Below are 46394 nucleotides of genomic sequence, written 5' to 3'. Positions count from 1 at the left end.
CTACCAGAAGAAATCCCCTTCTTTTACTGTCCATAATCCAGGTTTTTATCCCTTTTTCTTATGTCCATTTTTAAGGAACCCTTCTTCTTATTGCGTCCACTTTATTGGGTATATTTTACCTTTTCTTTACCTATTTCGCCTTCTGCTCTGCCAATCTTTTCGCCCTCGATTCTACCATGCTTCAATCCATCCTCATATTTCTGATCCATTTTCATCTCAATCGTCATATAATTTTCCCTCCATTCATTATCATCTCTTATTATCTCGACCTGATCTTGAATGTTTTTTGTATAAATATCTGTCGGTTTACCAGTTTTAAAATAATCCAAAAGATCTACGGTTTTCCTGCTAATTCCAGCCCGGCTTCCATGAATATTTACAAAATAGGTTAATCGCTTATCTTCTAAAACAATTCCTTTATTTTCCTTACAGATCGTTGCAAATGTATAAATACTTCTGTTATCCTCAAATGGATCAAAGGTACAAATAAATATCACAACTGATTTCTTCAGATTCTTATATTTCTGCCCTGCGCGGATTTGGTAGCTGTCCATCTCGCTGTGATAATAACGTGTCCTCAGGTGTAAATCTGTTTCTTCTGTTGACTGCATTTCGATATCATAAACATTCCCTTGACTGTCTTTCGCATAAATATCAATCCGAATTCCTTTTCCAATCAATGTCGTTTTTATTGTTTTCTGCGGTTCAACAATTCCAATTTCAACAATATCGATCTGCAGTATACGCTGCAAAAGTTCCTTGCAGTACTCCGGATTCTTGTATACTGTGCCAAACATCAAATCATTTGTAATACCAATTTCATCGAAATTAACTCCTCTCGATTGTGTGGCTTCATATAGAGTGTTCTTCAGTGTTTCTGTCATTTTGACCTCCTCTTCGTTGGGAGGTTTACTATACCTGATCACATCAGAATCTACTTTTGTTCCAGCCTAAGACCTCCCTGCTATTCGTTTGTTTGTGGAATTTAAGCAGTGAAGTTTCTTAGAATATTTCAGATAAATAGATCATGGAATGACAGAACATTCCATATAAAATATGATTTTGACTTTCTGCTTGCAGTCAGTTTAACATAAATAGCAGACAGAGACAACTTAATATTTCATGTGCTCTTGCACACGAAAAAAGGATATCCTTATGGGATATCCTTTTCGTGTAAAAAATAAGAGCGCGAGACGGCGCACGAGGTCCGGCGGACCTCGGTTTTGCGCGGACCGAAGCCCACTTCACGTGGGCTGAGACCTCGAACCTGGTATGAATTTTAATTCATGCCATTGTGAAGAGCCCTTTCGGGCTCTTCTTACACGAAAAAAAGGGGCATCCTCTTGGATGCTCCTTTTTCGTGTAAAAAATAAGAGCGCGAGACGGCGCACGAGGTCCGGCGGACCTCGGTTTTGCGCGGACCGAAGCCCACTTCACGTGGGCTGAGACCTCGAACCTGGTATGAATTTTAATTCATGCCATTGTGAAGAGCCCTTTCGGGCTCTTCTTACACGAAAAAAAGGGGCATCCTCTTGGATGCTCCTTTTTCGTGTAAAAAATAAGAGCGCGAGACGGGACTCGAACCCGCGGCCTCGACCTTGGCAAGGTCGCGCTCCACCAACTGAGCCACTCGCGCATGTTGCCCTGCTTTTCAGCGGGCAAGATATATAATACATAATTCCTTATTTTTTGTCAACCGTTTTTCTAAACTTTTTGCAAACTTTTTTCTTAGCACTGTATCCATCCAAAGCAGCAGCTTTCGCAGGCTTAATATCCCGCTACCTTGGAAGCAAATTTCACTTTGTAGATCCTTGTCAGAGACTGGTCGATCCGCTCCTCTGTCAACTGCCCCTTCTTAACTGCATCCAAAATACCATTATAGGACTTTGCAAAATTCTTTGTGGAAAGGATCATGTCCGCACCCGCTTCGATCGCACCTACTGCCGCTTCCGCATAAGTGTATTTCTGATAGATGCAGGACTTATCCATGTAATCCGTGATGACAATACCGTCATAGCCCCATTCTTCCCTGACGATATCCGTAATGATCTCCGGTGAAAGAGATGCTGGTCTCTTATCGCCTCTGATCTTAGGAAGGCTGACATGGGATATCATCAAAAATTCAGCCCCTGCATCGATTGCTTCCTGATATGGTGCATATTCCGCTTTCAGATCATCCCTTGTACGCTGTGAAATAATCTGTCCACCGTTTCCTTCCTGCGTTGCATCTCCATATCCCGGGAAATATTTTACGCCGGCGAATATACTCTGGTCTGTCAGACCCTTCACAACATTTCTGGCAAGCTCTGCATTGGTTGCGGCATCTTTTCCAAAACCTCTTTCCTCTGCAATACTGCCCTCTTTCAAAGAAACATCTGCAAGTGGTGCAAAATCCACATTAAATCCAAACTGCTTTAACTCGCTGCCCAGAGAAATACCTGCACTGTATGCACCTGTATTTCCCAAAGATTCTGCGATCTCCTCCTGTGAAGCGATCACATTTTCCGAAATACCGGACGTTATGAACGGGCTGTCCTCTCCGCCCTCATCACTGATTCCGATAAACAGAGAGTTTTGCGTAAATACCTGCAGATTGGAAACCATTTCCGAAAGTCCTTCTGCACTCGCAATATTATCCGCTTTCAGAACAATACCACCGACCGGATACTGGTTCAGTTTCTCACTGATGCTGCTGCCCACCTCTGTAACCGGTGTTTCAATTCCAAGCAGCTGCTCCGGTGTCACGAAGAAAAGGGCTGCCACCTTCTGCTCTATGGACATTCCTTCGATCTGCGATGCAACCATTTCCTCCAGAACTGCTTCCGCATCTTCCTGATTTGCCGCATCTGTCTGATCAGATGCCGTCTCATCCGTGGTGTCAGTATCTGTCACTTCATCTGATGAAGCATCTGTTTCTTCCGGTGCATTCGTAGGCTCGGCTTCTGCCGTTTCTGCTTCTTCCGCCTCCTGTGCTTCCAGCTCTTCCTGTCTCTTGGCTTCAGCCAGAGCTGCGGCCGTCTCTTTCTCCGCTGCCTGCTGTTCCAGCATGGCCTGCTTTGCCGCCTCCTGCTTCTGTGCATGGTTAGAAGAAATTGTATGTACAAGTACTGCGATCCCGATGCCTAGCACCAGACAGACTGCCGCTGCAATGCTGCCCAATACCAGCAATGCACGTTTTCTTTCTTTTTGTCTTCTTTTCTTTCTGATCTCTTCCCGACTCAATCCGCCAGATTCAAATTCCACTGTACAAACCTCCCATCCGGAACTGATAAGATATATGTAATATTTATCTTATCACAAAAGCTTAGCGGGTATCAATCCTTTTCGACTGATACCCGCTAAATAACTGCTTGATCCATTGGACCTACCTCCGTATTCTGTTGTAACTCTTTCCATTTTTCCTTTGTACTGATTGTACTGCAGCAGGTTGATCTCTCTTTGTCATTTGTCCGTTGCTGCTTCTCTTACTGTACTCGATTACGACTTCTTTTTTTCCTGTACAAATCAGATAAATTATTTTATCTTTTGTACTTTACTTATGTTTCTGGTGGAGTGTACCTCTCTTTCTATAGATTTTGTAGCATCTATGTGAATTTCTTTTGTATGATCTTATTATATAGTCTGCCCTTTTATTTGTCAACACAATTTTACATTTTTCTTATTATTTTTTTACTTTTTTCTACTTTTTATATTTTTTACCGTCTTTTCTATGCTGGATATGTAGTTTTTGTTAAACTCATTCCTGTTTCTTCGTTTTTCTGTCTTTTTATATCTGCATTCTGCTTTATTTTCATATATTCCTACAGATAGTACTGGTACTCGATCACAGAAATTGATAAAATAATATCATCAATATTGTCCCGAAAAGAAAGGAGTAGTGTTATGTCATTTGTAACAGACGCCTTCGCACTGAAGGCAAAGAGTATAATAAAAAATCTTGAAAAAAGGAATATGGAAGGATTTTACTGCGAAAACAGTCAGGCACTTCTTGATACGATCCTGCCGATGTTTGAGAACGGATCTTCTATCGCCTGGGGTGGATCCCAGACGCTGAATGAATGCGGGCTTATGGATGCACTGCAGCAGGCGGGCAGCTACACTATGATCGACCGCACAACTGCCAGATCCCCCGAAGAGTCACGACAGATCTTTGCAAAATCTGTTCTGGCCGATTATTATCTGATGAGCACAAACGCAATTACTTTAGATGGTGAACTGATCAATATCGATGGCAATGGCAATCGTGTTGCCTGCCTGATCCAGGGACCGAAGCAGGTATTTATTATTGCAGGCATGAATAAAGTTGTTACAGATATCGGTACAGGTCTTTCCCGTGTACAAAATATCGCCACACCACCAAATACGCTGCGCCTTAACAAAAAAACACCCTGCACCGTTACGGGCAGCTGCGAAAACTGTCTTTCACCGGACTGTATCTGCAATCAGATCGTGATCACTAGAAGAAGCGGTCATGTCGGTCGGATCAAAGTCTTTTTAGTTGGAGAAAATTTGGGATTCTAAACAGGACTTACATACAATCAGGACAAATCTGTTGTCCACTTGAAAAGTGTCATACGAAATGATTATCTCCCCCCTAATGTTTTCAGATGTGCCAACAGACCTCTAGATATGTATAGAAAAACCTTGATCACCCTTTAGAAATGCATGAGATATGATGGGATTTTTTATTCAGCACCTTTTTCTGTCATGATTTATGTGTTTGAAAAATTACCGAACCGGCGAGAATTCAGACTCCGAAGACTGGAGACCACATGATTCATCCTGAAAGATGTATTTCTTTGGAAAACAAGTGAAAAGAACCGCTTGTTCTAGGTCAGTATAACGGAGAACATACAGGAATGCAAGAATTTCTTTGTGTTTTGGCACATTTTGCACACTTCTTTACTAAAAAGCAAAAGAAAGCTTCCCGCCCGGAAACATTTCCGGCAGGAAGCTTTTATTCTTTTATAAAATGCCTGTCATATGCAATTTATAATAACGGATACTTCTCTGTTAATTTCTTTACGATCGCAGCAGCTTCCGGTACTTTTTCCTCACCGCCCTTGATCACAAGTGCGATCGCTTCTGCGATCTGATCCATATCTTCTGTGTTCATGCCACGGGAGGTTACAGCCGGTGTTCCCAAACGGATACCGCTTGTGACAAACGGAGACTGTGGATCATTCGGGATCGTATTCTTATTGGCAGTGATATGTGCCTGATCCAGCAGCTTTTCGATCGCTTTACCGGTCAGACCGTAATTTGTCAGGTCGATCAGCATCAGATGATTGTCTGTACCACCGGATACGATCTTGATATCTCTGTCCATCAGACCTTTGCAAAGTGCCTGCGCATTATCAACGACAGCTTTTCCGTATGCTTTGAAATCATCGGAAAGTGCTTCCTTGAAGCAGACTGCTTTTGCTGCGATCACATGCATCAGTGGACCGCCCTGAATACCAGGGAAAATTGCCTTGTTGAAATTATATTTATCTGCTGCTTCCTGATTGCAGAGGATCATGCCACCACGTGGTCCGCGCAGTGTCTTGTGTGTTGTGGTTGTTACAACGTCTGCGTATGGGATCGGGCTTTCATGCATACCTGTTGCGACCAGACCTGCAATATGCGCCATATCCACCATAAGTACAGCACCGACTTCATCGGCGATCTCACGGAATTTCTTAAAGTCGATCTTACGAGCATAAGCGGAAGCACCTGCAACGATCATCTTTGGTTTACATTCCAGTGCGATCTCTCTTACCTTATCATAATCGATAAAGCCTTCATCATTAACACCATAAGGTACACAGTGGAAATATTTACCGGACATATTTACCGGTGATCCATGTGACAAATGTCCGCCGTGATCTAAGTTCATACCCATAAAGGTATCACCCGGCTGCATAACGGCAAAGAATACTGCCATATTTGCCTGTGCACCGGAATGTGGCTGTACATTGGCATAATCGCATCCAAACAGCTCTTTTGCTCTTTCTCTTGCAAGATTTTCCACTACATCAACACATTCACAACCGCCATAATAACGCTTGCCCGGATATCCTTCTGCGTATTTATTTGTCAGTGGCGAACCCATTGCTGCCATAACTGCCTTACTTACCCAGTTTTCTGAGGCGATCAATTCGATATGATCGTTCTGTCTGTTCTGTTCTGCTACGATTGCCTCTGCAATTTCAGGGTCTACTTTTCTTACTTCGTCTAGTGAATACATGTCCTCTCCTCCTGTTTATCTTTCTGATGTGAACTCGCTTTTTGCGTTGTCGCAGTCAGTATAGCATATTTTCCCATGTATGAAAATATGAAATATCACAAGAAAATCTGACAGCTGCCCAGAAGCATCTGTCATAGGATCCTGTATTTTCCCGCGGAAATCATTAAATTTCCCTTATTTTTTCTCAATAAGGCTAGAACGTATTTTTACTTTATGATAGACTGATACGATATAAGCAGATACATAACGGTATTCTGCCATGTACACAGGAGGAGGCATACAGAATGTACCATATCATTGTGAATCCGAGTGCCAAAACAGGGCTTGGCAGGACAAAATGGCGCGAGCTGAAGAAAATACTGGAAGCGGAAAAGCTCACTTACATTGTGCATTTTACAAAATCAGCGCAGGATACCTGCCGCTACACGCGCTCCATCACGGATCCGTGTCTTTATGCGCATAATGCCGTTCCCAATCAAATACTTGTCCTTGGCGGCGACGGTACTTTAAACTGTGTGATCAACAGCATTCTGGATCCGGAACATACCTATGTTACTTATCTGCCCGCCGGAACAAGCAATGACTTTGCAAGAGCACTCCATATCAGTGATATCCCAGAAGATGCCATGCGCACGATCAGAAAGAAATCAGAAGCCCAAACAGATCTCGGCATTGTCCACTGCGGACATAAAAAGAGAAAATTTGCCGTCAGCTCCGGCATTGGGTATGATGCTTCGATCTGTGAAGAGGCATTACGATCTCCCGCCAAAAAAGTACTGAACCGGCTTGGCCTCGGCAAACTGACCTATGTCAGCATTGCCTTAAAGCAGCTGCTGCTTTTAAAACCGGTTTCCTGTGATCTGTATTTAGACGATAAACCGCCTGTGCACTTTCACCACTTTATGTTCGCTGCCATAATGCAGCAGCCTTATGAGGGCGGCGGCTTTAAATTCTGTCCGAAGGCAGATGCAACGGATGGCATGCTTGACATCTGTGTTGCCGGTAATGTTTCCAAGTTCCGTGTTCTTCTGCTGATCCCGCTTGCAGTCTTTGGTGGTCATGTCGGGCATCGCGGAATCCATTCTTACCGTGCAAAATCTATCCGCATCGTCACCTCCAGACCACTTTGCATCCATACGGATGGTGAGATCATGGGACATTATAAAGAACTGACCGCTACAACAGACGGCAGGTTACGCTATTATCAATAAGCAGCTTTCTCAGGCTGTTTTGAAAGGAAGATTTCATGAACCGCATTATTTCATTTTGTAAACAATATAAACACGCACTGCTTCCGATCTTGTATGCACCGGTGTATCTGCTCGTCTTTTTCTATCTGGAAAAAAAACCTGTCTCGCAGATCCATATCATCGAAATGAGCATTGACCGCAAGATCCCGTTCTGCGAATACTTTGTGATCCCGTACTACCTCTGGTTTCTTTATGTGGCAGCTACGGTCGTTACCTTCGTTTTTCTGGAGCGGAAGGATTACTATAAGCTGTGTCTGACACTTGGCGTCGGTATGACTTTGTTTTTGATCGTATCCTATGTCTATCCAAACGGCCTCCAGCTCCGTCCGACAACCTTTGCACATGACAATTTCTGTGTATCACTGGTCAAAGCAATGTATGCGACCGATACACCGACCAATGTATTCCCGAGCATCCACTGTTTCAATTCCATGGCATGTAATGCAGCGATCTGTCATAACAAAAAAATCGGAGCCATCCGACCGATCCGATATGGCTCCATACTGCTTTCTACTGCTATTATATTGTCGACGCTTTTCATCAAACAGCATTCCATGTTTGATGTACTGACTGCTTTTGCTCTGTTTGTTATTCTGTATATTCCTGTATATCTGCTTCCTGCAAGAGCACAGGCTCCTAAATATCATACAGATTCAGAGCTTAGTTAAATTTCATTACCTTTTGCGCAAGCCTGTATAAAAACTCCGAAATTCTTCTTCCGCTTCTGCCGGGCAGATTCATGGTATTTCCCAAAAGTCCGTACCGCAGACGAAGAAAGACTTTCGGATTTTTTTGATGGATATATGCCCAAAGCTCCTCTTTTTTCTCAATGGCTTCTTCTGTCCGTGCCCGGATCAGCATAATGGAAGATACCGTCGTGATGATATCCAGATACTTTACCATGTAATTATAGGTTTTTCTGTTGGTGATCTTGGTTGTCGTCAGGTAATCCACCATCAGCTTATTGACCTTGATCTGCTGATCGACTCTGCTGATCATAACCTTTTCATTGACGGACTGGTCTGCCCGTCCGATGTAATATCTGTAAAAATTGGTATCAATATAATAAATCTTCTTCACATACGGAAGCGGATTAAATGCAAAAATATTATCTACATAAAAAGTATGCTCCGGAAGCTCCAGTCCGCAGTCATGCAGCAGCTTCGTCCGGTAGATGATGGAATGCATCAGAATGTACTGTGTCTTATTAAAATGTCTGACCTGATCCCATGTAAAAATTTCATTTTTCGGCAGTGCATGACGGAAGGAAACAACTTTTTTCCGCTTTTCTCCCTGCTTCTCATATACATAATTAGCCAGAAGCATATCGATCTGCTGCCCGCTTACGACCAGCTCTCTGAGTGCCTGCAGGATCTCATAATACGATTCTTCTTTTACCCAGTCATCACTGTCCACAACCTTAAAAAACAGACCTGTTGCATTGGCGATCCCCGTGTTGACGGCAGAGCCATGTCCACCGTTCGGCTTATGGATCGCTCTGACGATCGCCGGATATTTCTGCGCATAGGCATCTGCCATTTCGGCTGTCCGGTCGGTAGAACCATCATCCACGATCAGGATCTCCACATCTTCTCCGCCGACGAGCAGGGACTCCATACATCTGTCCAGATAATCCTGTGAGTTGTAACAGGGTACCGTTATTGTTAAAAGTTTCATACCGTTTTCCCTTCGTATTTTTGTCTATTTTATCGCAAAAAATGTGCATTGCCAAGTGCAATATGAAGCCCGTTCGTATAGGCTCTGAACGCACTCGGGATCGGATAGGCGGCTTCTATCTCCTGCGGCAGGATCAGATGATAGTCTGCCTGCTGCACCTCCTGCGGCCATGCTGCTGCCACGCGGATAAGCCAGCCCTGCATATGCCATTCCTTATGAGTAAAAATGTGTACACTGTCCTGCAGCCGTTCCAGATACAGCGGCTCATATCCCAGCTTTTGTACCTGCTGCTTGACCTGCTCATCTGCCAGCCAGCCTTCCACATTCGGAAATTCATACAAACCTGCCAGAAGCCCCGTCTTTCCTCTCTTGTGGATCAGGATCCGGTCGCCGTCACAGATCAGAAATACTGTCTTTTTTTCTTTTTTTCGCGACTTCTTCGGTGCCTTATACGGAATTTCTCTCAGTCTGTCCTCTTTTCGGGCGATACATCGCTCATACCACGGGCAGCTTTCACATTTTGGCATTCCGTTTGGCAGGCAGACCGTCGCCCCAAGCTCCATCATCGCCTGATTCACATCTCCCGGTCTGTCCTTTGGCATAATACATGCAAGCGATTCTTCCATTTTCTTTTTAAACCGTGGATCCAGAATATCCGAATCATCGCCGTATAATCTGGTGAGGATCCGCAGCACATTTCCGTCTACTGCGGGAAGCGGAATCTGAAATGCGATCGAGGCGATCGCCCCCATCGTATAACTGCCGATCCCGGGCAGTGCAAGGATTTCCTTTGCATCAGCCGGCATTTCCCCATCAAACTTCTCCACCAGGATCTGCGCAGCCTTCTGCATATTCCGTACACGATTGTAATAGCCAAGCCCTTCCCAGAGCTTCAGCAGATAGGATTCTTCTGCTCCAGCCAAATCGCACACGGTCGGAAGAGCCTGCATAAATCTGTCATAATACGGCTTTACCGCTTCTACTCTTGTCTGCTGCAGCATGATCTCGGATACCCAGATCCTGTAAGGATCTTTTGTCCCGCGCCACGGCAGTATCCGCTTTGCTCCGTCATACCACGCAAGAAGCGGTGGAATGATCTCATTTCCAATCTGATATTCCTTCATCAGTGCAGCCTTACCCGTTCAAACTTTTCTTTCATTAACAGACAGTTCTTCAGTTCCATATAACGCTGTTCCAGATCGCCAGGCTCGATTTCCACATCAATGGCCACTGCCATGGTATTGATCATATCATCCGTAATACGATCATGCAGAGATGCCAGTATATTCAGCCTGTCTTCATAGGAATGTGACTCAAGAAAGGCCAGCACGGAAGGATCCAGCGCTTTATAGGCTGCATTTTCTTCGTTCATTTCTTCCTTTGCAAGTTCCGTCAGCACCTTGTCTGAAACAACGGAAGTACTGGCACTTTCTTCTGTTTCGGTCACGCCGTCCTCTTCTTTTTTCTCTACTTTTTCAAAGCGGTACTTTTGCGCTGCATCCGGATATTTTGTATGATCCGTCTCACTCATAAACATGGCAAGCGGTCTGACATATACTGTATAGTCTCCATATAATGCCTGATATACCACAGCACGCTCCTTTGTCTCGGAATCTGTTGCCAGCATAAGCACCTGATACTTATCTCCTTTAAAGTGTTTATAAATTTCAAATGGTTTCGGATCTTCTCTCAAAGTTCTCACTCCTTGTTCACTTTTCTGTATCAAGTATAACGCACATCCCTCTTTTTGTCATGCATTTTAGCTCCTGCCCGGTCAAACTATTCCGTGGTAATTCCTGTCAGTTCAATCTGAAGTCCGATCTGGGGGATCTGTGCACCAAAAAATTCCGCTGTAAGTGCCTCTTTCAGATCATTTCTCTCTTTTTCCGTCATAACCGCAAAATGCGCATTGTGGATCATAAGCTGGTAAGTACGTCCGTCTGCTTCCACCACTCTTGTCATTGTAATACCACTGTCATAGCATCCGTATGCATCCAGGATCTTGCGGCAGTCTTTCCGGTATTGTTTTTCCTGTTCCTGATAATACGCTGTGTTTGTCAGGGCTGTATCTGCTTCCCTGCTCTGCACATGAATGGAAAACAAGAGCGAAAGCACTACCACAAAAAGCACTGCGATCATCATCGTTTCTATTCCGTTTTTCATTTTACTTTCTTTTGTATGTCTCATTTTATAACCCTCCGTTTGCCTGTGATGGTTCTATTGTACTTATATAAAGTCCTATTTATGTCTCTATATTGAAATTTCCATACATATTTTTATCAGCGTTGATTTTGCTGCACTTTCAATCCTTTCCATCCTGGTTTTATAAGTCCGGCTGATTTTGTACTATTTGTACATTTACATTTATAATGGGAAGTGCTATTTTTAATGCGTTTGCTGCATCTCGGCAAACGCATTTTTGAACTTATGAGGAGAATGAAAAAATGAATAAGGAAAAACTCAAACCCAAGCTTTTCAGTGTGATGAAAACTTACACGAAAGAGCAGTTTCTGAAAGACGTTGTGGCAGGTATCATCGTTGCAATCATCGCACTGCCCCTGTCTATCGCACTTGCCCTCGCTTCCGGTGTCGGACCGGAGGAAGGTATCTACACAGCCATTATCGCAGGCTTTCTGATCTCGTTTTTAGGCGGAAGCCGTGTCCAGATCGCCGGACCTACCGCAGCCTTTGCAACGATCGTTGCGGGGATCGTCGCAAAAAACGGAATGGACGGTCTTGTGGTCGCTACCCTGATCGCAGGTGTTCTGCTGATCTTAATGGGTGTCTTCCGACTTGGCAGTCTGATCCGTTTTATCCCGTTTACCATTACAACCGGCTTTACAGCCGGTATTGCCGTTACGATCGTGATCGGACAGTTAAAGGACTTTTTCGGTCTGACCTATGAGGCAGGTGTAAAGCCGATCGAGACAGTCGATAAGGTAAAAGCCGTCTGCCATTATTTTAATACGATCAATATGCAGGCACTGCTCGTCGGGCTGATCTGCCTTGCGATCCTGATCCTCTGGCCGCTCGTATCCGAAAAGATCCCCGGCTCTCTGATCGCCGTTATCGTCGGTATCGTACTGGTAAAATGTCTGCATATGAAGGTAAATACGATCGGTGATCTGTATACGATCAGTTCCAGCCTTCCGCATTTCCGTTTCCCGCATTTAAGCCTCGCCATCATCCAGAGTGAGATGTCGGACGGCTTTACGATCGCGATCCTTGCAGCCATTGAATCACTTCTGTCCTGCGTAGTCGCTGACAGTATGATCAATTCCAAGCACCGCTCCAATATGGAGCTGATCGCACAGGGTGTCGGCAATATCGGTTCCGTTTTATTCGGTGGTATCCCTGCTACAGGTGCCATTGCCAGAACGGCTGCCAACATCAAAAACGGCGGACGTACCCCGATTGCCGGTATGGTACATTCCGTTGTCCTTCTGCTTGTACTTGTTGTGCTGATGCCTTATGCAGCACTCATCCCAATGCCTGCCATTGCAGCGATCCTGTTTATGGTCGCTTACAATATGTGTGGCTGGCGTACCTTTGTCCATCTGTGTAAAACAGCACCGAAAAGCGATATCATCGTCCTGACCGCTACTTTCGTGCTGACAGTCGTATTTGATCTGGTCGTTGCCATCGAGATCGGTATGATCGCAGCCTGCCTGCTTTTCATCAAGCGTATGAGCGAAGAAGCCGAAGTAAAGGGCTGGGTTTACTATGACGAAAAAGAAGAAGATCCGGATTCCATCGATCACAAAACAGTACCGCATCAGGTACGTGTCTATGAAATTTCCGGCCCTATGTTCTTCGGTGTTGCGGAGCGTATCGCCGAGATCACATTAAAAGACTTCACCAAATGTCTGGTCATTCGTATGCGTGGGGTTCCGGCACTGGATGCCACTGCTATGCGTTCTCTGGAGCAGCTTTATGAGCGCTGTCAGAAAAGCGGCGTACAGCTCGTTTTCTCCCATGTGAATGAGCAGCCGATGCGGACAATGGAAAAAGACGGTTTTATCGAAGAAGTCGGAAAAGAAAATTTCTGTGCCCATATCGATGATGCCCTGAATAGAGCCGCACAGATCGTATCATCAAACTAACTTTTTGATTGTGTTTTATGTACATTGTGCTAAAATGTAGATAGTAAAGTCATTTTGTCAAAAAGGAGAATTACATATGGTGAAAGGCAAGGGGAAACAGATCTGCATGATCCTGGCACTTGTCGGACTGCTCGTTGGCTGTGGCAGTCAGAACAACGTACCGGATGATTATGCTACCAATGAAGGCTATCAGACCGAAAAGGCAGAAGCCAAAGCTGACACAGAGACAGCCGCTTCAGAATCAGATAACACAGCCACCACAGGTATTGCCAGGGAGGATATCAAAGTCGGTGTTCTGTACATATCCGATCCCGGTGAAGGCAGCGGCTATTCCTACACACATGACCTTGGTATCCAGGGCATGCAGGAAAATCTCGGGCTGTCTTCCGATCAGATCGTACGCAAGATCGTAGACGACAGTGATACACAGGCAACCGAGGCTTCTATCAGGGAATGTATCGATGAGGGCTGCAATATCATCTTTACCACAAGCTGGGGTTACATGGAGACAACCGCAGCCATGGCTGAGGAATATCCCGATATCTATTTTTCACATGGCACTGGATACATGTCCAACGGTAAAAACTTCAATAACTATTTCGGGCGCATTTATCAGGCACGCTATTTAAGCGGTATTGTCGCAGGTATGAATACAAAAAGCAACCAGATCGGTTATGTTGCCGCACAGGACTCTTCCAATTCCGAAGTGACAGGCGGTATCGATGCATTCGCGATCGGTGTTGCCAGCGTCAATCCCGATGCAAAGATCAATGTCATTGTAACAAACAGCTGGTACGATCCGGCAAAGGAAGAAGCTGCCTCCAGACAACTTCTGGATATGGGCTGCGATGTCATGGCACAGCACTGCGATACGGCTTATCCGCAGACGCTGGCACAGGAACGCGGCGTTTACGGGATCGGCTATAATTCAGATATGAGTAAGGAAACACCGGATTCCTGTCTGACAAGTGTGATCTGGAACTGGAGTGCTTACTACACCTCCGCTGTCAAAAGTATCATCGATGGCAGTTGGGATGGCAGCAACTACTATGGTGGTATGGCAGAAGGACTTGTCGGTATTACCAATCTGGCATCCTTTGCCGCAGAGGGAACGCAGGAAAAGGTCGATGAAGCAACTGCTGCGATCTTAAGCGGACAGAACAATGTGTTTGACGACGTCATGACAACAAATACCGGAGAAACAGTCGGTCAGGAAGGCTCTACTTTAGACGATGCCACGATCACCGGCGGGATCGACTGGTACTATCAAAATGTTGTGATCATTGAATAAGGAGGGGAATTTATGAAACTGACAATCCGTAAAAAAATCTTACTTTGTTCCTTACTTCCGCTCCTGCTTCTGGGACTGATCATCATGGCACTGGCTTCTACCATTGTAAAGCAGTCGATCATCGATCAGGTTGAAAATTCCCTGAAAGGAACGGCTATTGCCACACAGGCGGCTTACGATCAGAATGCAGGCTCTTATCTGCAGGCTGAAAACGGCGATATCTGGAAGGGCAGCTACAATATTTCCCAGTCTGAAACGCTGGTAGACACGATCAAAAAAGAATCCGGTATGGATGTTACGTTTTTCTACGGAACAGAACGTATCATGACATCCGCCTTTGACAAAAACGGGGACAGGATCCTTGGAAGCCCTGCGGGTGATGTTGTGGCAGAAAAGGTTCTGAAAAAGGGCGAAGGTTATTTCAGTGACAATATTTCCATGGACGGCACGATCTATTACGGCTATTACACACCGGTCTATCAGAAGGACGATACTTCCGCTCCGATCGGTATGGTATTTGCCGGCATTGAAAAACAGCCGACTTACCACAGCATCATTAATATTTTAAATACGATCGTGTTTACTGTGCTGATCGCCATTGTACTTTGTGCGATCATCGTACAGATCTGTGCAACTTCCATGACTAAGGCACTCAACCGCAGTATCAGCTGCGTAAAAGAAGTGTCCGCAGGTAACCTTACCGTTGCCTTCGATCAGAAAGCCCTCTCCCGCTCCGATGAGATCGGCGATCTGACAAAAGCAGTACAGATGCTGCAGTCAGAGCTTTTAAAGATCATTCAGGGCATCAAAGAAACAACAGATACCTTAGTTGCTTCCTCCGATACCTTGGAACAGACCTCACATCAGACTTATGCATCAATCCATACAGTACAGCAGACGGTTTCTGATATGACGGATGGTGCCAACACACAGGCAAGCGGTGCAAAAGATGCTTCCGCGAGCGCACAGCACATGGGTAATCTCATCATTGAAACCGGAAAAGAAGCCGATGAACTGAATGACAGCACAGACTCCATGAAGCTGTCCAGTGATAAGGCTGCACAGACGATCGAGGCACTGAAAGAGATCAGCGAAAAGGTAAAAGAAGCGATTTCCGTTATTTCCGAGCAGACAACCCAGACAAATGAATCTGCACAAAATATCCGAAAGGCTTCCCAATTTATTTCCGAGATTGCATCCGAGACGAATCTGCTCTCCTTAAATGCAAGCATTGAAGCGGCAAGAGCCGGAGAAGCCGGCAGAGGCTTTGCGGTTGTTGCATCCCAGATCCAGAATCTGGCAGAGCAGTCCAATACAGCAAGCGGCAATATTGAAAAGATCGTCAGCACACTGATCGACAATTCCGAGAAGGTTGTCGATACCATGACGCAGACACAGGATATCATCAGTCAGCAGAATGAACATATCGACAGCACGGAACATACGGTAAATGGTGTCATCAATGAGCTGGATGCATCCATCACAAGGATCCGCAGCATTGAGCAGAAAGCCAAAGAACTGGAGCAGGCAAGAGGCGAGATCATTGAAGCTATCGATTCCCTCTCTGTGATCGCCCAGCAGAATGTCGACGGAACAGCTCAGACAAACGCTGCAATCACCGAAATGGCAGACAGCTTCCAGGTCATCGAAGATTCTACGGAAAACCTGCGAAGTACAGCAGATATGCTGGCACAGAACATCAGCAATTTTGTTCTGCCGGATACAGAAAACTAATATATTTCCAGAAATAAAGTGTGCGCCAGCCGCACACTTTCGCGCCCGAGCGGATGCGTAGCATAATTTTCCACTCCGCGAGGTGCGCATCTCCGCGGAGCGTTTTGTGTAATAGGAACGAAGTTTCCTATTACACAAAAAAACTCCTGCAGCACTTGCAGGAGTTTTTTATATCGCCATTATCTCAGCTTCTGTTCGATCTCATTTTCAATCTTCTCTACAAACTCATCTACAGGCATTGTTGTCGTTTCAGCCTGTCCGTGCAGTCTGTAGGAAACTGTCTGATTTTCCATTTCGTTGAAGCCGATCACCAAAAGGTACGGAACCTTTTCGATCTGTCCTTCACGCATACGATAGCCCAGCTTTTCGGATCTGTCATCCAGCTCTACTCTCACGTACTTGTCATCCAGCTTCTCCTGAACGGATTTTGCATAAGCCATCAGTTCTTCATTGTCTGTCTTAACAGGCATGATCCTTACCTGTACAGGTGCCAGCCATGTTGGCAGGTTACCCTTTGTTTCCTCTAAGATATATGCCATGAATCTGTCAAGAGATCCAAGAATCGCTCTGTGCAGTACAACCGGAGTCTTCTTCTCGCCGTCCTTATCAATGTAAGTCAGGTTAAATTTAGCAGGCAGACAGAAGTCAAGCTGACAGGTAGAAAGTGTATATTCATTGCCGACAGCAGGCTTTACGTTAACATCCAGCTTTGGTCCATAGAAAGCAGCTTCACCGATTTCTTCCGTATATTCAATACCAATGCTGTTCATAACATCACGCAGGGCATTTTCTGCTGTATTCCACATCTCATCATCATCGTGATATTTCTCTTTATTTTCAGGATCACGCAGAGAAAGTACACAGCGGTAATCTGTGATACCGAAATCCTTGTATGTGCTGAAGATCAGATCTACTACTCTTGTAAATTCATCTTTGATCTGCTCCGGTGTTACAAACAGATGGGCATCATTCTGGCAGAAATGTCTGCCTCTTTCAATACCCTTTAACGTACCGCTTGCTTCAAAACGGAAGTCATGTGCGATCTCACCGATACGGATCGGCAGATCCTTATAAGAATGCATTCTGTTTGCATAGATCATCATATGATGCGGGCAGTTCATCGGGCGGAGTACGAAAGATTCGCCTTCTACTTCCATCGCCGGGAACATATTCTCTTTGTAGTGATCCCAGTGACCGGATGTCTTATACAGATTGACGGTTCCGACGCATGGTGTCATAACATGCAGATAACCAAGCTTTCTTTCTTTTTCTTTGATATAATTTTCAAGCTCCTGCCAGATCGTGTAGCCCTTTGGTAAGAACATCGGTAAGCCACGACCAACCAGATCGTCTACCATGAACAGGTTCATGTCTTTACCGATCTTTCTGTGATCTCTTTCTTTCGCTTCTTCTAACAGTCTTAAATGATCTTCCAGTTCTTCCGGTGTCGGGAAACATACACCGTAAATTCTCTGCAGCACTTTGTTCTTGCTGTCACCCTTCCAGTAAGCACCGGAATGTCTGATCAGCTTAAAGTTACGGCAAAGCTTTACATTTTCTACGTGCGGTCCACGGCAGAGATCTGTGAAATCACCCTGCTCATAGCATGTGATATTGCCATCTTCCAAACCGTCAATCAGATCCAGCTTATATTCGTCATCCTTGAACATTTCCTTTGCTTCTTCCTTGGAAATTTCCTTGCGGACGATTCTCTTACCGGATTTGCAGACCTTTTTCATTTCCTTTTCGATCTTCTCGATATCTTCATCGCGGATGACATCATCTCCAAGATCCACATCATAGTAGAAGCCTTCTGCTACAACAGGACCTACCCAGAATTTAGCCTGCGGATACAGATGCTTGATCGCCTGTGCCATGACATGGGCGCAGGAATGGTTGAGTGTCTTCAGCTCTTCGTTTTCTTTAAAGTTTACCATTTTCGTTTCCTTTCCTGATCCTGAACCATAAAAAAAACATCCTTTGATACGCATACACGCATCTAAGGGTGCTCTCACACGGTTCCACCTTATTTTTTACTCTTTGCTTATAACGCAGCTACACGGTGACGCTTCGGCGACTGCCTTCTGCGCACAGCTCGGGAGTGGTCTTCATACAGGCTCTGCATAAGCAGCTTCCAGCATCTGCTGCTCTCTCTGAATGCGTCCTTTGCACTACTCTCTCCGTCATTGCTTTTCCATTTCAAATGCATTTTACCACGCAGGAAATGTTTTCACAATAGGATTTTTTATCTTTTTCTGTTATAATATAGAAAAATATGACAGAAGGAGATAAATCATGAAAAAATTTTTTAATGAATTCAAAGCATTCATCAGTCGTGGCAATGTCATGGACATGGCAGTCGGTATCATCATCGGCGGCGCATTTACCAGCATCGTATCTTCTCTGGTAGAAGATATCATCACCCCGATCTTAGGACTCTTCGGCGGCATGAATTTTGACAAGCTGTCCTGGAATATCTTAGGAGAAGTTACCTTAAACTACGGTAAATTTCTGACCGCGATCATCAACTTCCTGATCATGGCATTTGTTGTATTTGTAATCGTCAAAGCGATCAACACCGCTTCCGCAAAACTTGCCGCTCTGGAAAAAAAGCCGGAAGAAGCCAAGACAACAAAAATCTGTCCGATGTGCAGATCCGAAATTTCCATTGAAGCATGTCGTTGTCCGCAGTGTACTTCTATTTTAGATGAAGCTGAAATGCAGAAACGCAATCTGAAATAAATAAAGCCTTGCCGGTTGCAGCAGAATGCCCCGGCTTATTCACAAAAATGATATGTCCGGGGCTTTTTATTATGTCCTTTCAACTATAAAAACATAGAGCAAAGATATCCCCATAAAATAATAGTAAACATAGATAATAAGGTACTGCCACACACACATCCGACTGCTTCCTCTTCATCCTTATGATATTGCGTTGCCAAGATTGCTGTTGTGCTTCCAGCAGGCATACCTGCTAATATGACACACACCTGTGCTGCAAGTCTATCTATACTCAACAGTCTACACAAAATAAATACTGCACCTGGTATTAATACGAGTCTGATAAAAGAATAATACAACTGTCTTTTTTTTATCACTTTTTTTATATTCATCCCATACAATACCATTCCCAAGTACATCATTGTCAGAGCATTACAACAATTACTGACGCTTGTAATCATTTTTACACATACTTGTGGCAAATGAATCTGAAAAAGAAGAAGAATCATTCCCAATCCCGTTGCCATCATGCATGGATGTGTCAAAATCTTTAAAAGTGCATTTTTTCTATTCTGTTTTTCAAAAAAAGAGATTCCTACTGTCCACATCATAATTCTTTGTGGGATCAAAAAAATAGATGCATATATCAGCCCCAGCTGTCCATATACTGCCTCAGCGACTGCATTTCCAATGAAGCCAGCATTGGAACACATCGTCGCATACTGATAAATACATCTATTCTCCTTTTCTACATTCTTGTAACCCCAAATACAAATGATTCCCGCAGCAACCTGATATAAAATAGTCACTAAAATAATCTGATAAAAACTAATCCAGAAATCTGATTCAAGATCTACAAGATATGCATGTATAATATTAAATGGTAATATCACATACAGCACCAGATTTGAAATTGTCTTTTTTCCGATGTCAGTTACGATTCTTCGATAACGACAGTATATACCAACTAATATCAAAAAAAACATCACAAACACCTGCTGTAATAATACATTTATCATCTTTTCTTATAACCCAATTTTATTCCTTCCTGTTTCTTGATGCTGTCGGATTCAGTCATTTTTACAGATTATCTAATTATATTGACTAAGCTGGCTCAAAAACTGACGAATTCTGGGGTTTGATACCGTTTCAAGATTCAATTCCTCTGGTTTCATATCCGCAATAATGTCACCAGCATCCATAAAGATCACTCGATCTCCTACCCTGCGAGCAAATTCCATCTCATGCGTTACAATAAAAACAGTCATTCCTTTTTTTACCAGCTCGACGATAATATCCAAAACCTCCACTGTCATCTCTGGATCAAGTGCAGATGTAGGTTCATCGAAAAACATCAGCCTTGGTTCCATTGCCAGAGCTCTTGCAATGGCAATACGCTGCTGTTGTCCGCCAGACAGTTCGTCCGGATAATAATCCGCACGTTCTGACAAATGCACAAGTTCTAACAATTCCATTGCCTTTTTTTCTGCATCACTTTTAGATACATGTTTTACCTTCATAGGTGCAAGCATTATATTTTCCTTTGCCGTCAAATGTTTAAACAGATCAAAAGACTGGAATATCACACCAATGTCTGTCTGCTCGTAAAGTTTTTTGTCCATGATTGGTGTATTGCAATAAGATACGGAACCTGAATCCACAGCTTCTAACCCTGCCATACAGCGCAAAAGTGTAGACTTTCCTGATCCGGAAGGACCTATCAAAACAATCTTTTCACCCAGACTTATATCCATAGATACATCTTTTAAAATCGTTGCATGTCCGTATACTTTTTTTACATTCTTTGCTTGTATTATTACTGGTTTCATCTTGCTTCCTCTTTTTTTCTTCTCTTCGTTCTTGCAATTTGGATATCAAAATGATTTTCCATAATTCGAAGAATCCATGCTAATATTGCTGAAAATAACAGATAATAAATACCGGCTGCTATCAAGGTTTCTGCATATCTGAAATTAGAAGCTGCAATCTGATTAGCTCTCCTCATCAGATCTCCGCAGCTGATAACAGATGCCATAGAAGAAGTCTTGAGCATACCAATCAAATTATTTCCAATTGGCGGAATTAAAACTCGTACTGCCTGCGGCAGTGTAATATACCATAAAACCTGTATATTATTTAATCCCAATACCTTAGCAGCACGTTTTTGTCCTGCATCCACTGACATGAGACCACTTCTCATAATTTCTACCATATAAGCAGTTTCATTTAAAACAAGTGAAAAGACCGCTGCCTGAAAGACACTTAATTTTATTCCCCACTGCGGAAAAACATTATAAACAAATATCAAAACAAGAATCAAAGGCAAACCACGAAAGATCCAAATATAAACATCAATTATTTTTGATAGCGGCTTACATTTACTGATCTTAATCAGTGCCAGAAAAAAACCAATTATAATGGATAATGCTTCTGACAGTGCAGTCAACTTTAAAGTCATGACCGCACCCTCTATCAGCATTTTTGTTGAAAATATTTCCCATATACCCTGAATTGTCATAGTAACATTCCTTTTATTTCACTTTTCGATAATGATTCTATTTCCAGTAACTCATAGTATCTGAAATACCATACTTACTCATTAATTCCGTATAGGTCCCATTGTCATACAAAATCTTGGCGCACTCGGTAAGTGCATCTGCCATTTCCGTATCACCTTTCTGTACACAAATACCTAATACATCATCCAATGCAAAAGATGCAACTGTCTTATAAGTCCCCGGCTGTTCCATCTCCATGTAGGCAGCTGTTGCAGATGATGTTAATGTTGCATCAAGCTGACCGGATGCCAGTGAAACCAAAGAATCATTTAAACTCGGTAAAGAATGGATATCGATTGGATCCATACCTTTTTCTGCAAATTCTTCGTTAAAAGTATTACAGTAGGTCTCTTCAATAGACCCTGTAATTACACCAACCTTCAAACCAGATAATCCATCCGTATCCGTAAAGTCATAATCAGAATTTCCATTTACCAGAATAATCTCACCTATATACATGTATGGAACAAAATCAACTACTTTTTCTCTTTCCGGATTAATATATACAGCAGAATTTACAATATCCACACGACCAGCCTGTAAAGAAGTAATCAGGTTATCCCATTGCATATCTACAATCTCAACATCAAGTCCCATCAGATCTGCCATAGCCTGTACATATTCCACATCAAAACCGGTTATGTTCTGTTCGTCGTCAAGATATTCATATGGTGGGAAATTGGCATTGATGGCATACGTTAAAGTTCCTTCCTTCAACAGCTTAGATGGTGGTGTTACCTGCACTCCATCTGTTGCAGACTCTTCACTATCTGTATCCATGCTTTCCGTATCCGTTTCTTCCTGTGTATTACTTTCTTCAACAATTACATCCTCTGCTGCTGTTTCTGTATCAGCTGCATTGTTTCCACATCCTGCCAAAATCATGCAAGTACTCACTGCCATACATACTGCTAACATTAGTTTTCTTTTCATAAAATTTCCTCCTTAAAATAAAAAATAAAGAGTGCAACTGCTTCCTTGCAATTACACCCTTGTAACGATTTTATTATATGATATCTTTCTTCGTTTGCATTGTAAAAAATTAACTTATTTTCCCTTACACAAAATGATATGCTGTATTATATGCCTCATTCGGCGTCATCATGGAATACTTTTTAAATTCTTTTATAAAATGCGGCTGATCATAATATCCCAACACATCGCAGATTTCCGCTGTCGGTTCCTTTTTGATCTGTGAAAACGCATATTGTGTTCGTACAATACGAGCATACTGTTTCATGGGCATACCTACCATTTTTTTAAACACCCGACTCAGATATTGCTGACAATAGCCAAGTTCATCTGCCATTACCTTAATATCTGCATTTCCATTTTTTTCATTAATATACTGAATTACCATCTGTGTGATCTGATCTGCCATAACTGTACCAAAACGGTCACTGTAATCTGTAAAAACCTGCATTCTATCCTCAGGGCTTTCACTTTTTTCCATTAAATGCTCCAGTTCTTCCACATTGATATACTGATTTAGCGCATAATTCTCATTCATAATACATTTGTCTTCATCCATCAATTTTATAGGAAGAACCCCTGCATTAAACTTAACACCAAAACATTTTTCCGTATCGCTTACCATCGAACGGACACCCTCAATCCCACTCCCCACAATTCTGGCATGACACTTATTATGTTTAAATAAAAACCAGATATTTACACATCCATCCGGTACATTGATTACAATTTCCTTACGATCCGGGTTGTTTACTTCAAAAAATTTATTGACCAAAGAATCATTGACTATGTATTCTACATATTCCGCATTAGGCGGTAACCAAAATGTTTTATAATTCATAGAGATTCACCTCCGAGTTATTAATTTCTTTGACTATCTGTCGCCTTTTGATTTTCTATGAATAATACATGTTGTATATTTCTTTTCCCAACTGATTCATCAGTTTTCTTGAATCAGAAATATTACAGGAGCAAAAATTAAATAGCAAAAATGGATTACCATCTTTATATAAAATGCCACATTCATGGTCCAGTTGATACTGTTTTATGCAGCCACATTTATGTGCATAGACAATTTCCTGCGGCAGATATTTATTCAGTCCATCATTTTCCCGCTGCTTCATCAATACATCTAAAGCAAGTTCTTTACACTTCCCTGACAAATATGTTCCCTCCAAAAGAAGTTTTAATAAAACATTAGTATCTTTTGCCGAAGTAAAATTATCTCTTCCCTTCTGCACTCCATCATATTCCATCATATACCTTCCCACCATAGTCTCGTGTAAACCATAGCGGATAAAATTTTCATTCATATACGAAAAGGACATACGCTTCATAATCAAGTTTGTTGCTGTATCATCACTGATATCAATCATCAGTCGCATACAATCTTCCAAAGTAAGCCCAATACCTTCATGTAGATCTCGTAGAATACCCGTATCATATACGCTTTCTCCTACCTTGTCATTCTCCCTGAGTACATGTATGTCTTCCAAGTTCTCTTTTCCTTCTGATACAAGTTCCAAAAAACAATACATAATAGGAAGTTTAATCAAACTGGCAGAAGGGAACCTGTCTCCAGCATGCCAATTAAGTCTTTCCCCAGAATCCAGTTTTTCTATTACCACCCCCAACCCTTCTGGATATGGTTCAAGGTATTTTCTCAGCTCTTCAAGCATATTTCCGGCCTCCCTCCATCATGTATTTATCAAGCCACCATAAAATTAGACGATATCTATCTCTGCGGCTTGCAGGTGATCCAATTGCTTTATAATCATGAAATTCTTTCGGAAAAATAGCTAAATAAGCCTCTTTCCCTTCCATACGCAAAGCTGAAAACCACTCTTCACTCTGTTCAATAGAACAATTCATATCTGCGTCTCCATGTAACAATAGCACTGGCGTGTTAACATTTTTCACATAACTGATTGGTGAATGTTCCATATAATGTAATGGATGCTCCCATGCTGTCCCATTAAACTCAAACATACCATAACGAAATGCACAATCACTTGTTCCAGCCTGACTATATCGGTTACAAGTACTTCGTTCAGAGATTGCGCAGCAAAAAAAATCCGTATGACCAATAATCCAGTTCGTCATAAATCCACCATAGCTTCCTCCCATGACAGAAACTGGATATTTTCCCATTGCAAATTTTTCCCGTGCCGTCTTAATACAGTTCATGATCTCTATGTAGTCCTTACCTCCCCAATCGTGATAAGTTCCTTTCGCGTGTAATTCTCCATAACCAATACTTCCTGTTGGATTACACAGCACCACATTATAGTTATTTTCTGTTAGAAATTGAATATCAAAAGAAAAATCATATCCAAAACAATAATGCGGTCCCCCATGGATCAATAACACCAAACCTTTTGGTGGATTCTCTGTATGAAAATAATGCCCCACTCTTTTTTTATTCTGTGCATCCAAATACTCAAATGACTCACTTGTAGAAAACTTATACCGTCTGCTATTCAGATTACTCTCCCATATACAAATCTTTTGGTTTTCCATTAATAAATTCAATCTTGCCAGACAATCTTCTGCAGAAGATAGCATTAATATTCCTTCCTTGCACATTCCTGTCAAAAAAACCACATCTTGTTCTTCATATATCGTTTCCAACTTTTTTTCTTTTAATAAAAACTTTGCAAGCTTAACTTTATAATTTGTAACAATAGGAAAAATGATTTCCTCTTTTTCCGCATCCCATAAAAGAGAATACTCCTGATTATCATATCCGGTATCATTATCTACACAATTGCCCAGATATAAATCCTCTCTTTTTAATAATGCTTCCCATAACTCATCCTTCATATTAAACTGAAACAGGCTGAAATTAGTTGCCTCCCACAAGTGATTATCATGGGCTAATACAAAAATCATATTTTTTTCAGGAACAGCTAGCAGATGATGAATCGGGCCTCCTGGTCCACGATATTTTTTTTCCTCCTTTTTTACCATGTTGTAAATAAATAAAAAAGCCTCATCAGAATTATCCGATTTATTAGGTACAGCTACATATGCAATTTTTTCCTTTCCCACAAAACACGGGCAGGTATAATCTATCCTTCCTGCTGTAATAATCTCCAGCTCTTTTTTGACAAGATCGTATAACCCTATTTGCCGAAATGTACCATCACTATATCCAAGTCTATCGGTTTTAAATTTCAAACGATCCATCCATCTTGCAGTTTCCAGTACAGGAACATCTTCTGGCTGCCTTTTCTGAAAGCAAGCACATGTAAATAAAAGTTTTTTTTCATCTGCCGACCACTGCATATCATCTGGTCTTACGCAGGATGTTATTCTTTTTATTCCCCCCGTCCTTGTATTTAGCAGAAATATAGCATTCTCCGCTTCCTGCCTTCTTGAAAATGCCAGCCAGCGACCAGACGGGGAAAGTACTGCATTCTCACCATCAGTCACATACACAAAAATACCTTCCTGTTGATTCCATTTCTTTATGACATTTTTGTACACCGCATTTTCTGTTACGCGAAACTGAAGATATATGTCCTCCGTTTCTTTGCTGCATAATATTTTCTGAGGTATCTCTGACTCTATTATTGTTTTGATATCTATTGTCTTCATGAATTCCACTCCTTCTATGAAAGGATTTGCAGCCTTTGCAAAATTCCATCTACAACACCCATTCCAACTCGATATAATGCTTCCTCACTATTTCCTGCAATATGTGGTGTAGATATAAAATTAGGAAATCTATGCAGCGGATTCTCCACCCTTACCGGTTCCTCCTTAAATACATCAAAACCAGCGCCTGAAATCTGACCTTCTTTTAATGCTCTGCACAGATCCTCTTCATTTACAATTCCGCCTCTTGCTGTATTGATTAAGTATGCCGTTTTCTTCATTTTTAGCAGTTCCTTGTAACTAATCATATCTCTAGTCTGCGTCGTGTATGGAATGGCCAGGAATATGAAATCTGCACACTCCAGTAATTCATCCATGGATTTTGCACATTGAATATGAAGTTCTTCCGCTTTTTCATCAGTGAAAGATCTTGCATATCCGTATACCCGCATCTGAAAAGCATCTCGCAGTATTTGCGCTGTTCTTTTTCCGACTGCTCCCATTCCAATAATACCGGCAACTTTCCCACTTAATTCATGTCCTCGGAATCGATGAAGCCCATCCTGCATGCTAATTCCCTGTTTTATATCACAGGCAGACCATGTAACCATATGTGCAATATCCAATGCAAGAGCAACATTTAGTTCTGCCACGGACTGTGCATTAAGCCCCGGAACTGCAAATACATCCACTCCCTTTTGCCTTGCAAGATCTAGATTTATACCATTCATTCCACTTCCATGAAATCCAATCACCTTCAGTTTTTTTGAGTTTAAAATGACTTCATCTGGGACTTTTATTTTACGAACAAGAATTGCATCCACATCTTCTATCTTGTCCCAATCATTTATGATCTGTACATTTTTCTCTAATTGCTTCAAAGCTTCGTAATGAATCTCATCCCTCAAAAACACCTTTTTCATTTTATATCACCTCTTTTAAGAATTTATCCAAACGATTCATCCCATTTGCAATGTCCTCTTGTGAAACCGCATAACAGATTCGCACATAATTAGATGCATGAAAAGCCTCCCCCGCGATTACAGCTATATGTGCATGTATCAGTAATAACTGCGCAAGCTGCATAGAAGAAATAATTGTCTCTCCTCTGTATGTTCTTCCCAATAATTTTTCAATATTCAAAAACACATAAAAAGTTCCACTTGCTTTTGATGCCTGTACAAAATTCATCTCTGAAATTCTATGTAATATATAATTTCTTCTATCTCTGTAGGAATCTACCATATACTTCACTTTATCCGGATCCTCCTCATAGGCTGCAAGCGCAGCATACTGTGTAATTGAATTGCTCGCAGATGTTGTATGACTTTGTATTTTTTTCATCGCATTTATCACTTTTTCTGCGGCTGCTGCATAGCCAATTCTCCAGCCTGTCATTGCATAAGATTTTGAGAGTCCATTGATCAAAATACAATGCTCCTTTATTTGCGGTGACAACGATGCAACTGAACAAAATTTTCCCTCAAATACAAGTTTTTCATAAACTTCATCGCTAATAATATAAAAATCATGTTTTATGGCCAATTCTCCTAATTTCCGAAGTTCCTTTTCTCCATACACTGCTCCAGTTGGATTGTTCGGTGAATTAATAATAATCGCGCGAGTTCTTTCTGTAATCACTTTTTCAATTTCAGAAATATCCAACCCAAATCCATTTTTATCATTGCATGGCACAAAAACAGGAATGCCACCTGCCAGCTTCACCATTTCTTCATAGCTAACCCAACTCGGTGTTGGTATAATTACTTCACTACCCTCATCGCAAACTGTAAATACAGCATTAAAAAGCGGCTGCTTTGCACCTGTTCCCACGCAGATCTGTTCTTCTGTATAAGAAACATTGTTTTCTATTTCAAGTTTTCTTGCAATTGCTTTTCTTAACTCTACAATTCCATTTACTGCTGTATATTTCGTATGATTTTCATCAATAGCTTTTTTTCCTGCTTTCTTAATAAAATCCGGAGTCTGAAAATCCGGCTCACCTACACTAAAGTCTATAACATCCACGCCATTCCTTATCATATTCTTTACTCTTGCAGTAAATTCCATTGTTTTAGATGCAGCAATCTGATCTACTCTTTTAAAAACCATTTTTTTCCTCCTTCTATAAAAAAAGAGTCTTTGCACACCTGCAAATGACTCCTTTATCTTGACAAATTTTTTAATTTTTCCGTATATTATCACATATTTTTTTTCACTTCAAATTTTTTTCAATTATAACCTTATAAATAAAATTTATAGCCATTCCTAGTTCATTTTTTACAATTATTTTTTCATTCCGGCTCCTATAATACGTAAAAAGGAGGTTGATATCATGATTTCTGAAACACAATATATCGAAAAAGATCCGGCAGAAAAACAGCAATTTTATTGGGTAGGATTATTTTATTTTCTTACCAAAACTTGTATTGACCTATGTGGTGAAAAAGGTGAAGCTGCTGCCCGGCACGGGGTACGTGACTATGGACAGGCAAGAGGCGTTCGTATGCGCGGTATTACAGACTCTTTGGGACTTCCAGCCAATCTCATTTCCATGTCTGAACACTATGATTTAATGAATGATCCCAGATTTGATCCTTCAAAAATTAAAACAGAGTTGTCTGAGGAATCTGATAAAATGATCTATACATGTTGTCCAGATGCTGATATGTGGGGCTGTTTACCAGATGGTCATAAGATTGGCTTTATTTTTTGTGAGGAAGTACACCATCGTATTTATGGTGGATATGATCCGGCCATGCAGGTCAATCTCTGTGAAACACTGACAAATGGTGGAGATTGTTGTCGTTTCTATATCTATTGTAGAAAATGTAACCAGAAACCTTACCCTCTTGCTCCTTATCAGTTACAGTCATGGGATGATTTTGAAGGTAATCTGATTGCTTCTATACATACAATCTTCGGTCTCATGTTAATTCATATGGGGAAAGCAATATTAGAAGATCTTGATGAAAAAACGCTAAAAGAAGCAATCTATCGTTTTGGATTTCATCGTGGAGAACGTATGCGTGAATTGCATCGGCGCGAAAGTATTCCTTTTACACTTACAAACTTTTTAGAACAAGGTGATATTTTTCTTGATCCTAGATATAAAATGGAAAAAACAAAAACTATGGATACAATATGTCTCCATATAATCCGCGATCCGCTCGCTGAAATGTTTGATACATATGATGCCTGGAATGTAGGAAATATATATTATGAAACCATCTATAATGCTTTATTAAATGGTTACGGTATCCCATTTAAGGTCAATACTACATCAACAGATCATTTCAACAAAATTATGTTCCTCAAAACACAGGAGAAATAAAGGAGATTTTATGAAAATAAAAGATATGGATTGGAATTATACCGATCAGGTAAGTATTATGGAAAACTTATACATCCTAATGTTTTACTTTATAACCAAACAAGCCGTTATCTGCTTTGGTACAGAAGGAAAACAAAGTATTGCAGATGCATGTAAGGAATACGGTCACTATAGAGGTGGTCTGCTGGCAATAGAGCAGGAAAGCCATGGGCTTGAACGAAATGTTGAAAATTTTTATGGTCATTACGATCTACCACGTGATCCAAGAACGAAACAAAAATATATTCATTTAGATAAACACACTGCAGAAGAAGAATTTTATGCCTGTCATTTCAGTAATATATGGAAATGGTTGGATGATATTCCCCTTCAAGAATGTTCACCAATTGGAAAAATCTACTGTGATAATTTTCATCCCGCCATGTGGCAGGGCTATAACACTCACATGGAAATGACACTTCCTAAGATTATAGTACAAGGAGATGAAAAATGCTCCTTTATCACCAAATGGATTGAAAATCCAACCCATGCTATCTCCTGTCCATTTCAAAATGTAAAAACACTAGAGTGGCATTATGATGATGGGCTATATGTCATGAACACAATCTATTCTCTGCTGTACTTTTTCCTGTCTCGACAACTGATTGAATCATTTGGTGACAAGGGGATAAACTGCACTGCTGATGCTTTGCGCACATATGGACAATATCGTGGAAAACTTCTTGCCTATATCCATGAGCAAACAGGACATCCTATCTCTGAAGAATCCTTTTTGAAATATTTTGACTACCCAGCCTATATTATCAAAAGAGATCTGACCAAAAGCTACCCGGCAATGTATTCCCAACATTCCAGAAACATCTGGATGCTTTTAGAAAACAATTACCATTGCCATTATACACAAAATCCGGCGGCTCTATATGATACCTATATGGGGCAATATATGTGGAATGGCTACCTGCATTATCATTCCGATGATATCAGATAAAAAAGCAGCTTAGGTCTATCCTGCATTGCCGGTATTTCTGACGGGTATCCTGATCTCAGTGACAAACTTTTCAGGATCATCCGTCAGTCCATTATCGATCAGCGTGATCTCCCGGGAAAAACCGGTTGCTTCCAGCTTATTCTCTTTCATATAAGCAAGCAGCTTCTCATAGTGAGCCGGTGCTTCCTTATGGCTCCCTCGAAACCGCATCATCACACAATCCATTTCGGGGAATGTTTCCGTTTCCCCTTCATAGACATCTTCCTCATCCAGCAGCAGAAATACCAGCTCATAATCTGAAAATCTGCCTTTTGCGAGGCTTTCTTTTGTGATCCCTACACCGACTTTTCCCAAAAAGACGAGCGTTTCCTTCTGATTTTCTTCCAGTCTGCGGATCGAATATTCCAGATCCAGATAAGAACTTAGCTGCAGCTTATCCCGGATCCAGACAAGTCTGCCCGCCGGTATCCGATCTGTCGTGATCTCTTCCAGCGTTGCCTGCACCGCTTCGTTTAAACGCTCCAGCCGGTGATCGATCTTGCGCTCTGCAAGCTCCAGCTCCCGTTTCTTTTCCCGGATCATCTCCTTTTGCCAGAGCAGTTTTTCCCGCATGACCTCCACGTCCCTGTTTTGCAGAAAATCTGCAATCTGAGGCAATGGCATATCCAGCACACGCAGATACCGGATCGTGTTTAAAACCTCAAGCTGTCTTGCCCCGTAATACCGGTAGCCTGTTTTCTTGTCCACATATTCCGGTGTCAGTAAGCCCGCCTGCTCGTAGTGGCGCAGGGTGCCCATACTGACATGCAGCATTTTTGCCACTTCTCCGATTTTAAACAGCTTCGTTTCTTCCATAAATGATCTTCCTTTTCTTCAGCCGGATAAAGAACACAATACAGATGAGTGTAGATAAAAGCGACCCCGCCGGTGCTGCCAGTCCCATAGGGAACAGCGTATCAGGGAACCACTTTGAGGTAAAATATGCCCCGGGAATACGCACCAGTACAATCGCAAGCACATTGTGGATAAACCCAATATAGGACAGTCCGTAAGCACAGAAATAACCGGTAAAGCAGAACTGGAACCCTGCCAGAAAAGCATCCCAGATATAAGCACGCAGATATTGACTGCCCAGTACGATCACGACTGCATCCTTTGTGAAAAATCCCAGAATATACTCTGCTGCCGCTTCTGTCACAAGCCCAATCAAAATGCCGTATACGCTTGTTATCAGCATTGCCGTATACAACGTCTTTGCTGCCCTGTCATGCTTGTCCGCACCAATATTCTGCGCTGCAAGTGCCGATACCGTTGCCAGCATCGAAGACGGTACGATAAATGCCGCGCTGATAAATTTCTCAACAATACCGACCGCTGCCGCCGGATTTAAGCCACGCTGGTTTGCAATGATCGTGATAACGATAAATGCCACCTGGATAAAACCGTCCTGCAGCGCGACCGGAACGCCGATAGCAAGCAGCATTTTCATGACAGACATCTGCGGCTTGAAATCCTTCTTTGTCAGATGAACACCGATCTGCTTTCTGCGAATCGCTGCAAGCGAGATCACGACACTCAATGTCTGTGCCAATGTCGTACCAAGTGCCGCTCCGACAGGTCCCATGGACATGGCACCGATAAACAGATAATCCAGTCCGATATTTGCCACGCACGCGACCGCAACGAAATACATCGGGCTTTTGGAATCTCCGAGCCCGCGGAAGATTGAGCTGATGATGTTATAGGCTGTAATAAACGGAATCCCGATAAAGCAGACAAACAAATACTGTATCGTTCCCTGCACCGCTTCCTGCGGCGTACTGATCAGCACAACGATAGGTTTTAACAGAAGCAGTAAACCAAGGGTAAATACAACAGAAACGATCATAAACAGTGTCACCGTATTGCCGATCGCCAGCGCTGCTTCATCCGTTTTTTTCGCTCCAATGGCACGACCCACCGCTACCGTTGTTCCCATGGCAAGTCCGACGATGATGACCGTCAGCATATGCATCACCTGACTGCCGATCGATACAGCCGTCGTTGCTGCCACACCGTTAAACCGTCCGATAATATACAGATCTGCCATTCCGTATAATGTCTGCAGAAAATACGACAGCAGGTATGGCAGTGCAAAATATAAAATTGTCTGAAATACATTTCCTGTGGTTAGATCTTTTTTCATCTTTATTCCTCCCACACGAATATTAAACCTTACAATTATTGTAAGGTCAAGGAATATTTTTGCATAGCTGCAAAGCCGATCAGATCCGCGAGTGCCCATCCGATCGGAACGGAAACCCAGATGCCTGTTACGCCGATCTGCGGGATCGCAGAAAGAATATACGCCAGAAGAACACGGGTTCCGAGAGAAGCGATCGTCAGGATCACGGATAAAAGTGGTTTATTGATCGCCCGATAGTAACCGTACAGCAGGAACAAGATACCGATCCCGATATAGCAGCTTCCTTCTATCCGCAAATACCGGACACCTTCCCGGATGATCTCTGTCTGTGATGCATCGATAAAGATCTGCATCAGTTCCTTCGCAAACAGAAAGACGAGTCCGCTGACAAAAAGACAGAACAGAGAAGATGTCAGTACCGCGCTTTTTACGCCCTTGTGGATCCGGTCATCTTTTCCCGCTCCGTAATTTTGTGCTACAAAGGTTGAAAATGCATTCCCGAAGTCCTGCACCGGCATGTAGGCAAAAGAATCGATCTTCACTGCTGCGGCAAATGCTGCCATAATAGCAGTTCCGAAACTGTTTACCAGTCCCTGCACCATCAGAATACCAAAATTCATGATCGACTGTTGCAGGCAGGTCAGAAAAGACAGGTTGCAGATAGACAACAAGCCTTCTTTTTCCCAGTGGCAGTCCTCCCGCTTCGGCAGGAGCCAGCGAAACCGCAGGCACGTATATGCCAGAATGCCAAGCCCTGAAACATACTGCGCTATGACCGTTGCCAGAGCCGCTCCCTGCACGCCCATCTGCAGACAGATCACAAAAAACAGATCCAGTCCCACATTCAAAACAGAGGAGATGCCCAGGAAAACAAGTGGTACAACGGAATTGCCGACTGCCCGCAGTACATTCGCACAATAATTATACAGAAAAGTTGCAAGAATTCCTGCAAAAATGAGCAGCAGATAATCCTTCATCAGTCCTGTTACTTCTGCGGGGATCCGCAGGATCCACAAAATGCCGTCCATTCCCACATATACAAGGACATTCAATACCACAGATATGCTCAGGATCAGCAGAAAGGACATAAAAACGCTCCGCCGCATGCTATCCTGCGCACGTTTTCCGTATTGCATGGAGATCGCGACACCGCTTCCCATACACAGTCCCAGCAGGATAGAAGTCAGAAAGACCATCAGTGTATAAGAAGATCCGACTGCTGCCAGCGCATCCGCTCCCAGAACGCGACCTACCACCCATGTGTCGGCGATATTGTACATCTGCTGCAGCAGATTGCCTAACATGAGTGGCAGGGAAAATTTTATGATTTTTGTTGTAATCGATCCATTTGTAAGATCCATCGTAAGTATCCTTATTTCGTTAATTCCGTGATAACCTCGTTGATCACTTTACCATCAGCTTTGCCTTTCAGATGCGGCATAACAGTCTTCATGATCTGACCTTTATTTTTTGTTGCAAGTACTTCTGCAAACTGCTCTGTCACGATCTTCTGTACTTCTTCTTTGGAAAGAAGCTTCGGTGCATACTCCTGCATGATATCATGACGCTTCTGGTACTCTGCGATCAGTTCTGTTCTGTCCTTCGGGCAGGTATCGATCTGCTCCTGTACGGTTTTCAGCTCTTTTAAGATCGTGCTGTTTACCATATCTTCCGGGATTGCATCTCTGCAGCCTGCATCGATCGCATTTTTCTTGACTGCGGAAACCAGAGAAGAGATTGCATCCTTTCTTTCCTTGTCATGTGCCTTCATGGCAGCCATCATATCTTTTTGTAATTGTTCGATCGTCATTTTGTTTACCTCCTGTTTTCAGCCATTATGCATGGCTTCTTCTTATTTCACTTGTGAAACAAATCTGCATCCATATCAAGTATACGCCTGATCGGCTGCATTGAACAGAGGCTTTTTACTCCTATTTGCCTATCTTTTTCTTAAATGTATAATAGTGGATCCCATAAACAAGAAAGATGACACAATATAAAACAAATAATGCAATATACATAATACCCATCACAGGATGTGTATCCAGTGTGTAAAAGTGCATCCAGAATTGCGGAAGTATAATAGCGGTAAATATGACAAACAGCGGAAGCAGTCTGCCAAGGGCGATCCGCTTCATCATATCCAGTCTTGATGCATCATCACAGAAAATACTTTTCTCCTCAGCCCCCTGAAACGCTGCTGCAGGCTTGCAGAAATAGCTGTAATCTACAAAATCGAATAAATAGTTCCAGCCACAGTCTGCAAACATCTGTACATATTCCTCTTTATTGGCTGCACTGTCTCTGTTGTAATCCAGTTGATAAACGACATCCTCCGGCTCACATGCTTCAAAGGTGTAAAAGCCCGGGAATCTGATCGCTGTGATCTTCCAGCCGCTCTGACGCATTCTGCGCAGATAAGCTGCTTCCTTTTCATACTGTGATATTGTAAAAATCTTGAATTCTGTCTTCTTCTCTTTCATGATAATGCCTCCCTCGCATTCTGATACAACCGCTCGATCCGTTTCAGTTCCAGTTCCAGGACCTCTGTTCCGAGGTCTGTGATCTGATAGATCTTTCGCTTTTCTTCCTCGGCGATACACCGGATCAGTCCGTCCTTTTCCATCTTGGAAAGACTGCCATACATCGTCCCGGGAGCCAGCACCAGTTCCTCGTTTGTCATCTTCCGCACCTGCTGCACGATTCCATAGCCATGGCCTGGCTGGCGCAGACACAGTAAAATATAAAATCCTGTTTCCGTCATCGGAACATATACTTTTTTTATATGTGCGTCCATAGTAATCCTTTCCTTCGATACTTTGCATTGCGATGTATCGCACTTCGATATAACCACTATATCGCACTACGATATAAATGTCAACTATTTTTTAGAAGGATTTCTTTTCCATGACCTTTACACTAAAGCTATAGGAAACAGCCAGCCCCAGCAACGACAGTACAATAATGCAGACTGTCATTATCACACCGTGCTGTGCCATTTTACCAAACAGCTGTTTCAACGCTTCCAGTCTGCCGGCTTCTGACAGGGCTTTCAGAGCTGCTATTATCACAAAAATCAGACCACCGACCGCTGCCCATACCAGCTTTCCTTTTTCCTGCCCGAAACGAAGGACAAGCGGTATCATAAAATCTACAAAAATAAGAGAACATGGGAGAATGGAACATATGCCTATCATCGTCTCTGTCGTGAAAAACTGCATGCCCTGTACTGTATACAAAACTGCTTCCAGTACAGCACTTGCAAGCCAGAAAGTCAGGAGCAATAACAGATTTCCCACATATTTACTTCTGACATACGTTTTCCCTGTAACAGGCAGTGTCAGCAGGAAAAGAACGCCGTTTCCATACTCGTCATAAGACAAGGTTGTATTTGCCACAAGTGCGGCAAAAAACGTGAGATAACCGATAATAAATAATGCATTTTCCCGCATGGCAAAATTCATACAGACTGCAACGAGCACCATTAGCAGAAAAGTCCTTTTCTGCAGCATTAACAATTTATAATCCTTTATCAATAATCCTTTCATTCTCTGCCTCCGTTCATCATCAGGATCAGTTCATCGATACTTCCGTTTTCCATGACCAGATCCGGTTCGTTTTCACGGTAATACTGTTTTTTGTCCGTCAGACACGCATAACCGTAGCTTTCCTTTTTACTGCGTAAAATGTACTGCTTATCCAGTGTCTGATACCTATCCTCCGGTACTTTCAGAAGGGCATATGCGGAAAGAAGCACATCCGTATCTTCATGCAGAACGATCTTTCCGTCACAGATCAGATACAGATCATCACAAAGACTTTCCAGATCCGTAGCAATATGGGAACTGATCAGGATTCCCGCCTGCTCATGCGCTGCCATATATTCCCTGATCATGGCAAGCACTTCTTCTCTGGCTACCACATCCAGTCCGACTGTCGGCTCATCTAGGATCAGCAGATCCGCCTCATGGTTAAGGGCAATCAGCACTTTTAACTTTGCACGCATACCTGTCGAAAATTCCTTGATCTTTTTCTGAAGCGGCAGTTCCATCCGGCTGCACTGCTCCAAAAACGCTTTTTCCGTCACTGACGGATACATCGCTGCAAGAACCGGTGCAATATCCGTAATCGTTAAATATTCGCTGAATCCTGCGTCCGCAAATGCGACGCCGATCCGCTGTTTGTCCTGCGCTGTCAGCATTTCCACAGGCTTACCAAACACTTCTGCATCTCCGCCATCCGGTCTGACAAGTCCCAGTGCCACTTTAAAAGTTGTTGATTTGCCTGCTCCGTTTCTGCCGATCAGTCCGGTGATCCTGCCCGGCAGCAGGTCCATACTGCAGTCCAGGGTAAAATCCTTATACTTTTTATGTACATTTGTAAGTTTTAGCATGTTACTCCTCCATTATCATTTCAAACAGATCTCTAAGTTCCTGCTTTGTCAGACCACCGCGCAGTGCCTTTTCCACTGCTTTCTGCAGTTCCTGCTCTGCCGTCATACGCTGCTGTTCTTTCACAAGCTCCTGATTCGTTTCTGTAACAAAGGTCCCCTTGCCATGCACGGTGACGGTAAGTCCCTCTTCTTCCAGCCTGTCATAAGCCTTTTTGACTGTCAGTGCGCTGATCCTAAGCTCTGCTGCAAGCCCTCTGACGGAAGGCAGCATACTTCCTTCCGATAGTTCACCCGAAGCGATCGCTTTCTTGATCTGCTCCATGATCTGTTCGTAAATTGGTACCATTGACTGGTTATTGATAATCATATGCATATAATACTTCCTCCGGTATAAACAGTATATAACAGTATATAACTGTTGTCAACTGTTATATACTGTTTATATTATATTTTCTCAGTCACCATAACAAAGACCCACCTGTCGTTTTTCAACATACAGGTGGGTCTGACCGACAATACATATACTGTCGGCAATCTCTATTTTTACTTTTACCTGGCTACTTCCGCATAAATGCCATCATAAGGGCATCCGGCCCGATGTGTGTTCCGATCGCCATCCCGATCTCATGCAGACTGCAGCCTGTCAGTCCAAACTGCTGCTCCGTCTCCTCCATAAACTGCTGTCCCATTTCAGCATTGTCACTGTGTGCAAACATCACAGGCATTGCCGGATCTACCTCGTAATCCTTTAAGAAGCTCTGCATGCCTGACTTCGCCATACGCATGCCCCTTGCCTTGCTGCGGCTTTCGATCACACCGCCCTTCAGCCAGAGCACCGGTTTGATCCCGATCACACCACCGACTGCCGCCACAACAGGTGAAATACGTCCTCCCATTTTGAGATACAAAAGTGTAGACGGAACACCTGTCAGCATCACACGCTCTCTATCCCGCTCCAGTGTCCGGACAAGCTCCTTTGCCCCCATGCCGGCATCACGGAGTTTTACCGCATATTCCACAAGCAGCCTTTCCGACAAAGATGCCTGCAGGCTGTCTACCACATAAATATTGTCATATTCCGCCATGTCCTTTGCAAGCACTGCTCCATTATACGTACCGGACAGCTTCGAGGAAATCGTGATCACCACAACCTCCTCCTGCTTTTCTCTGGCATCTTCAAAAAGCTCCAGAAAGTTAGCCGGCGATGGCTGGCTGGAAACCGGCAGCATATCCGACTGACGCAGCTTTTCATAAAACCGTTGAAACTCTGTTTCCGTGTTTTCGCTGAAAGAAGCATCCGTAAAGCTGGAATGGATCGCTACCAGTTCGATCCCCAGTTTCTTTGCTTCTGCCTCCAGTATATCTGTTCCCGTATCTGTTATAATTCTCATTTTACTCCATTTCCTGTCATGCTCTCGCTTTTCAATACCTTACAGTCCTACATGACATCTCTTTTCTTGACTTTGTCCGTTTCCTGTGTCATAGTATAGGCAGATATATGTGAGATATTTTGTATCACATATATTGCATAAATATGATTTTAGCATGGAAAAATGGGAATTCAAGATGTGAATATGAGACAATTTATCTCATTTTATATCATGTCATAATGGGAAATGTATTACCTGTGCCGCTGCCAGCGGCGGAATGGAGATATAGATGAAAGAATCTGATAAACGACTGGAAGCAAACCGCCTTGTGAAGCTGCGGATTGCAAGAGCTTTGACAAAACTTATGGAAACGAAAAATTTTTCAGATATTACAGTCACAGAGATCGTGCAGACTGCCGGCGTGGCAAGAGCCTCCTATTACCGGAATTTTGCTTCCAAGGAAGAAGTTCTGATCAAAGTAACAGATGAGATCTGGCAGAATTATAGAAAAAAAGCCGCCAAACTATCTGACGACTTTTTCGGGTATGATTCCATCTTATTGATCTTCCGTTACTTCAAGACTTACAAGCATTTTATCTTATGCGTGTATAAAGCAGGGCTTGCCTATATCTATCTGGATATTTTCGACAGGCAGTTAGAAGAACAGATCGGCGATATGCCGTTTAATGATGTGGGGCGCTATAAGATCTATTTTTATTCCGGTGCCCTTTATAATGTGTTTTTAAAATGGCTCGAAGGCGGTATGCAGGAAACACCTGCCGCCATGGCGCAGATGGTCAGAAGCCTAATCTTATAGATGCAGCATCTTCCTTGCCTCAGCCTCCGTGATCGACCTCCAATCCTCATTCAGTCTTGCATTTTTTACTTTTTTATCCAATAATTTTGTAAAGTCACCGTCCACAGTTTCATTCTCAATATAACTTAGGAATTCTCTGATTCCTTCCGGTGCTTCCGACAGATCTGCTGTTGTATTATAAAAAATCCAATTCATTTTGTCCTGAAGCTGTATCTCCTCTTTCATACTAAAACTCCAAACTATCCGCATTAAGCAGAAAATACTTCATTCCCATGATCACAAAACCTTCCTCATTTCTCCAAGGCTTTTTCGTTCCGTTTACTATCACAATCTTTTTAAACGAATCCGGAATATTTCTAAATGAATTAAGTTCCTGCGTCTGTTTTTCCTCAGAAGTCATATTATAGGCCACCTGAATATAATATCTCTGACTACCCTGATTGACTACAAAATCAACTTCAAACTGCTTTCGAGTTGTTTTTCCTTCATCATTTTTTGCATATACCTCTACAATACCAACATCCACATTATAGCCTCTGATAAGCAGCTCATTATAAACAATATTTTCCATGATATGAGTAGGTTCCTGCTGTCTAAAATTCAATCTGGCATTTCTAAGTCCCACATCTGAAAAATAGTATTTCAGATTTGCTCCCACATATTTTCTGCCTTTAATATCATATCTGTCAGCTTTAGAAATCAAAAATGCCTCCACAAGATAATCTATATGTTTGGATATGGTCTTATTGCTGTAATTGATACCACGTTCACTTTTAAAAGTATTTGATATTTTAGTTGGATTAGTAGGCGCTCCTATCGCAGAAGCAAGAATATCTACTAAAGTATAAATCTCATCAACATTTTGAAGCTTGTTTCGTTCTACAACATCCTTAATATAAACATTTGTGAAAATGTTTTTTAGATACTCAGCCTTTTGGCGTTCCACAGAAAACTGTACCACCTGTGGTAAACCACCATATATCATATATTCCTCCCAAGCATCGTCATAATCTCCATCAAAAGCCGCATAAAACTCTGCGAAGGACAGCGGATATATTCTTATTTCATCTCCTCTGCCTCTAAATTCAGTTACAATATCGCTGGATAAAAACTTAGAGTTACTTCCAGTCACATATACATCAATATTGCTAATACGAAGCAGGCTGTTCAGCACTTCCTCAAATCGTGGCATAAACTGTACTTCGTCCAAAAGCAGATAATACTTCTGGTCATCTTTCATTGCATCTTTAATATGCTGGTAACACTTCTTTGGATCTCTCAGCTCCTCATTTTCAATGCCATCTAAAGCAATCTCAATGATATGGGCATTATCTACACCACTCTCCAATAAATATTTTTTATACAATACAAATAACAGGAATGATTTTCCGCATCTCCTGATTCCCGTGATAATCTTTATCATCCCATTATCTTTTCTTATCCTTAACTGTTCAAGGTATGCATCTCTTTTAATCTCCATGAGTTTTACTCCTTATTTTTGTGTCTTGACACATTTTTTAGTAATGATATTGTATCATCCAACGTTTATTTAATCAATAGACATTACTATTTTATGTGTATTTGCACATTTTTATGCAGTGGGTAACCAATTTATCGATTTGCGCTGTCTATACGAGAAATAAATACTACCAATTATATATTATTTTTTGCTGAATAACTTTTACTATCAAGATTAGATAATCTGTCTTTTATACTTTTCATCTATTAGCAGATCTGCTCTTCTCTTCAAGAATAATCATCTCCTTCTATAGACTCTTCAGCTTCATACCATAAGCTTATCAGCCAGTTCATCCTGCGACATTCCTCTTCCGGTTCTGAGTTCTAAAATAATGTTTTTTGTTGCCATACATCATAAAAAAAGCAGCGTTCCTAACTTCCTGCCTGGGAAGTCAGAAACGCCGCCTGTGTAGTTTCGATTGAAATCTTACTTTGTAATTTTCAAATTATAAGTATTTTTTTTGCTTGTACATGAGAAATCTATATATATTGTTTCTCCCTTTTTAAGCTTAATCTTACCATATCTGCTTGCCAGAGATAAATAGGTTTCTACTTTTTTCCCCTTTCCAAAATTGTTATAACAATAATTGGTAGTCATATACAATGTATAACTCTTACCCCCCTGTGTTTTTACCTTTTCAGGAAACAGATACCGCCCAGTAGATGATGGTTTATTAATATGGGCGGTGCCATACATAATATCTACTCCGTCTTTTGCCTTGGGAACAGAAGCTGCATTGCTGATCGTAACCTTATATGTGCCTGCTTTCGGAGCTGTAAATTTTACTGCACTACGTTTTTTCTGTGAAGAAACCTTATAAGTCACTCCAAGTTTAACAGCTGGCGACTTCTTGTAGTTTTTTTCATAATTCGTGTATGCCTTTATTGTTTTTGTTTTTGCCTCTGCCTGTACGCTTGCAGTTGCCGGAACAAATGCAGCAACACATAATACCAGTGCAAGAGCCATTAAAAGTTTCTTGATTCCTTTTTTACTTTTCATAAGTCCCTCCATATCAAATAATTATTGTGATATACACATTTTTAGTATACGATTCCACTTATGAAAGCGCAATCCCCTACTTTCTTTTTGTGCCATTTTGCCAAATTATTTTGGCATTTTATAGTCATTTCATATAAACAGAAACATCATATAGCCGCAATCACGCTTGGCTACCTTGCGATTTATCTTGCTCGTATTTTACCTGGCTCTGGTCGAAAAAGAGCGTTTCGATCTCGCCGCCGGGTAAACGAGCGATAAATCTCAGTCGCCTACGCTATCGATTGCTTGCTATATGATGTTTCTTCTTTTATCTGTATTTACTTAATCAGAATTTATAACTGAATCTCAACAAAGATATTGTAGATTGCACGGATCGCTGCATCAAAGTCTTCGTTCTTCACACCAATGATGATATTCAGCTCGGAAGATCCCTGATCAATCATCTTGACATTGACATTGGCATGTGCCAGTGCGGAGAAGATCCGTCCGGCTGTACCACGCATCTGTCTCATACCACGTCCTACGACTGCGATCAGTGCCAGATCAGACTCCAGATCAATGGAATCCGGATGTGCCAGCTTGTGGATCGCTGCCAATACACGCTGTTCTTTTTCCATGAATTCTGACTGGTGTACAAATACCGTCATTGTATCGATACCGGATGGTACATGTTCAAAAGAAATCTCATTTTCTTCAAATGCCTGCAGAACCTTTCTGCCAAAACCGATCTCGGAATTCATGAGATCCTTTTCAATATTGATGGAACAGAAGCCCTTCTTACCCGCAATACCTGTGATCACGTATTTCGGCTTCTGACAAGTGCTTTCTACGATCCATGTACCGTTGTCCTTCGGTGCATTTGTATTACGGATATTGATCGGAATGCCTTCCTTACGAACCGGGAAGATCGCATCTTCATGCAGTACTGTAGCACCCATGTAAGAAAGCTCTCGCAGTTCGCGATAGGTAATTGTATCAATTCCTTTGGGATTATCGATGATACGTGGATCAGCGATCAAAAAGCCTGAAACATCTGTCCAGTTTTCATATACATCCACGTGTGCAGCCTTTGCCACGATAGAACCTGTGATATCAGAGCCGCCTCTGGAGAAAGTCTTTACACTGCCATCCAGCTTCGCACCGTAGAAGCCCGGTACAACAGCCTTTGGTGTATCGGCAAGACGTGCGGAAAGCACCTCATTTGTATGATCCGGCATAAAATTGCCATCTTCATCAAAGAAGATTACTTCTGCTGCATCGATGAATTCATAACCCAGATAATTTGCCATAATGATACCGTTTAAGAACTCACCGCGGCTTGCTGCATAATCACTGCCCGCTTTCTTTTTAAAGTTCTCGCGGATCACTTCGAATTCCTTATCCAGGGAAAGTTTTAATTTCAATCCGTCGATGATCTCCTGATATCTTGCTTTGATCGCATCCAGTTCTTTATCAAATGCGTCGTCACTTTCTGCCAGTGCATAGGTATTGTACAGCATATCCGTTACTTTTGTATCCTTGCTGTTTCTCTTACCCGGTGCAGACGGTACTACATAACATCTTGCCTTGTCTGCGCGGATAATCTTTCCCACCTTTTCAAACTGCTCTGCGCTTGCTAATGAACTACCACCAAATTTTACTACTTTTTTCATTTTCCTACTCCTCGGTATTTATTTTCACTTAGGATCACACGCGCTGTCATGTGCGATTCCATATGTAATCCGTGCTTACTCCTCAACACGGATCCGGCTGATGATCTCACCGACCTGTGCACTCTTTTCTTTAAATGCTTTCTCGCTCATCGCATTTGTAAAGAAGCCCTTTTCGCCTGCGATCTGTGCATCAATCTCTTCCACATCACCAAATACTTCTTTTGCCTTTGCAAAATCAGCATCTTTCACACGGACAAAGAAACGTTTTACAGAATCATCCATGCTGGACAATGTCAGTTCTTCTTTATCCCAGAAGCAGAATACTGTCTTTCCAAGATGTTTCACGCAGTCAATGATATCGGATACAACCGCACTTGCTGTCGGAAGTTTACCTGCACCTGCTCCATAATACATTGTATTCCCCAGTGTATTGCCGTGTACCAGAATACCGTTAAATACATCATTTACAAAATAAAGTGGGTTCTGGGCATTAATCATGCAAGGTGTTACCATGGCAAAATATTTGCCGTCTACCTCTTTGCTCATGGCAAGCAGCTTGATCGTATAACCGGCTTTCTTTGCATAAGCGAAATCATTTGTCGTGATCTTTGTAATACCCTCTGTATAAATATGCTCAAAATTTACGTTTTTACCATAGATCAAAGAAGAAAGAATCGCAATCTTACGACATGCATCATAGCCTTCCACATCTGCTTCCGGATTACGCTCCGCATAGCCTTTTTCCTGTGCTTCCTTCAGTACTGTATCAAAATCTGATCCTTCCTTTTCCATCTTGGTCAGGATGTAGTTTGTTGTACCGTTTAAAATACCTGTGATACCGTCCACACGCTCCGGTGTCAGAGAAGCATTTAATGGACGGATGATCGGAATACCGCCGCCGACACTTGCTTCAAACATATAGTTACATTTATTAGCACGTGCTAACTCAAGCAGTTCCGCACCATGCTTTGCAACAAGCTCTTTATTAGAAGTACATACGCTCTTACCTGCGCTGAGTGCTCTCTTTGTGAAGGTATAGGCCGGTTCCACGCCGCCCATTGCTTCCGCGATCACAAGCACCTCCGGATCGTTTAAGATGACTTCGACATCATGTACAACCAGATTCTCATAAGGATCTCCCAGGAAATCACGCAGATCCAAGATATATTTTACATCAATCTCATCTCCGGCTTTCTTATCGACCATATCCTGGTTTGTTTTGATTACCTCAACGATACCGCTTCCTACTGTACCATATCCTAATACTGCTACTTTTACCATTTTCTTTACTCCTTAGCTATGATTTTCACGTAATGTACGCCTTTTTGTTTTTCCATCTCATCGACCATCAGGGATACATCCGCCGTTGTCGGCAATACCTGTACACTGATCGTCAGGGAGGCAACTCCGTTGATCGGAATACTCTGATGGATGGTTAATATATTTGCTCCGAATGTGGCTATGATCTTGAGCACATCCGATAACAAGCCCGGTTCATCATCCATTTGGAAGGTCAGCGTGATCGTCTTGCCAGCCGCTGTATCATGAAAAGGAAAAATATCGTCCTTGTACTTATAAAAAGAACTGCGGCTGATCCCCACCCGCTCCGTTGCTTCCTGCACGGAAACAGCACGTTCGGACTCTATCAGCTTCTTTGCTTCCACAACCTTTAACAATACTTCCGGTAATGCTTTCTGCTTTACCACAAAATAGCCGGTAGACTGTTCCATTTCTTTCACGCTCCATTCTCCCGAATGTTTTTGTACGGCGCACAACTGTATGCCGTCGAGGGATATCATAGCATATCCATCTGTTGTATGCAAGTCCCTATTTTTTCAAAAAAGAGTTTTTCAAAAAATAAGACTGGCAATGTAATCGATACACTGCCAGTCTTACGACTCTGTCTGATTATCACTCTGATTCATTTTACGCCTCTTCGATCAGATTCTTTCACCAAAGCTCTTATAATATTCACCAAAGAACTCATTGATCTTGCCCATAATTTTTTTCATAACACTCACCATAACCTTTCTACGTTTTAAAATTGATCAGTTACTTTAGAGGTCCGGCCTGACTTCCTTTTGATGATTATAATGTACCATATAGGTTCTATAATGTGAAATACATATTGTAAACGTATCATAATACCTTTTGGGTATAATAAGTTTAATCTGCATTTTCAGTATCTTCCCGGATATAAGAAAGGAACTCCTGTGCCACATGGGAAAGAGTATGATCCTTTTTCCAGATGAGTGCATAAGACGCATAAGCGTCCGGATGCTCTATTTTACGGATACAGACTTCCTTATTCTTTGCCAGTGCGGAGATCGATGCCGGATAAATGGAAATTCCGACATCATGCAGGCTCAGCTCATAGGCATTCATCATATGTGCGATCCTGCCACGGATAACCGGTGTCTGTCCGGTCTGCGAAAACCATTTGTCGATCTCGCTTTTTCTGGATTCTCTGGAAGGGATCAGAAGCGGATACGGCAGAAGATCATCCGGCTTTACCGGATCATTTTCCGGTGTATACAAAGGATGCCCTTTAGGAATCATTGCCACCCATGGTTCCTGATAAACCGGCAGTACCTGAAACTCTTCTGTATTATAAGGGGCTGTGATCATGGCGATCTCACAAAGTCCCTTCATGACACGGTTATTCACATCGTCCGTATTACCGTTCCAGAGATTATACTGCACGTGCGGATGCTGCTGCCCGAATGCAGCGATCCATTCCGCAAACAGCCTTGGACCGCAGCCTTCTACAGAAGCAATGTATAATGTACCCTGCAGACTTTCCTTTCTCTCCCGAACCTCTTCCTCCGAACGGGTAACGAGATCCAGTATCTGGGAGGCGTACTGCAAAAAAAGTTCTCCTTCTTCTGTCAGTGTTACTTTATGCGGCGAGCGGATAAAAAGCTGTGTGCCAAGCTCTGCCTCAAGATCCTGAATCTGTCTCGAGAGCGGCGGCTGGGCGATCGCCAGTTTTTCCGCGGCCC

General features: G+C 42.4%; 44 protein-coding genes and 1 tRNA gene (1 of these 45 only partly in view). 10 read left to right on the top strand and 35 right to left on the bottom strand.

Annotated elements, in window-relative coordinates:
* Positions 1-101: 101 nt before the first annotated feature.
* The 3 genes from KQI22_RS08755 to KQI22_RS08745 all read right to left on the bottom strand — a co-directional run bounded on the left by KQI22_RS08755 (position 102) and on the right by KQI22_RS08745 (position 3243).
* Positions 102-884, bottom strand: a complete 783-nt coding sequence (locus tag KQI22_RS08755) for an Rpn family recombination-promoting nuclease/putative transposase (protein ID WP_216551698.1) — start codon at positions 882-884, stop codon at positions 102-104.
* 679 nt (positions 885-1563) lie between these two features.
* Positions 1564-1636, bottom strand: a tRNA-Gly gene (locus KQI22_RS08750).
* 131 nt (positions 1637-1767) lie between these two features.
* Positions 1768-3243 carry a glycoside hydrolase family 3 N-terminal domain-containing protein gene (locus KQI22_RS08745; protein WP_216551697.1) on the bottom strand — a complete coding sequence of 492 codons (1476 nt, stop codon included), beginning with the start codon at positions 3241-3243 and terminating at the stop codon, positions 1768-1770.
* 639 nt (positions 3244-3882) lie between these two features.
* On the opposite strand from KQI22_RS08745, the gene KQI22_RS08740 reads away from it, so the two are divergent.
* Positions 3883-4521, top strand: a complete 639-nt coding sequence (locus tag KQI22_RS08740) for a lactate utilization protein (protein ID WP_216551696.1) — start codon at positions 3883-3885, stop codon at positions 4519-4521.
* A 469-nt stretch (positions 4522-4990) separates the two neighbouring features.
* On the opposite strand, the gene glyA is transcribed toward KQI22_RS08740, so the two are convergent.
* Positions 4991-6229, bottom strand: coding sequence for a serine hydroxymethyltransferase (gene glyA, locus KQI22_RS08735; RefSeq protein ID WP_216551695.1), 1239 nt, complete (start codon positions 6227-6229; stop codon positions 4991-4993).
* A 284-nt stretch (positions 6230-6513) separates the two neighbouring features.
* Here glyA and KQI22_RS08730 point away from each other — a divergent pair, with 284 nt between their 5' ends.
* Together KQI22_RS08730 and KQI22_RS08725 are read left to right on the top strand one after the other, a co-directional pair.
* Positions 6514-7440 (top strand): diacylglycerol/lipid kinase family protein, encoded by a 927-nt coding sequence (locus KQI22_RS08730; RefSeq protein WP_216551694.1) that lies wholly within the window; start codon positions 6514-6516, stop codon positions 7438-7440.
* 35 nt (positions 7441-7475) lie between these two features.
* On the top strand, positions 7476-8147 hold the full coding sequence (locus tag KQI22_RS08725; protein WP_253293573.1) for a phosphatase PAP2 family protein: 672 nt from the start codon (positions 7476-7478) through the stop codon (positions 8145-8147).
* Here KQI22_RS08725 and KQI22_RS08720 read toward each other — a convergent pair.
* The 4 genes from KQI22_RS08720 to KQI22_RS08705 form a co-directional block, all read right to left on the bottom strand.
* Positions 8140-9156, bottom strand: a complete 1017-nt coding sequence (locus tag KQI22_RS08720; protein WP_216551693.1) for a glycosyltransferase family 2 protein — start codon at positions 9154-9156, stop codon at positions 8140-8142. The two genes, KQI22_RS08725 and KQI22_RS08720, sit on opposite strands and share 8 nt — an antisense overlap.
* A 29-nt stretch (positions 9157-9185) precedes the next feature.
* Positions 9186-10280, bottom strand: a complete 1095-nt coding sequence (mutY, locus tag KQI22_RS08715; RefSeq protein ID WP_216551692.1) for an A/G-specific adenine glycosylase — start codon at positions 10278-10280, stop codon at positions 9186-9188.
* Positions 10280-10849: a DUF1653 domain-containing protein gene (locus KQI22_RS08710; protein ID WP_216551691.1), complete on the bottom strand. Its 570-nt coding sequence runs from the start codon at positions 10847-10849 to the stop codon at positions 10280-10282. The genes mutY and KQI22_RS08710 overlap by 1 nt, the downstream gene beginning before the upstream one ends.
* Before the next feature lie 86 nt (positions 10850-10935).
* Complete coding sequence (locus tag KQI22_RS08705) at positions 10936-11343, bottom strand: hypothetical protein (protein WP_216551690.1); 408 nt, start codon at positions 11341-11343, stop codon at positions 10936-10938.
* Between the two features lie 257 nt (positions 11344-11600).
* Between KQI22_RS08705 and KQI22_RS08700 the strand changes: the two genes are divergently transcribed.
* The 3 genes from KQI22_RS08700 to KQI22_RS08690 all read left to right on the top strand — a co-directional run bounded on the left by KQI22_RS08700 (position 11601) and on the right by KQI22_RS08690 (position 16284).
* Positions 11601-13259 (top strand): SulP family inorganic anion transporter, encoded by a 1659-nt coding sequence (locus KQI22_RS08700; protein WP_216551689.1) that lies wholly within the window; start codon positions 11601-11603, stop codon positions 13257-13259.
* Positions 13260-13335: 76 nt separating this feature from the next.
* Positions 13336-14550: a BMP family ABC transporter substrate-binding protein gene (locus tag KQI22_RS08695; RefSeq protein WP_253293572.1), complete on the top strand. Its 1215-nt coding sequence runs from the start codon at positions 13336-13338 to the stop codon at positions 14548-14550.
* Between the two features lie 12 nt (positions 14551-14562).
* Positions 14563-16284, top strand: a complete 1722-nt coding sequence (locus KQI22_RS08690) for a methyl-accepting chemotaxis protein (protein ID WP_216551688.1) — start codon at positions 14563-14565, stop codon at positions 16282-16284.
* Positions 16285-16463: 179 nt separating this feature from the next.
* Here the strand turns inward: KQI22_RS08690 and thrS are convergent, their stop codons facing one another.
* Complete coding sequence (thrS, locus tag KQI22_RS08685; RefSeq protein ID WP_216551687.1) at positions 16464-18221, bottom strand: threonine--tRNA ligase; 1758 nt, start codon at positions 18219-18221, stop codon at positions 16464-16466.
* A gap of 358 nt (positions 18222-18579) precedes the next feature.
* On the opposite strand from thrS, the gene mscL reads away from it, so the two are divergent.
* Entirely contained in the window at positions 18580-19026 is a 447-nt protein-coding gene (gene mscL, locus KQI22_RS08680) for a large conductance mechanosensitive channel protein MscL (protein WP_216551686.1), read from the top strand.
* Between the two features lie 83 nt (positions 19027-19109).
* On the opposite strand, the gene KQI22_RS08675 is transcribed toward mscL, so the two are convergent.
* The 9 genes from KQI22_RS08675 to KQI22_RS08635 all read right to left on the bottom strand — a co-directional run bounded on the left by KQI22_RS08675 (position 19110) and on the right by KQI22_RS08635 (position 28247).
* Complete coding sequence (locus KQI22_RS08675; RefSeq protein WP_216551685.1) at positions 19110-20024, bottom strand: AEC family transporter; 915 nt, start codon at positions 20022-20024, stop codon at positions 19110-19112.
* Positions 20025-20096: 72 nt separating this feature from the next.
* Positions 20097-20834: an amino acid ABC transporter ATP-binding protein gene (locus tag KQI22_RS08670; protein WP_253293571.1), complete on the bottom strand. Its 738-nt coding sequence runs from the start codon at positions 20832-20834 to the stop codon at positions 20097-20099.
* Positions 20831-21523 carry an amino acid ABC transporter permease gene (locus KQI22_RS08665; protein WP_216551684.1) on the bottom strand — a complete coding sequence of 231 codons (693 nt, stop codon included), beginning with the start codon at positions 21521-21523 and terminating at the stop codon, positions 20831-20833. The genes KQI22_RS08670 and KQI22_RS08665 overlap by 4 nt, the downstream gene beginning before the upstream one ends.
* Before the next feature lie 37 nt (positions 21524-21560).
* Positions 21561-22496, bottom strand: coding sequence for an ABC transporter substrate-binding protein (locus KQI22_RS08660; RefSeq protein ID WP_216551683.1), 936 nt, complete (start codon positions 22494-22496; stop codon positions 21561-21563).
* 124 nt (positions 22497-22620) lie between these two features.
* Entirely contained in the window at positions 22621-23376 is a 756-nt protein-coding gene (locus tag KQI22_RS08655) for a helix-turn-helix domain-containing protein (protein ID WP_216551682.1), read from the bottom strand.
* Between the two features lie 55 nt (positions 23377-23431).
* Positions 23432-24214, bottom strand: coding sequence for a serine hydrolase (locus KQI22_RS08650; protein WP_216551681.1), 783 nt, complete (start codon positions 24212-24214; stop codon positions 23432-23434).
* Positions 24207-26135: a S9 family peptidase gene (locus KQI22_RS08645; protein ID WP_216551680.1), complete on the bottom strand. Its 1929-nt coding sequence runs from the start codon at positions 26133-26135 to the stop codon at positions 24207-24209. Before KQI22_RS08645 ends, KQI22_RS08650 begins: the two co-directional genes overlap by 8 nt.
* Before the next feature lie 14 nt (positions 26136-26149).
* The gene (locus KQI22_RS08640) at positions 26150-27058 is read right to left on the bottom strand and encodes an NAD(P)-dependent oxidoreductase (protein ID WP_216551679.1); all 909 of its coding nucleotides are present in this window, start codon (positions 27056-27058) and stop codon (positions 26150-26152) included.
* 1 nt (position 27059) lies between these two features.
* Positions 27060-28247: a pyridoxal phosphate-dependent aminotransferase gene (locus KQI22_RS08635; protein ID WP_216551678.1), complete on the bottom strand. Its 1188-nt coding sequence runs from the start codon at positions 28245-28247 to the stop codon at positions 27060-27062.
* Between the two features lie 223 nt (positions 28248-28470).
* Between KQI22_RS08635 and KQI22_RS08630 the strand changes: the two genes are divergently transcribed.
* A complete protein-coding gene (locus KQI22_RS08630) occupies positions 28471-29469 on the top strand; it encodes an L-2-amino-thiazoline-4-carboxylic acid hydrolase (protein ID WP_216551677.1) in 999 nt (332 codons plus the stop codon).
* A 10-nt stretch (positions 29470-29479) separates the two neighbouring features.
* Positions 29480-30457 carry an L-2-amino-thiazoline-4-carboxylic acid hydrolase gene (locus tag KQI22_RS08625; RefSeq protein WP_216551676.1) on the top strand — a complete coding sequence of 326 codons (978 nt, stop codon included), beginning with the start codon at positions 29480-29482 and terminating at the stop codon, positions 30455-30457.
* 15 nt (positions 30458-30472) lie between these two features.
* On the opposite strand, the gene KQI22_RS08620 is transcribed toward KQI22_RS08625, so the two are convergent.
* The 10 genes from KQI22_RS08620 to KQI22_RS08575 form a co-directional block, all read right to left on the bottom strand.
* Positions 30473-31312: a MerR family transcriptional regulator gene (locus KQI22_RS08620; RefSeq protein ID WP_216551675.1), complete on the bottom strand. Its 840-nt coding sequence runs from the start codon at positions 31310-31312 to the stop codon at positions 30473-30475.
* A complete protein-coding gene (locus KQI22_RS08615) occupies positions 31290-32642 on the bottom strand; it encodes an MATE family efflux transporter (RefSeq protein WP_216551674.1) in 1353 nt (450 codons plus the stop codon). The genes KQI22_RS08620 and KQI22_RS08615 overlap by 23 nt, the downstream gene beginning before the upstream one ends.
* A gap of 35 nt (positions 32643-32677) precedes the next feature.
* Positions 32678-34003 (bottom strand): MATE family efflux transporter, encoded by a 1326-nt coding sequence (locus tag KQI22_RS08610; RefSeq protein ID WP_216551673.1) that lies wholly within the window; start codon positions 34001-34003, stop codon positions 32678-32680.
* Positions 34004-34014: 11 nt separating this feature from the next.
* Positions 34015-34452, bottom strand: coding sequence for a GatB/YqeY domain-containing protein (locus KQI22_RS08605; protein WP_022003314.1), 438 nt, complete (start codon positions 34450-34452; stop codon positions 34015-34017).
* A 121-nt stretch (positions 34453-34573) separates the two neighbouring features.
* Positions 34574-35125, bottom strand: coding sequence for a DUF2812 domain-containing protein (locus tag KQI22_RS08600; protein ID WP_216551672.1), 552 nt, complete (start codon positions 35123-35125; stop codon positions 34574-34576).
* On the bottom strand, positions 35122-35439 hold the full coding sequence (locus KQI22_RS08595) for a PadR family transcriptional regulator (protein WP_216551671.1): 318 nt from the start codon (positions 35437-35439) through the stop codon (positions 35122-35124). Before KQI22_RS08595 ends, KQI22_RS08600 begins: the two co-directional genes overlap by 4 nt.
* Before the next feature lie 91 nt (positions 35440-35530).
* Complete coding sequence (locus KQI22_RS08590; RefSeq protein ID WP_216551670.1) at positions 35531-36190, bottom strand: ABC-2 transporter permease; 660 nt, start codon at positions 36188-36190, stop codon at positions 35531-35533.
* Positions 36187-37035: an ABC transporter ATP-binding protein gene (locus KQI22_RS08585; RefSeq protein WP_216551669.1), complete on the bottom strand. Its 849-nt coding sequence runs from the start codon at positions 37033-37035 to the stop codon at positions 36187-36189. Before KQI22_RS08585 ends, KQI22_RS08590 begins: the two co-directional genes overlap by 4 nt.
* A gap of 1 nt (position 37036) precedes the next feature.
* The gene (locus KQI22_RS08580) at positions 37037-37408 is read right to left on the bottom strand and encodes a GntR family transcriptional regulator (RefSeq protein WP_216551668.1); all 372 of its coding nucleotides are present in this window, start codon (positions 37406-37408) and stop codon (positions 37037-37039) included.
* Between the two features lie 184 nt (positions 37409-37592).
* Positions 37593-38426: a DegV family protein gene (locus tag KQI22_RS08575; RefSeq protein ID WP_216551667.1), complete on the bottom strand. Its 834-nt coding sequence runs from the start codon at positions 38424-38426 to the stop codon at positions 37593-37595.
* 268 nt (positions 38427-38694) lie between these two features.
* Between KQI22_RS08575 and KQI22_RS08570 the strand changes: the two genes are divergently transcribed.
* Entirely contained in the window at positions 38695-39222 is a 528-nt protein-coding gene (locus KQI22_RS08570) for a TetR/AcrR family transcriptional regulator (RefSeq protein WP_216551666.1), read from the top strand.
* Here the strand turns inward: KQI22_RS08570 and KQI22_RS08565 are convergent.
* The 7 genes from KQI22_RS08565 to KQI22_RS08535 form a co-directional block, all read right to left on the bottom strand.
* On the bottom strand, positions 39217-39417 hold the full coding sequence (locus KQI22_RS08565; protein WP_216551665.1) for a hypothetical protein: 201 nt from the start codon (positions 39415-39417) through the stop codon (positions 39217-39219). The two genes, KQI22_RS08570 and KQI22_RS08565, sit on opposite strands and share 6 nt — an antisense overlap.
* A gap of 31 nt (positions 39418-39448) precedes the next feature.
* On the bottom strand, positions 39449-40702 hold the full coding sequence (locus KQI22_RS08560) for an ATP-binding protein (RefSeq protein WP_216551664.1): 1254 nt from the start codon (positions 40700-40702) through the stop codon (positions 39449-39451).
* A 465-nt stretch (positions 40703-41167) separates the two neighbouring features.
* A complete protein-coding gene (locus KQI22_RS08555) occupies positions 41168-41740 on the bottom strand; it encodes a hypothetical protein (protein WP_216551663.1) in 573 nt (190 codons plus the stop codon).
* Positions 41741-42072: 332 nt separating this feature from the next.
* Positions 42073-43392 (bottom strand): aspartate kinase, encoded by a 1320-nt coding sequence (locus tag KQI22_RS08550; protein ID WP_216551662.1) that lies wholly within the window; start codon positions 43390-43392, stop codon positions 42073-42075.
* Positions 43393-43467: 75 nt separating this feature from the next.
* On the bottom strand, positions 43468-44673 hold the full coding sequence (locus tag KQI22_RS08545; RefSeq protein WP_216551661.1) for a homoserine dehydrogenase: 1206 nt from the start codon (positions 44671-44673) through the stop codon (positions 43468-43470).
* A gap of 5 nt (positions 44674-44678) precedes the next feature.
* The gene (locus KQI22_RS08540; protein ID WP_216551701.1) at positions 44679-45122 is read right to left on the bottom strand and encodes an ACT domain-containing protein; all 444 of its coding nucleotides are present in this window, start codon (positions 45120-45122) and stop codon (positions 44679-44681) included.
* A 436-nt stretch (positions 45123-45558) separates the two neighbouring features.
* Positions 45559-46394, bottom strand: the 3' portion of a protein-coding gene (locus KQI22_RS08535; RefSeq protein ID WP_216551660.1) for a LysR family transcriptional regulator. Its footprint extends 58 nt past the window's final position; only the last 836 of its 894 coding nucleotides appear in the window; the start codon falls outside the window, past its right edge; it ends in the stop codon at positions 45559-45561.

The sequence above is a fragment of the Kineothrix sp. MSJ-39 genome (assembly GCF_018917935.1).
In the GTDB taxonomy this organism is placed as follows: Bacteria; Bacillota; Clostridia; order Lachnospirales; family Lachnospiraceae; genus CAG-194.
This window is presented reverse-complemented; position numbering and strand designations above follow the sequence as displayed.

What these genes read in the sequence shown, in the direction of transcription:
- KQI22_RS08755 (WP_216551698.1), bottom strand. Translation starts at nt 884, where the DNA reads ATGACAGAAACACTGAAGAACACTCTATATGAAGCCACACAATCGAGA.
- KQI22_RS08740 (WP_216551696.1), top strand. Translation starts at nt 3,883, where the DNA reads ATGTCATTTGTAACAGACGCCTTCGCACTGAAGGCAAAGAGTATAATA.
- glyA (WP_216551695.1), bottom strand. Translation starts at nt 6,229, where the DNA reads ATGTATTCACTAGACGAAGTAAGAAAAGTAGACCCTGAAATTGCAGAG.
- KQI22_RS08730 (WP_216551694.1), top strand. Translation starts at nt 6,514, where the DNA reads ATGTACCATATCATTGTGAATCCGAGTGCCAAAACAGGGCTTGGCAGG.
- KQI22_RS08725 (WP_253293573.1), top strand. Translation starts at nt 7,476, where the DNA reads ATGAACCGCATTATTTCATTTTGTAAACAATATAAACACGCACTGCTT.
- KQI22_RS08720 (WP_216551693.1), bottom strand. Translation starts at nt 9,156, where the DNA reads ATGAAACTTTTAACAATAACGGTACCCTGTTACAACTCACAGGATTAT.
- mutY (WP_216551692.1), bottom strand. Translation starts at nt 10,280, where the DNA reads ATGAAGGAATATCAGATTGGAAATGAGATCATTCCACCGCTTCTTGCG.
- KQI22_RS08705 (WP_216551690.1), bottom strand. Translation starts at nt 11,343, where the DNA reads ATGAGACATACAAAAGAAAGTAAAATGAAAAACGGAATAGAAACGATG.
- KQI22_RS08700 (WP_216551689.1), top strand. Translation starts at nt 11,601, where the DNA reads ATGAATAAGGAAAAACTCAAACCCAAGCTTTTCAGTGTGATGAAAACT.
- KQI22_RS08695 (WP_253293572.1), top strand. Translation starts at nt 13,336, where the DNA reads ATGGTGAAAGGCAAGGGGAAACAGATCTGCATGATCCTGGCACTTGTC.
- KQI22_RS08690 (WP_216551688.1), top strand. Translation starts at nt 14,563, where the DNA reads ATGAAACTGACAATCCGTAAAAAAATCTTACTTTGTTCCTTACTTCCG.
- thrS (WP_216551687.1), bottom strand. Translation starts at nt 18,221, where the DNA reads ATGGTAAACTTTAAAGAAAACGAAGAGCTGAAGACACTCAACCATTCC.
- mscL (WP_216551686.1), top strand. Translation starts at nt 18,580, where the DNA reads ATGAAAAAATTTTTTAATGAATTCAAAGCATTCATCAGTCGTGGCAAT.
- KQI22_RS08675 (WP_216551685.1), bottom strand. Translation starts at nt 20,024, where the DNA reads ATGATAAATGTATTATTACAGCAGGTGTTTGTGATGTTTTTTTTGATA.
- KQI22_RS08670 (WP_253293571.1), bottom strand. Translation starts at nt 20,834, where the DNA reads ATGAAACCAGTAATAATACAAGCAAAGAATGTAAAAAAAGTATACGGA.
- KQI22_RS08665 (WP_216551684.1), bottom strand. Translation starts at nt 21,523, where the DNA reads ATGACAATTCAGGGTATATGGGAAATATTTTCAACAAAAATGCTGATA.
- KQI22_RS08660 (WP_216551683.1), bottom strand. Translation starts at nt 22,496, where the DNA reads ATGAAAAGAAAACTAATGTTAGCAGTATGTATGGCAGTGAGTACTTGC.
- KQI22_RS08655 (WP_216551682.1), bottom strand. Translation starts at nt 23,376, where the DNA reads ATGAATTATAAAACATTTTGGTTACCGCCTAATGCGGAATATGTAGAA.
- KQI22_RS08650 (WP_216551681.1), bottom strand. Translation starts at nt 24,214, where the DNA reads ATGCTTGAAGAGCTGAGAAAATACCTTGAACCATATCCAGAAGGGTTG.
- KQI22_RS08645 (WP_216551680.1), bottom strand. Translation starts at nt 26,135, where the DNA reads ATGAAGACAATAGATATCAAAACAATAATAGAGTCAGAGATACCTCAG.
- KQI22_RS08640 (WP_216551679.1), bottom strand. Translation starts at nt 27,058, where the DNA reads ATGAAAAAGGTGTTTTTGAGGGATGAGATTCATTACGAAGCTTTGAAG.
- KQI22_RS08635 (WP_216551678.1), bottom strand. Translation starts at nt 28,247, where the DNA reads ATGGTTTTTAAAAGAGTAGATCAGATTGCTGCATCTAAAACAATGGAA.
- KQI22_RS08630 (WP_216551677.1), top strand. Translation starts at nt 28,471, where the DNA reads ATGATTTCTGAAACACAATATATCGAAAAAGATCCGGCAGAAAAACAG.
- KQI22_RS08625 (WP_216551676.1), top strand. Translation starts at nt 29,480, where the DNA reads ATGAAAATAAAAGATATGGATTGGAATTATACCGATCAGGTAAGTATT.
- KQI22_RS08620 (WP_216551675.1), bottom strand. Translation starts at nt 31,312, where the DNA reads ATGGAAGAAACGAAGCTGTTTAAAATCGGAGAAGTGGCAAAAATGCTG.
- KQI22_RS08615 (WP_216551674.1), bottom strand. Translation starts at nt 32,642, where the DNA reads ATGAAAAAAGATCTAACCACAGGAAATGTATTTCAGACAATTTTATAT.
- KQI22_RS08610 (WP_216551673.1), bottom strand. Translation starts at nt 34,003, where the DNA reads ATGGATCTTACAAATGGATCGATTACAACAAAAATCATAAAATTTTCC.
- KQI22_RS08605 (WP_022003314.1), bottom strand. Translation starts at nt 34,452, where the DNA reads ATGACGATCGAACAATTACAAAAAGATATGATGGCTGCCATGAAGGCA.
- KQI22_RS08600 (WP_216551672.1), bottom strand. Translation starts at nt 35,125, where the DNA reads ATGAAAGAGAAGAAGACAGAATTCAAGATTTTTACAATATCACAGTAT.
- KQI22_RS08595 (WP_216551671.1), bottom strand. Translation starts at nt 35,439, where the DNA reads ATGGACGCACATATAAAAAAAGTATATGTTCCGATGACGGAAACAGGA.
- KQI22_RS08590 (WP_216551670.1), bottom strand. Translation starts at nt 36,190, where the DNA reads ATGAAAGGATTATTGATAAAGGATTATAAATTGTTAATGCTGCAGAAA.
- KQI22_RS08585 (WP_216551669.1), bottom strand. Translation starts at nt 37,035, where the DNA reads ATGCTAAAACTTACAAATGTACATAAAAAGTATAAGGATTTTACCCTG.
- KQI22_RS08580 (WP_216551668.1), bottom strand. Translation starts at nt 37,408, where the DNA reads ATGCATATGATTATCAATAACCAGTCAATGGTACCAATTTACGAACAG.
- KQI22_RS08575 (WP_216551667.1), bottom strand. Translation starts at nt 38,426, where the DNA reads ATGAGAATTATAACAGATACGGGAACAGATATACTGGAGGCAGAAGCA.
- KQI22_RS08570 (WP_216551666.1), top strand. Translation starts at nt 38,695, where the DNA reads ATGAAAGAATCTGATAAACGACTGGAAGCAAACCGCCTTGTGAAGCTG.
- KQI22_RS08565 (WP_216551665.1), bottom strand. Translation starts at nt 39,417, where the DNA reads ATGAATTGGATTTTTTATAATACAACAGCAGATCTGTCGGAAGCACCG.
- KQI22_RS08560 (WP_216551664.1), bottom strand. Translation starts at nt 40,702, where the DNA reads ATGGAGATTAAAAGAGATGCATACCTTGAACAGTTAAGGATAAGAAAA.
- KQI22_RS08555 (WP_216551663.1), bottom strand. Translation starts at nt 41,740, where the DNA reads ATGAAAAGTAAAAAAGGAATCAAGAAACTTTTAATGGCTCTTGCACTG.
- KQI22_RS08550 (WP_216551662.1), bottom strand. Translation starts at nt 43,392, where the DNA reads ATGAAAAAAGTAGTAAAATTTGGTGGTAGTTCATTAGCAAGCGCAGAG.
- KQI22_RS08545 (WP_216551661.1), bottom strand. Translation starts at nt 44,673, where the DNA reads ATGGTAAAAGTAGCAGTATTAGGATATGGTACAGTAGGAAGCGGTATC.
- KQI22_RS08540 (WP_216551701.1), bottom strand. Translation starts at nt 45,122, where the DNA reads ATGGAACAGTCTACCGGCTATTTTGTGGTAAAGCAGAAAGCATTACCG.